52 protein-coding genes, 2 tRNA genes and 1 other annotated feature (1 of these 55 running past the window's edge) are annotated in these 57671 nt (G+C 49.1%); of the genes, 42 read left to right on the plus strand and 12 right to left on the minus strand.

What is annotated here, in order from left to right; translation table 11 throughout:
- Positions 1-445: 445 nt before the first annotated feature.
- The 10 genes from TY09_RS06805 to TY09_RS06845 all read left to right on the plus strand — a co-directional run bounded on the left by TY09_RS06805 (position 446) and on the right by TY09_RS06845 (position 10057).
- On the plus strand, positions 446-1876 hold the full coding sequence (locus TY09_RS06805; RefSeq protein WP_042432345.1) for an MATE family efflux transporter: 1431 nt from the start codon (positions 446-448) through the stop codon (positions 1874-1876).
- Positions 1877-2187: 311 nt separating this feature from the next.
- Positions 2188-2523, plus strand: a complete 336-nt coding sequence (locus TY09_RS06810; RefSeq protein ID WP_009066499.1) for an ArsR/SmtB family transcription factor — start codon at positions 2188-2190, stop codon at positions 2521-2523.
- 44 nt (positions 2524-2567) lie between these two features.
- Entirely contained in the window at positions 2568-3275 is a 708-nt protein-coding gene (locus tag TY09_RS06815) for a nitroreductase family protein (RefSeq protein WP_042432348.1), read from the plus strand.
- 392 nt (positions 3276-3667) lie between these two features.
- On the plus strand, positions 3668-3853 hold the full coding sequence (locus TY09_RS06820; RefSeq protein WP_042432350.1) for a ribbon-helix-helix domain-containing protein: 186 nt from the start codon (positions 3668-3670) through the stop codon (positions 3851-3853).
- Positions 3854-4244: 391 nt separating this feature from the next.
- Complete coding sequence (locus TY09_RS17880) at positions 4245-4418, plus strand: CopG family transcriptional regulator (protein ID WP_074432615.1); 174 nt, start codon at positions 4245-4247, stop codon at positions 4416-4418.
- A 143-nt stretch (positions 4419-4561) separates the two neighbouring features.
- Positions 4562-4843, plus strand: coding sequence for a hypothetical protein (locus tag TY09_RS06825; protein ID WP_042432352.1), 282 nt, complete (start codon positions 4562-4564; stop codon positions 4841-4843).
- A 316-nt stretch (positions 4844-5159) separates the two neighbouring features.
- The gene (locus TY09_RS06830) at positions 5160-6335 is read left to right on the plus strand and encodes a GGDEF domain-containing protein (RefSeq protein WP_207739184.1); all 1176 of its coding nucleotides are present in this window, start codon (positions 5160-5162) and stop codon (positions 6333-6335) included.
- 502 nt (positions 6336-6837) lie between these two features.
- Positions 6838-8184, plus strand: coding sequence for an ABC transporter substrate-binding protein (locus TY09_RS06835; protein ID WP_009066698.1), 1347 nt, complete (start codon positions 6838-6840; stop codon positions 8182-8184).
- 206 nt (positions 8185-8390) lie between these two features.
- Positions 8391-9221, plus strand: a complete 831-nt coding sequence (locus TY09_RS06840; RefSeq protein WP_242841449.1) for a carbohydrate ABC transporter permease — start codon at positions 8391-8393, stop codon at positions 9219-9221.
- Entirely contained in the window at positions 9218-10057 is an 840-nt protein-coding gene (locus tag TY09_RS06845) for a carbohydrate ABC transporter permease (RefSeq protein WP_042432356.1), read from the plus strand. The genes TY09_RS06840 and TY09_RS06845 overlap by 4 nt, the downstream gene beginning before the upstream one ends.
- 137 nt (positions 10058-10194) lie before the next feature.
- Here the strand turns inward: TY09_RS06845 and TY09_RS06850 are convergent, their stop codons facing one another.
- The gene (locus tag TY09_RS06850; RefSeq protein ID WP_042432359.1) at positions 10195-11289 is read right to left on the minus strand and encodes a LacI family DNA-binding transcriptional regulator; all 1095 of its coding nucleotides are present in this window, start codon (positions 11287-11289) and stop codon (positions 10195-10197) included.
- Positions 11290-11605: 316 nt separating this feature from the next.
- Between TY09_RS06850 and TY09_RS06855 the strand changes: the two genes are divergently transcribed.
- From TY09_RS06855 to TY09_RS06900, 10 genes are all read left to right on the plus strand, one after another.
- Complete coding sequence (locus tag TY09_RS06855) at positions 11606-12724, plus strand: enolase C-terminal domain-like protein (protein WP_042432362.1); 1119 nt, start codon at positions 11606-11608, stop codon at positions 12722-12724.
- 153 nt (positions 12725-12877) lie between these two features.
- Positions 12878-13648, plus strand: a complete 771-nt coding sequence (locus TY09_RS06860; RefSeq protein ID WP_042432365.1) for an SDR family NAD(P)-dependent oxidoreductase — start codon at positions 12878-12880, stop codon at positions 13646-13648.
- A 131-nt stretch (positions 13649-13779) separates the two neighbouring features.
- A complete protein-coding gene (locus TY09_RS06865; protein ID WP_042432368.1) occupies positions 13780-14445 on the plus strand; it encodes an RraA family protein in 666 nt (221 codons plus the stop codon).
- A gap of 14 nt (positions 14446-14459) precedes the next feature.
- A complete protein-coding gene (locus tag TY09_RS06870) occupies positions 14460-14792 on the plus strand; it encodes a UxaA family hydrolase (protein WP_042432371.1) in 333 nt (110 codons plus the stop codon).
- 119 nt (positions 14793-14911) lie between these two features.
- Positions 14912-16129 carry a UxaA family hydrolase gene (locus TY09_RS06875; protein ID WP_042432374.1) on the plus strand — a complete coding sequence of 406 codons (1218 nt, stop codon included), beginning with the start codon at positions 14912-14914 and terminating at the stop codon, positions 16127-16129.
- Positions 16130-16524: 395 nt separating this feature from the next.
- Positions 16525-17868, plus strand: coding sequence for an ABC transporter substrate-binding protein (locus TY09_RS06880; protein ID WP_042432377.1), 1344 nt, complete (start codon positions 16525-16527; stop codon positions 17866-17868).
- 36 nt (positions 17869-17904) lie between these two features.
- On the plus strand, positions 17905-19686 hold the full coding sequence (locus TY09_RS06885; protein ID WP_009066511.1) for a sensor histidine kinase: 1782 nt from the start codon (positions 17905-17907) through the stop codon (positions 19684-19686).
- Between the two features lie 6 nt (positions 19687-19692).
- Positions 19693-20970 carry a response regulator gene (locus tag TY09_RS06890; RefSeq protein WP_042432379.1) on the plus strand — a complete coding sequence of 426 codons (1278 nt, stop codon included), beginning with the start codon at positions 19693-19695 and terminating at the stop codon, positions 20968-20970.
- A gap of 123 nt (positions 20971-21093) precedes the next feature.
- The gene (locus TY09_RS06895) at positions 21094-21450 is read left to right on the plus strand and encodes a winged helix-turn-helix transcriptional regulator (RefSeq protein ID WP_042432382.1); all 357 of its coding nucleotides are present in this window, start codon (positions 21094-21096) and stop codon (positions 21448-21450) included.
- Positions 21451-21504: 54 nt separating this feature from the next.
- Positions 21505-21951, plus strand: coding sequence for a pyridoxamine 5'-phosphate oxidase family protein (locus TY09_RS06900; protein WP_042432385.1), 447 nt, complete (start codon positions 21505-21507; stop codon positions 21949-21951).
- Between the two features lie 24 nt (positions 21952-21975).
- Here the strand turns inward: TY09_RS06900 and TY09_RS06905 are convergent, their stop codons facing one another.
- Positions 21976-23463 carry an MDR family MFS transporter gene (locus tag TY09_RS06905; protein ID WP_042432388.1) on the minus strand — a complete coding sequence of 496 codons (1488 nt, stop codon included), beginning with the start codon at positions 23461-23463 and terminating at the stop codon, positions 21976-21978.
- A gap of 180 nt (positions 23464-23643) precedes the next feature.
- Between TY09_RS06905 and TY09_RS06910 the strand changes: the two genes are divergently transcribed.
- The 4 genes from TY09_RS06910 (at position 23644) to TY09_RS18925 (ending at position 27126) form a co-directional block, all read left to right on the plus strand.
- Positions 23644-24255 (plus strand): TetR/AcrR family transcriptional regulator, encoded by a 612-nt coding sequence (locus TY09_RS06910; protein ID WP_042432391.1) that lies wholly within the window; start codon positions 23644-23646, stop codon positions 24253-24255.
- A gap of 572 nt (positions 24256-24827) precedes the next feature.
- Positions 24828-26183: an ammonium transporter gene (locus TY09_RS06915; protein WP_009066749.1), complete on the plus strand. Its 1356-nt coding sequence runs from the start codon at positions 24828-24830 to the stop codon at positions 26181-26183.
- A 565-nt stretch (positions 26184-26748) separates the two neighbouring features.
- A complete protein-coding gene (locus TY09_RS06920; RefSeq protein ID WP_009066735.1) occupies positions 26749-26958 on the plus strand; it encodes a heavy-metal-associated domain-containing protein in 210 nt (69 codons plus the stop codon).
- A 9-nt stretch (positions 26959-26967) separates the two neighbouring features.
- Entirely contained in the window at positions 26968-27126 is a 159-nt protein-coding gene (locus TY09_RS18925) for a CPC_1213 family protein (protein WP_009066625.1), read from the plus strand.
- Between the two features lie 50 nt (positions 27127-27176).
- On the opposite strand, the gene TY09_RS06925 is transcribed toward TY09_RS18925, so the two are convergent.
- The 3 genes from TY09_RS06925 to pheS all read right to left on the minus strand — a co-directional run bounded on the left by TY09_RS06925 (position 27177) and on the right by pheS (position 30932).
- Positions 27177-27422 (minus strand): IreB family regulatory phosphoprotein, encoded by a 246-nt coding sequence (locus tag TY09_RS06925; protein WP_042432393.1) that lies wholly within the window; start codon positions 27420-27422, stop codon positions 27177-27179.
- A 97-nt stretch (positions 27423-27519) separates the two neighbouring features.
- On the minus strand, positions 27520-29898 hold the full coding sequence (gene pheT / locus TY09_RS06930; RefSeq protein WP_042432395.1) for a phenylalanine--tRNA ligase subunit beta: 2379 nt from the start codon (positions 29896-29898) through the stop codon (positions 27520-27522).
- 14 nt (positions 29899-29912) lie between these two features.
- A complete protein-coding gene (pheS, locus tag TY09_RS06935) occupies positions 29913-30932 on the minus strand; it encodes a phenylalanine--tRNA ligase subunit alpha (protein ID WP_009066587.1) in 1020 nt (339 codons plus the stop codon).
- Positions 30933-31102: 170 nt separating this feature from the next.
- Positions 31103-31330, minus strand: a binding site (T-box leader).
- A gap of 308 nt (positions 31331-31638) precedes the next feature.
- Between pheS and TY09_RS06940 the strand changes: the two genes are divergently transcribed.
- The 8 genes from TY09_RS06940 (at position 31639) to TY09_RS06975 (ending at position 37316) form a co-directional block, all read left to right on the plus strand.
- Complete coding sequence (locus TY09_RS06940; RefSeq protein ID WP_035317383.1) at positions 31639-32112, plus strand: MarR family winged helix-turn-helix transcriptional regulator; 474 nt, start codon at positions 31639-31641, stop codon at positions 32110-32112.
- Positions 32113-32160: 48 nt separating this feature from the next.
- A complete protein-coding gene (locus TY09_RS06945) occupies positions 32161-32427 on the plus strand; it encodes a hypothetical protein (RefSeq protein ID WP_042432398.1) in 267 nt (88 codons plus the stop codon).
- Between the two features lie 63 nt (positions 32428-32490).
- Complete coding sequence (locus TY09_RS06950; protein ID WP_042432400.1) at positions 32491-32925, plus strand: metal-dependent transcriptional regulator; 435 nt, start codon at positions 32491-32493, stop codon at positions 32923-32925.
- Between the two features lie 286 nt (positions 32926-33211).
- Positions 33212-34810: an ABC-F family ATP-binding cassette domain-containing protein gene (locus TY09_RS06955; protein ID WP_042432403.1), complete on the plus strand. Its 1599-nt coding sequence runs from the start codon at positions 33212-33214 to the stop codon at positions 34808-34810.
- A 26-nt stretch (positions 34811-34836) separates the two neighbouring features.
- Positions 34837-35325 carry a YbaK/EbsC family protein gene (locus TY09_RS06960; RefSeq protein WP_009066733.1) on the plus strand — a complete coding sequence of 163 codons (489 nt, stop codon included), beginning with the start codon at positions 34837-34839 and terminating at the stop codon, positions 35323-35325.
- A 6-nt stretch (positions 35326-35331) separates the two neighbouring features.
- Positions 35332-35859, plus strand: a complete 528-nt coding sequence (locus TY09_RS06965; protein ID WP_042432406.1) for a CDP-alcohol phosphatidyltransferase family protein — start codon at positions 35332-35334, stop codon at positions 35857-35859.
- Between the two features lie 271 nt (positions 35860-36130).
- Positions 36131-36715: a TetR/AcrR family transcriptional regulator gene (locus TY09_RS06970; RefSeq protein WP_042432409.1), complete on the plus strand. Its 585-nt coding sequence runs from the start codon at positions 36131-36133 to the stop codon at positions 36713-36715.
- Between the two features lie 46 nt (positions 36716-36761).
- Entirely contained in the window at positions 36762-37316 is a 555-nt protein-coding gene (locus TY09_RS06975) for a CDP-alcohol phosphatidyltransferase family protein (RefSeq protein ID WP_052335568.1), read from the plus strand.
- A 93-nt stretch (positions 37317-37409) separates the two neighbouring features.
- Here the strand turns inward: TY09_RS06975 and uxaC are convergent, their stop codons facing one another.
- Together uxaC and TY09_RS06985 are read right to left on the minus strand one after the other, a co-directional pair.
- Complete coding sequence (uxaC, locus tag TY09_RS06980) at positions 37410-38819, minus strand: glucuronate isomerase (protein ID WP_009066704.1); 1410 nt, start codon at positions 38817-38819, stop codon at positions 37410-37412.
- Between the two features lie 121 nt (positions 38820-38940).
- Positions 38941-39933: a LacI family DNA-binding transcriptional regulator gene (locus TY09_RS06985; protein ID WP_042432411.1), complete on the minus strand. Its 993-nt coding sequence runs from the start codon at positions 39931-39933 to the stop codon at positions 38941-38943.
- Between the two features lie 280 nt (positions 39934-40213).
- On the opposite strand from TY09_RS06985, the gene TY09_RS06990 reads away from it, so the two are divergent.
- From TY09_RS06990 to TY09_RS07005, 4 genes are all read left to right on the plus strand, one after another.
- Positions 40214-41689 (plus strand): tagaturonate reductase, encoded by a 1476-nt coding sequence (locus tag TY09_RS06990; protein ID WP_042432413.1) that lies wholly within the window; start codon positions 40214-40216, stop codon positions 41687-41689.
- A 15-nt stretch (positions 41690-41704) separates the two neighbouring features.
- Entirely contained in the window at positions 41705-43189 is a 1485-nt protein-coding gene (locus TY09_RS06995; RefSeq protein ID WP_042432416.1) for a UxaA family hydrolase, read from the plus strand.
- A gap of 258 nt (positions 43190-43447) precedes the next feature.
- Positions 43448-44413, plus strand: a complete 966-nt coding sequence (locus TY09_RS07000; RefSeq protein ID WP_042432418.1) for a CPBP family intramembrane glutamic endopeptidase — start codon at positions 43448-43450, stop codon at positions 44411-44413.
- A gap of 133 nt (positions 44414-44546) precedes the next feature.
- Positions 44547-45830, plus strand: a complete 1284-nt coding sequence (locus TY09_RS07005) for a lipopolysaccharide biosynthesis protein (RefSeq protein ID WP_042432421.1) — start codon at positions 44547-44549, stop codon at positions 45828-45830.
- Between the two features lie 374 nt (positions 45831-46204).
- Here TY09_RS07005 and msrB read toward each other — a convergent pair whose 3' ends face one another.
- Entirely contained in the window at positions 46205-47155 is a 951-nt protein-coding gene (gene msrB, locus TY09_RS07010) for a peptide-methionine (R)-S-oxide reductase MsrB (RefSeq protein WP_042432422.1), read from the minus strand.
- Positions 47156-47638: 483 nt separating this feature from the next.
- Positions 47639-47725, minus strand: a tRNA-Leu gene (locus tag TY09_RS07015).
- A 402-nt stretch (positions 47726-48127) separates the two neighbouring features.
- Here TY09_RS07015 and TY09_RS07020 point away from each other — a divergent pair.
- Positions 48128-48340, plus strand: a complete 213-nt coding sequence (locus TY09_RS07020) for a hypothetical protein (RefSeq protein WP_035317348.1) — start codon at positions 48128-48130, stop codon at positions 48338-48340.
- A gap of 569 nt (positions 48341-48909) precedes the next feature.
- On the opposite strand, the gene TY09_RS07025 is transcribed toward TY09_RS07020, so the two are convergent.
- On the minus strand, positions 48910-49392 hold the full coding sequence (locus TY09_RS07025; RefSeq protein ID WP_042432425.1) for a GNAT family N-acetyltransferase: 483 nt from the start codon (positions 49390-49392) through the stop codon (positions 48910-48912).
- Positions 49393-49574: 182 nt separating this feature from the next.
- Here TY09_RS07025 and TY09_RS07030 point away from each other — a divergent pair.
- A tRNA-Met gene (locus tag TY09_RS07030) sits at positions 49575-49651 on the plus strand.
- Between the two features lie 845 nt (positions 49652-50496).
- Entirely contained in the window at positions 50497-52311 is a 1815-nt protein-coding gene (locus TY09_RS17585) for an ATP-dependent nuclease (RefSeq protein ID WP_052335569.1), read from the plus strand.
- Positions 52312-52616: 305 nt separating this feature from the next.
- On the opposite strand, the gene TY09_RS07040 is transcribed toward TY09_RS17585, so the two are convergent.
- Positions 52617-53447 (minus strand): EFR1 family ferrodoxin, encoded by an 831-nt coding sequence (locus TY09_RS07040; protein WP_187119590.1) that lies wholly within the window; start codon positions 53445-53447, stop codon positions 52617-52619.
- A gap of 171 nt (positions 53448-53618) precedes the next feature.
- Positions 53619-53759 (minus strand): helix-turn-helix domain-containing protein, encoded by a 141-nt coding sequence (locus TY09_RS19010; protein WP_147584629.1) that lies wholly within the window; start codon positions 53757-53759, stop codon positions 53619-53621.
- Positions 53760-54345: 586 nt separating this feature from the next.
- Here TY09_RS19010 and TY09_RS07045 point away from each other — a divergent pair.
- From TY09_RS07045 to TY09_RS07055, 3 genes are all read left to right on the plus strand, one after another.
- Positions 54346-55992, plus strand: coding sequence for an ABC transporter substrate-binding protein (locus TY09_RS07045; RefSeq protein WP_042432427.1), 1647 nt, complete (start codon positions 54346-54348; stop codon positions 55990-55992).
- A gap of 88 nt (positions 55993-56080) precedes the next feature.
- Positions 56081-57070 (plus strand): ABC transporter permease, encoded by a 990-nt coding sequence (locus TY09_RS07050; RefSeq protein WP_042432431.1) that lies wholly within the window; start codon positions 56081-56083, stop codon positions 57068-57070.
- On the plus strand, positions 57060-57671 hold the 5' portion of the coding sequence (locus tag TY09_RS07055; protein ID WP_042432434.1) for an ABC transporter permease. The gene runs 240 nt beyond the window's last position; only the first 612 of its 852 coding nucleotides appear in the window; it begins with the start codon at positions 57060-57062; its stop codon lies beyond the right edge, outside the window. Before TY09_RS07050 ends, TY09_RS07055 begins: the two co-directional genes overlap by 11 nt.

The following is a 57671-nucleotide window of genomic DNA, read 5'->3' on the forward strand; positions in this document are numbered from 1 at the left end:
GTCATACGAACACCCAGCTATTCCGGGATGTTCAGAAAAGCTTTAGCGTTGAGTAAAATAAAAAAACCAGTTCTCTTTTCCTCGGAAGTTTCTCTCCGAATGTAAAAGAATTCGGGGGGAAGCTTTTGTTTTTATTTATTCTCTTGGTATTTAATCAATCGGTATTGACAATTCATAAAATCACTTTATACTGTAACCAGTATCCCATGATTTGGTCTGCTGCCGGGATGGATCTGCGTTATTTCCTGGTTCGGGAAAAATCCAGATAGGGGGAAGACACGGGATGTTTTCGCTTTACAAGATGGGTAAATTCTGTTATAACAAATCTGGCTTATGTTGACATTCTATTGGGCACATCGAATAGAAATCATCCGAATCTCTTTCTGATTGAGAAAGATTCGGACTTTTTGATGCATGAAGTCATGTTGAAGGGAACCGCAAGGTCATGCTGCTGCTGATTGTAGAAAATGCAAAAAAAGCGTATTTCCATTTTATTTTAAAGTACCGCCACCATACAGATGACGGCGACGGGCCGTTGTTTGGAAAACTGTTGGTTTTCTCCCTGCCCATCATGGCCATGAATATTTTGCAGCTGCTGTTCAATACCGCAGACATGGTTGTCGTCGGCCGCTTTTCAGGGGGCGATGCGCTGGCTGCGGTAGGCGCGACGGGCGCTCTGATCAATCTGATCATCACCTTATTTACAGGATTGTCTGTAGGGACGAGCGTCGTTGTGGCACGGGATTATGCGGCCGGTGATGCGGACGCCGTGAGCCGGTCTGTTCATACTTCGATTGTCCTGAGCATGATCGGCGGGCTCATCGTAATGACCGTAGGAATTGCATTCTGCGGGCCTTTGCTGGTAATGATGGGCACGCCGGAGAACATATTGGGCCTTGCAGTGCTGTACATGAGGATCTACTTCGTCAGTATGCCCGCCAACATGGTATTCACTTTCGGCGCGGCGATTATGCGCTCTGTGGGCGACAGCCGCCGCCCGATGTATTTTTTGGGCGTCACCGGCATTCTGCACGTGGTTCTCAATCTTTTCTTCGTAATCGTTCTGCACATGAGCGTCGACGGCGTAGCGTGGTCCACGGTGATCTCCCAATATCTCTCGGCGCTGCTGATCCTGTTTTCCCTGTCCCGTTACGACGGGGCGATCCGCTTTATCCCCCAAAAATTGAGGGCCGACAAAGAGAAGCTAAAGGAGCTGATCCGGATCGGCTTGCCGGCGGGGCTGCAGGGCCTGCTGTTTTCCATTTCCAATGTGCTGATCCAGTCGGCCGTCAATTCCTTCGGCTCCACCATGATCGCGGCCAACGCTGCCGCAATGAATATTGAAAACTATATCGGCACCGTCATGCTTGCCTATTACAACGCGGTTGTAACCTTTACGGCCCAAAGCATGGGCGCAAAAAAATATAGCCGTATCGATAATATTGCGAAGGTATCCACGGTATTGGTTTTCATTACCTGGATTCTTCTTGGAGGGGCGACCGTGCTGTTCGGCAGGCCCTTGCTCGGCATCTTCACATCTGACCCGAAGGTGATTGAGCTGGGGATGCTGCGTCTGTATATCATCATGATTTCTTTCGTCGCCTGCGGCATCATGGATGTATACCCCGGTTTATCCTATGGAATGGGCTATTCCATCTCGCCGATGCTTTGCACGCTAGTGGGCGCCTGCCTGCTGCGGATGGTATGGCTGGCTACGATCTTTGCCTGGTACCCTGCAGAGCTTGTGCTTTTCGCCGCCTATCCCGTTACCTGGGTGTTGGCGGGAGCCGGCCAGGTGGTCATCTTTTTCTATGCGCGGCAGCAGATCCACAAACAGGCTGCGGCTGCACAGCCGATTGCCGAATCAGAATTGTGAAAAGCTTTTGTATGGAGAATCAAGGAAAACAGTCAGCCCAATTTTATTGGGTTGGCTGTTTTTGCATTTGAGGGATCAAGTTTGGATAAGAAATGGAACAAAAAATTTCATATCGTTTTTGCACCGAAGTACCGTGGAAAATTCAAAACAAGATTGTCTTGCCCCTTCATTTTATATCTGTTGGAGATCTGTTCTATTCGAGTATACTATCCATCTTGATTTTCTTACTCAATGTTGATAATAAATGAAGATGCGGATATAATGATCATAGTTTATTTGTTCGAACTGATAAACCAATTGGAGTGATGGCCATGAGCAATAGTACCGCAAGCTTTCAAGAAATTCAGGATAAATTTAATGATTGTCGGCAGATTTTGACGGCAATTGGGGACGAAGTGCGACAATCCATTTTAGTGACCCTCATGCAAAACACCTGTAAAGAAGGAATGCGTGTGGGTGAGATCACTGCCCACACCCACCTTTCACGACCAGCTGTTTCGCACCATTTAAAGGTGATGAAAGATGCCGGGATCGTGCGGATGCGCAAGGAAGGTACAATGACTTTTTATCATATTAACGTGGATGCCTTTGAGCCCCTGAAAAAGTTAGTAATGCTTGTTGATGAGACCATGGAGAGACATTATTAATCCCATAACGCAAACCATACTATTTTGATAAAGGAGAATGTATCATGGATTTATTTGACTCCATCAATAGAAGAAAGTCATGCAGAAACTACACTCAACAGCCTTTTGGAGAAGAGCAGTTGGAAGAAATTCGTGAGGCGATCAATGGGTTCGAACTGCTTTATCTCGATGTGCCGCTGGAGTACCGGTTTGTCACCAAAGCCAAGGGGATATTCAAAGTGCAGGCTCCGCATTATCTGATGATCAGCGGACAGGGCAAAGAAAAAGAATCGGAGAATGCAGGGTTTCTTTTTCAACAGCTCATTTTGTGGTTTGATGCCCACGACATCGGCAGCGTTTGGCTTGGTAAGACAAAAGATATGGAAGACGCCAATAGCAAAGACATCATCACCATTGCGTTTGGTCAAGCGAACGAGTCTGTACACCGCAGCAAAGATGAATTCAAGCGCAAGCCGATCAATGAAATCACCAACGCCCCGGAAAATACATGTATTCAAGCCGTACATCTGGCGCCATCCGGCATGAACATCCAGCCCTGGTATTTAGAAGAATCCGGTGATAAGGTTTTGCTTTACAAACAGAGCCTGAAACCCCCGCTTTCACTGGTTTATAAAAAAACAGAGGTAGATATGGGCATCGCGCTTTGTCATTACGCGTTGGCGTGCAGGCATTTTGACAAGCCCTTTGTCTTTCATCGTAAAGAGGAAGAGACAAATAAAAAAGGGTATCGTCTGTTTGGCGAGTTAGCCTGAATGGCGGAAAGTCGCTGATAAAGCACTTGCCGCCAACAACAAGTGCTTTGGGTGTAATATTCGTCTGCTTGCAGCCACAGAGAGTTATTTAACGCGGGCACCCGGTTTACCATTATGAAAAGAATCAATCAATAAAAGCCCCTACTAGGGGCTTTTATTGATTGAAATGAGTTGCCTATTGGACGGAAAGCCGGTGCAGATGTAGAAACGATGGTCAACCGAAAAAAGACGGAGGGACTCGCGGAACACGGGATAAATGTGCCAATACCCAAGTGATGTGTGCAACATTTATGGGTTTTAGAACACCAAAAACGACATCCTCATTTTACACTTGACTTTCATGCGCATGTCAATTTACAATAGATACATGCGTATGAAAGTGAGGTGAGTATGTGGCGCAAAAAAAGATGGGGCGTCCTCCATCTGGCGATAAACCCATGAAGGACAGAATTTTTGTATTGGTAGATGATGATACAAAGATGAAATTAGAGGTTTGCAAAAAAGCTTTCGACACAACAACTTCTGATGTTGTCCGCAAGGGGATTGACAAGATCTATGACGACCTCGATAAAAAATGAAGGAAGCGGCGCATCTCCGACTAAAAACACGCGCCACTTCCCCAAAGCGACATATGCCTGAAAGCAAATGCAGCTTTACTATTATATCATGCTCCGCAATTTCTTTCGAACAATGCAGACTTATTTTATGCAGGTTCCTGCGTTTGTCCGTTATGAAAAAGCATCAATCAAGGAAGGCCCCTGGTAGGGGCCTTCCTTGATTGAAATGTGTGTGCCAATACCGAAGTTTGGACATGAACACGAAACGCCTATCCTCCGAGCTGTCCATGACAGAATAAAGCTGCTGACAAAGGGATGAGTTTGTGTTATATCTGAAAAATATCTAGAAATACACTTGACTTTATGTGTGACAACAACTATAATTTTGGTGTGACAGAAAGTGAGGTGTGAAATGTCACCCAAAATTGGCAGGCCAAAAGCAGATAAGCCTAAAGATATTCGGTATAGTATTCGACTTGATGCTGAAACCGAAGCGAAACTTTTGAGTTATTGCGAAAGAAACGCAATTTCAAAAGGGGAAGCCATCAGAAAAGGAATCCATCTGCTTTTGTCCAAAGAAAAATGAAGGAAGCGGCGGCTCCTAAGCAAAGCAACACGCCACTTCCCCAAAGCGACATATGCCCGAAAGCAAATGCAGCGTAACTATTATATCATGCGCCGCAACTCCTTTCAAGCAATGTCGCCGAACATCATGAAAGGAAGAGGATTATGGTCATAAGGCAGCTCAAAGAAAAGCAGTTTGAAAGCCTCTGCAATTCCCTTAGAATGAAAGCCCATGCAGAGCCTCTGGAAGCAAGCTATACTGTGAATCTGAAAATCAATGGAGCCGAGTATGCCGTTAAGGTGCAGCCGGAGCGGCATAACAAAATGGCGGTATTGCAGGCGCTGCGCGTCTACCGAAATGAATACGGCCCTGACTATGAACTGATCACCACAGGAAAAGTGCTGTCTTCCCTGCTGGAAATACTGATTTTTCAGGGTGTAGTATAGCAGCGCTTTCTCATCTGACCGGCATCTGGTCTGACAATTTAAGTGAACTCCACATGATTCCATGTGGAGTTCACTTGCTTATTGCAAAGAAGTTTATATAGGAACGAACAGCAGCCGCGGTGACCAAATCCCTCTTGGAAAATACTGTATTTATACATTCACTTCGGAAAAATGATTGATTTATTCATTTAACGGTGCTATCCTTAAAATAAGAATAAATTCTCTTATCGGTATATTGTTTTGATGCGAATCATGCTGAAAAATGCAATTCCCTTCTGTTTTTCGATTGTTTCGGTGTGCCGTTGGAAGTTTAATAATGAATCGGTTTAAAGGGTGCGTATTGGTGAAGTTTCGAAAATCTCCTCCCAATATAGTAAAGCTGCGGTTTGAAAAAGAGCTGGAATATCAGGTGTGGGGCAATCACATGCTGCGCCTTACATGGACTTTTGTCGCAATGGTGATTATTGTCGAGCTGGCGATTTTTGTGTTCAAAAAATTAAACGGCGGCGCTGAAAACACGGAAGAATACCTTTTGATTTATATCGTCACCCCAACGCTGATCAATGTATCTATTCTTGCGGTCACCCATGCAGTTTCCCGCAGACTTCTGGCCAACGGCAGATACAGCATACAGGCGTATCTGTATCTTTTTTGCTTGTCTCTGCTTTGCCTGATGCTGGCGCTGGCGCATAATGCCGTACCGGTGATCTATGTCATTTTTACATTTCCCGTGCTGCTGGCTTTGATTTATATCGATGACAACCTGCTGCTGGGTGTTTTTTGTCTGAATTTTTTTCTCTATCTATTCTATATTGGGCTTCTGTATTTCGCATATGACCATACCGAATGGATACGCAAACCTGATTTTATGAATGTTCTTACCGCGGCGGCGATCATTGTGGCGGGCTATATGTCTGCTAAAATGAGCCTGCGCCGGCAGAACAGTCTGGTATACAGCATCATCTGTGCGCATGAGCGCACCAAGATGGATTCGCTCACCGGTCTGTATAATCATGCGACTTTTTATGAAAGACTGAGCGCGAGGATTCAGGAGCATCATCAGAGCTTTCAGCCGTTTTCACTGATCATTATGGATATTGATGACTTTAAGCAGGTGAACGACCAGAACGGCCACGACGCCGGGGACAAGATTATTATGACTCTGGTAGGCTGTATCAAAGCCAATCTCAGGGAAGATGAAGTTGCTTACCGATACGGGGGCGAGGAGTTCACCATTATCACCAACCGGGTCCCCGATGAGGACGTTGTACTGGCCGAATCGATTCGCCAAAGCTTTGAGGAGGCCGCCCGGGAGACCGGCAATCAAACTCCCGCTACAGTCAGTATCGGCATTGCGCGTTACGACGCGAAGCGGTTTGGGGCCCGGCGGGAATTTTTTTCTGCAGCCGATGAAGCGCTGTATGCCGCAAAGCGCAGCGGCAAAAATCATACCCTGGTGTGGCATGAGGATATTTCGGTATTTCATATTTAGCAGAAGAAAATTCAGTGAGTTTTGTGTTTGAGCGGCAAACATAGACTTGTCTTTTTCAGTTTCTTTGCACGTTTCCCATAAATAAAAAAATTCTTGAAAAAAGCTGTACGAATTTTAAATTCGTACAGCTTTTTTTGCAGGTTTCTCCATTGTGTTTGCCGCAAAGATTGAGAGACCCGGCTATCTGTTTTTCAGAGAATCTCAGCCTGAGAATCAGAGTAATAAAAGAAACAGATTTCCAATCAAAAGGTATTTCATGGATTCGTTTCTATAAAACTTTCAAAGATATCAAACAAAATCACTAAAAATATTTTATTTTCATTCGCCTTTATTCCGATATAATGAAATCACAGGGTAAGTTGTATACAAATATTCAATACATAATTGCAATTTTAGATGACTTGCCTGTGCGAAAACCAACCATTGCTCAGCAATAACTTGCAGGTTTTATCTGGGAAAACCTGCAGGTTATCATATGTTTTTTTGAGGAAGGAGATTTGTTATGAAAAAAGGGTTCAAAAAAGGCTTGGCTTTGACACTGGCCTCAGTGATGCTGCTTTCCACAACGGCATGCGGAGGTTCTTCCACACCCAGCAGCTCTGCTGCACAGGGAGGTTCCACATCTTCAGGGGCGGCCAGTGAAGAGCTGACAGGCGAGCTCCGCGTTACGACACAGGCATGGATGATGGGCAAATATGATTTTGAGGGGATCAAGGCTGATTTTGAAAAGAAGCACCCCGGCGTAACCGTTGTTTACAACAAGGTCGATAACGCCGACGTGACGACCAACATGCTGCAATGGTCTCAGGGCAAAACGAACTGCGATATTGCGATCGGCGGCAGCCGTGAGCATGCGGTTCAGTATGCCGCAAAGGATTACATCATCGATTTCGGTGACGATTTCTTTACCGGCGACATCGCGAAGGATAAATTCTTCCCCGCGTTCCTTGAGCTGGGCAATGTAGAAGGCAAGCAGTACATGATCCCGATCACCGGCGAAGTCATGTTCATCGTTGCCAACAAAGAACTGATGAAAAAAGCCGGCCTGACAGACGCCAACGGGAAGGTAGAGACTCCCAAAACCTGGGATGAGCTTTACGAGTATGCAAAGAAAGCGACCGTCGTAGAGAATGGCAAAACCGTGCAGACGGGCCTGTCCATCGACTGGGGCACCAATTTTATGACCTACTCTTATCTTTCTGCTCTGCAGGGAATCAAGGGCAATTTCTATGAGTCCGACGGCAAAACCATCGACTTTACCAGCCCCGAATCCAAGGGCCTGCTCACAAGCTGGACCAAGCTGGTAAAAGACGGCTACACCCCGACCGATACCTTTGCGGACATGGATGCAGGCCGCACCAACTTTAAAGCCGGAAAGGTCGCCATGCTGATGACCGCGGCTTCCCGCTGGATCGAATGCCAGGAGAACGTCGGAAAAGACAACACCACCGTTATTCCGGTTCCCGGCACCGATACGCACGGCTCTCTGGTTTACATCCACGGCGCGGTGATTCCGAAGGCTTCCCCGAAGATCGAGCTTGCAAAGCTGTTCATCAAAGAAGAACTGCTCAAAACGGAATTCCACGTTCAGGCGCTGAACAAATACGGCAAAATGTCCCCGCTGCTCGCTCACTATCAGGGCCTTGAGAACGCAGATTGGCCAACCGTTGTAGAAGCGACCAAATCCGCGGTTACCACTCCCTTGTATAAGGATTTCTCCAAACTGGATACCGGCATTCAGGTCGAGCTGCAGAAATGCATCAAGGGCGACCAGAGCGTAGAGGATACACAGAGCAACCTTAAGAAGCTGATTGGCACGTTGGATTTGACAACCGGCCTCAATCATTAAGCAGCAAACGGATTTCGTTCAGGAAATTCATACAGGGAAACGCTCCCTGTATGAATTCCCGGGACGCGGGAATGGCTGATCGTGCTTAGGCTTCTGATGAAATCGGCGGAGGAATGAAAATGAAAAATAAGCTTTCACTCAGCCTCAAAAAACAAGTTCCAGGCTATGCATTTATGCTTCCGGGTTTTCTTTTTGTGGCATTGTACATGGGGTATCCGTTATTCCGGTCCCTGTATCTCAGTTTTACGCAGTATAATTTCAGCTTTGATCCACAGCCGATCTTCATCGGCTTCAACAACTACATCAAAATGTTTTCCGATTCTTATTTTATGGATGCACTCCGGAATACAGTTGTGTTTACCATCGCGTTTTTGCCGGGCGTTATGATCATCTCCCTGATTCTGGCGATGATGCTGGATAAAGGGGTGAGAGGATCGGGCTTTTTCAGAACCTGTATTTTTCTGCCGGTCGTCGTGCCGCTTTCCCTGACAGGTATCATCTTTCAGTGGATTTTGAATGAGCAGTACGGCCTCTTAAACTGGTTCCTAGTAGATGTGCTGCACCAGAGTGCGTGGGCTCAGAACTGGCTGGGCGACGGCAACTGGGCGATGGTCAGTATCATCGTAGTCAGCCTGTGGAAAAACATCGGTATGCTGGTCATCCTGTTTATGGCGGGGCTTCAGGCCATTTCAAACGATATTATGGAGGCCGCCCGGGTAGACGGCGCCAACGCGTACCAGCGCATCGTACATATTACGCTCCCGAATTTGAAAGAAAGCTATGTGATCTGTGGCATCTGGGCAATCATCCAGGCGGTTAAGGTCTTTGAGCAGCCCTTCATCATGACGCAGGGCGGCCCCGGAACCGCTACTCTGGTGCTGTACCAGTACACGTGGATCAATGCATTTAAATATTTCGAAATGGGGTATGCCTCTTCCATCGCCTATTTCATGGGCGTCGTCATTTTGGTGCTTTCTGTGTTTAATATGTTCCTCAACAGAGGGGACGACGCAAAGATTAAGAAGGTGAAGGTATGAAAGAAAAGAATCTGGCGCTCAATTTCATCCTTTTTATTCTTTTGCTGGTCACTGCTTTTGTCTTCATCGTTCCGTTTTTGTGGACGTTTCTCACCTCGCTGAAAACCAACGATGAAATTTATGCGTCCGCGCTGACGATCCTCCCCACAAAAATCACCTTCGAGCATTACGTCAAGGTGATCACCCAGATGGGCGATTTCCTCAAGTATTTCAGAAACTCGGTGGTCGTTTCTCTGTGGAGCGTGCTGGCCACGGTTGTTTTCAGCGCTTCTATGGGTTACGCGTTCTCGAAGATGGACTTTAAGTTCAAAAATATTTATCTGGGCTTTGTCCTGTTTATACTGACGCTGCCTTATGTGATTTATCTGATCCCGATTTATATCATGGAATCCAAAATGGATTTGATCGATACCGCATGGGGCCTGATTCTGCCTTACATCGCGACCAATCTGCCCATGTCCGTGTTTATCATGCGCGGCCAGTTCAACAATGTTCCGAATACTCTGGGCGAGGCGGCTACGATCGACGGCTGCAACAACTGGCAGGTTTTCTCCAAGATCATGCTCCCGGTCGTAAAGCCCGGCATCGCCACCGTGATCATTTTCACCTTTATCAATGTATGGGGTGAATTTACCTACGGCAGAACCCTGACCGCTACCGCAAAGGCGCAGACGCTGCCGGTCGGCATTACCTTCCTGCGCGACGAGGCGGCCTCCTGGCAGTACGGCACGCTGACGGCGACCATCATTCTGTCTCTGATCCCGCTGCTGATCATCTTCCTCAGCATGCAGAAATATTTTATCAGCGGAATTATGGAAGGCGCCCTCAAGGGCTGATGCCTGATTTCCCGCAGCAATCCGGTTCTTTTGGACCTGTGACAACAGAAAAACGGTGATTGACGGAACAGATCCGCAGTCACCGTTTTCGGTTTGTGAATTGCCGCAAAAGCGGAGCGGCGATAAAAGAGAACTTTTCAAATGGTTTCATAAGCGTTGTCGGCGGTAATATCGCGCTCGTAAAAGGGCAGGTTGCTTTTTAACACAATGATCGGCTCGATAAAGATGCTGTCGCTTCTCGGGAACTCGTTTTTCACCAGAAAGTTAAACAGTGTCCGGCAGCCGAGATAGCCAAGCTTGAAAGGCTTTTTGTAGATAATGGCCTGCAGCACGTCCGAAAGGAGCATCTCGCGGCTTTCCTGAAACAGATCGCTTCCGATCACCTTTATCGTTCCAGCGCGGCCTGCATCCAGCACCGCTTTGCAGACCGGCGGCGTGTTGGTGGCCGTGCAGGAATAGATCGCGCTGATTTCCGGGTCGGATCTCAGCAGCTCCACAAGCTCATAGTATAAATGCTCCGGGTCCCTGCGGTTGTAGATTTTGATGATATCCATCCGGTCCTGCGCTTTTGCAAAATACTGCTCAAAGCCGGTAACGTTCATATAGTGGGTCGAAACCATGATATCGCCCGATACCACCAGAGCCTTGCCTTTGTTCGCGGTAAAGCCCGAGATCAGCTCAGCGGCCAGGCTGCCGGCCATCAAATCCTGCGCTCGCACACAGCAAAGGCGTTTTGCCTGCGGCAGGTCGGAAACGATGAAGACGGCCGGAACGCTTCTCTTGCTGAACTGATCGATAAAATAAGTAAACGCCGGGTCTTCTACCGCGAGCGTTACCAGACCGGAAATTTCATCGCAGTGGTTCTGGTATACCTCCTCCAGGTGCTTCGGCAGGTTGCTCAGCGGGCCCGAGAAACCGAAATCCAGAATCTCAATGTTGAACTCGGCCGCCTCTGCCTGAAAGGCGCGCATGCCCTTCCAGATATCCCGGTAGTAATAGCGGTTTGTGCCGGAGTTCGGCAGCGGCACCACAAAGGCAATTTTCAGCAGCTTGCGTTTCAGGGAAGAGGCAACATAGTTGGTTTTATAGCCCATGCCTTCGGCAATGGCCAAAATCTCTTTTCTCACTCTTTCGCTGATACCGGGTTTGTTGTAAAGTGCCTTGTGTACGGTGGAAAGGGAAACCTCTGCCTCAGCCGCAATATCTTTTAAGGTAGCTTTTTTATCTTTCATACCGATCCTTTCCCAATCCTTGATTTTACTTACCTATCTTGTAACACCGCTCAAAGAAACGGCGTTCTCTTGTGCAAGCGTTTTTAAAGTATATTTAATATAACATAAATACCAAAAGAAAGAAAGGGAGTTCTCTAAAATGTAAAAAACGTTTTTTCTATTTTAATTCCAGTATAAGCTTTATTTTAGAGAGTGAGATTGTATGTATTGAGAATTTGATTGTAATATCGTTGACTTTAGTTAGCTATAATGCTAGAATGATGATGGAAATAGAGAAAACGTTTCTCTATTTCCCGAAGAGAAAGGCGGAACAAAAATGAAAATCGTGAAGTTCGAATCGTGGTGGGTGAAACGGGATCAATGCCTGTTTGACGAAAAGCGAAGAGGCGGCGGAAAAATGCCCTGGGACGTCGTTGTCATCAAGCTGACGACCGATACCGGGATTGAGGGAATCGCCACCGCTATGGCGGCTCGTTCCGGGCAGGTGACGGAGTCGTATCTCTGCGATACGGTTGCCCCGATGGTCATGGGCCGTTCCCCGTATGACAGGGAGAAAATCTTTTACGATTTCTGGAATCTGGACCGTCACGAGGCGTTTTTTCCTGTTTTTCTTCCGGGCTCTGTGGACGTTGCGCTGTGGGACATCTGCGCCAAGGCCGCCGGCCTCCCTCTGTACCAGTACATAGGCGCTTACCGCGAAAGCCTGCCGGTTTATGCGAGCAGCCTTTTCTATGATACCGTGGAGGCCTATGTGAACGAAGCGCTGTACTATCGTGACAAGGGAATTCCGTTCTATAAGGCGCATCCGCCCGGCCCGTATGAGTTTGATATGGAAATCCACCAGAAGCTTCGTGAGGCCGTCGGACCCGACATGGGCTTGATGACAGACCCCGTCGGCGAATACAGTCTGGACGAAGCGATCACGGTGGGCCGCCATCTGGAGAAGCTCAACTACCTGTGGTTTGAAGAGCCGTTCCGCGATTTCGAGCTTTACAAATATCAGGAGCTTTGCAAAACACTGGATATCCCGATCGCCGCGACGGAAACCACGCGCGGCGCGCACTGGGGCGTGGCGCAGGTCATCAGCGAGCGGGCTGCGGATATTGTGCGCGCCGATGTTTCCTGGAAATGCGGCATCACCGGCACCCTGAAAATCGCCCATCTGGCAGACAGCTTTGGCCTGCGCTGTGAAATTCACACCACGACCATGACCTATATGGACATTGTAAATCTTCATGTTTCCTGCGCGATCCGCAACTGCCGCTTCTTTGAATATTTTGTGCCGGAAGAGAGCTTCCAGTTTCCGATGAAGGGGCAGCTTCCCATTGACGATCACGGGATCATCACCGTGCCCAAAACACCGGGCATCGGCGCGGAGCTTGACTGGGAGCTGATCGAAAGGAATTGTGTCTCTTATAAAGTGCTGACCCTGTAAAAACGGCAGGGAGGCAATGAACGGCAGGAAAGATACCGGCATTCTTTCCGTCATGGATGGGGAGAGTAAACTACCAAGAAGATACAAGCATTTCCCTCGCCAAAGGCGGGGGAAAAACGGATGCTATTTCATAGGGAAAAGGAGATCGAGCAAATGAGCGAAGAATTCAAAAACATGTTTTCTCTGAAGGGGGAGCGTGCCGTCATTACCGGCGGCGCGACCGGCCTTGGGTTTGCGATGGCGAAATGTATGGTAGCCGCGGGGGCTGAGGTGATCCTCTTAGCCAGAGATGCCGATAAGCTGCAAAAGGCGTGCGAAGAGCTGGGCAGCAGCGCGAGTTATTATGCCTACGATGTGACCGATACCGACCGTGCGCAGGAAATCGCCGACCAAATCATAAGGGAGCACGGCGATGTGACTATCCTGTGCAATAACGCGGGCAATCACTGCAAAAAGCCGATTGAAGAAATGTCCGTTAAGGATTTTACCGATGTGCTCGACGTTCATGTGGTCGGCTCCTACGCGTTCACCCGCGCGTTTGTCCCTCATATGAGAAAGAACCAAAAGGGAAGCATCGTCTTTACCGCGTCGATGACCTCGTTTATCGGCATGCCCTATGTGATGGGCTACGCCGCCGCCAAATCCGCGTTTCTTGGAATGGTGCGCTCGCTGGCCGCCGAGGTCTCCGCAGACGGCATCCGTGTCAACGCGGTTGCGCCCGGCTGGATTGACACGCCCATGTTCCACAAGGCCGTCGATAACGATCCGCCCCGCCAGCAGAAGATTCTCGGCAGAACGCCGATGAACCGGTTCGGCGATCCGGAGGATATCGGCTGGGCGGTTGTGTACCTTTGCTCTCCCGCCGCGAAATTTGTCAACGGCGTTGCGCTCCCGGTGGACGGCGGCGCTCTGATCGGCTTTTAAGGCGAAATCACCTGAAAAGTATTGTTGTGTAAAAACAGCGCCACCTTCTCTTGCCGCAGGCTTGGGAAGGTGCGAACAGCTTTTTAAAAATGGAATGCAATATGCCAAAAGAACAGTGGGAGGGTTTCACCATGGCACAATGGAATAACGACAAAGAACTGTTTGCGCTCGTGAAAGAGCGCCTGTACACCCCCGTTGTAGGGGATATTCTGGACGGCCTCGGCTGCTACCATCAGTTTCTTCCGCAGGACGTCCGCCCTCTGCGCGGCGACATGAAGCTGGTGGGCCGCGCGATGCCGGTTCTGATGATCGACGTGTACGGGCCGCAGAAAAAACCGTTCGGCCTTCTCACAGAGGCGCTCGATCAGCTCGAGGAGGATGAGATTTACCTTGCCACCGGCGGCACGAAGCGCTGCGCCTATTGGGGGGAGCTGCTCACGGCCACCGCCAGAACCAGAAAAGCGGCGGGCGCCGTCGTGAATGGCTGGCACCGCGACACGCCGCAGGTGCTCGAGCAGAACTGGCCGGTGTTCAGCTGCGGCTGCTACGCACAGGATTCCTCCGTGCGCACGCAGGTGGTGGATTTCCGCTGCCCGATCGAATTCGGCGACGTGTGGGTCAATCCCGGCGACATCGTGTTCGGCGACATCGACGGCGTGCTGATCATTCCGCAGAAATACGAAACGGAAGTGTTTAAAAAGGCGTTGGAAAAAGCGGCGGGCGAAAAAGTGGTCCGAAAAGCGATCGAGGGCGGCATGACCGCGACCGCAGCCTTTGCCAAATTCGGCATCTTGTAAAGGGGGCCGGGAATATGACCGAGCAGGCCGTTTTCCAGATCGATCAGGCAGATAATGTGGCTACCGCGCTTCAGGCCCTTGTGCCGGGCGCCGCCGCGGCGCACGGCGACCCATCCCAGCCGAGCGTCGCCGTTACCGAAGAGATACCGGCAGGGCACAAGCTCGCGCTCCGCGACATTGCGCCGGGTGAAAACATCGTGAAATACGGTGTGGTGATCGGGTGCGCCACCAAAGAGATCAAAACGGGGCAATGGGTCCATCTGCACAATATGAAAAGCCTCTACGACGCAAGATCGTCGAGCATGGATGTTGTGACCGGTGCGCCGACGGATACACACTATGAGTAACCATCATTTGCGGTGAAAATGCAGGATTTTGGTCCTATTTCCCTGCCGAAGTCGGTGGAGACATGACCGCTACAGTTCCATCGTTTGATGAAAAATGAGTTCAACATGGAGAAGCAGAGATGAAAGAGTATCAGAATGTACGCTGGAAAGGGTATCTCCGCCAGGATGGCAGGAAGGGGATCCGCAATAAGCTGCTGGTTGTGTATACGGTGGAGTGTTCCTCGCATGTTGCGAAAGAGATTGCACGCCGCATCGACAGCAGTGATGTGGATGTGGTTGGCTTCGACGGCTGCTGCGACAATGAGTACGCGGTGCGGCTTCTGCTGGCTTTGATCCGTCACCCGAATGTGGGGGGCGTGCTGGCTGTGGGTCTTGGCTGCGAGTATGTGCAGCCGAAGCACCTGGCGGAAAAAGCGCTGGAGGCCGGGAAACCGGCGCAGTGGTTCTTTGTGCAGGAGCACGGCGGCACCGAGCCCTCCATCGAATACGGCATGCAGCAGGCCCGCCTTCTGCTCGAAGAGCTCCGGCAGACTCCTGTGGTGCCGATGGGCTTTTCCGATCTGGTTGTCGGCGCGGAATGCGGCGGCTCTGATTATACCTCCGGTCTGGCCGGGAATGTGGTGGTCGGCCGCTTTTACGATAAGCTGGTCGATCTGAACGGCACCGCCGTGTTTGAAGAAATTGTGGAAGCGGTGGGCCTGAAAGACCTGCTGGTACAGCGGGCCGCAGACGACTGCGCGCGGGAACAGCTTGCCTATACCTATGATAAAGCGCTGGAGTACTGCAAGTCGGTGCGCCAGTATTCCGTTTCTCCCGGGAATTTTGCGGGCGGGCTTTCCTCTATTGAAGAGAAGAGCATGGGCGCCGTGATCAAAAGCGGCAGCCGCCCCATCAGCGGTGTGATCAAGGTCTCTCAGCAACCGCCCAAAAACGGGCTCTGGCTGCTCGACAGTACGCCCGACCCGTATTGGATGGGTTTTGGCTATACCAACCCCAACGACAACGAAGGGCTGATGGATTTGATCTCGTGCGGCTGTCAGCTGGTATTTCTGGTGACCGGCCGCGGGAACATCGTGGGCAGCGCGGTGGCTCCCGTGTATAAAATCACCGGAAACAGCGGCACCTTCCACCGAATGAGTGGAGATATGGATTTTAACGCCGGGCCGGTCTTAAGCGGCGAGGTCACTCTGGAACAGCTGTGCCAGAATCTTTGCGATGAGGTGATCCGCGTGTGTTCCGGCAAGCCGACCAATGCGGAAAAACTCGGCCATAAAGAGTATTTTATTCCCTATAAATATCAGGAAAAAGAGGTCGTGGTCAAAAGGGAATGTGAATAGTGTTTTCAGACCGTCGAATAACGTGCCGGTGTAAAATTGCTTTACTATTTTGCGCCTGCATTGGCAAATGCCGCAAAATTCAGACACATACCGCAAGTCTGCTCGTTCCTCTGCGGTATCTGCCGTTTTTACCTATGCGATTTTCAGCATTCTGCCTGTTTTCAATCGGATGATATAACCGGTTCACAATCGCTTTATGAAAGTACAGCGATTTCTTCCCCCGCTGCAGGTGGGGGAAGAAATTCAATCTCTCATTCAAGTGGAACAACTGTAAATCCAAATGGCATTTTCTCTGATTGTTATAAACAAAAATAGGAAAATCTATATTATTTGACAAATAACCAAAAGTTTTTTATAATAAGTTGTACAAAGTTTTGAATCAGGGGGATGTCGTCGTGAAAAAAACGGCACGAAAAGCGGCGGGGTTGCTTCTTACGGCAGTTTTGCTGCTGCCTGTAGGTTGCGCTGACCATACTGCCGCGCCGCCGGACGAGAGTGCGGTGAGCAGTCTCCCTGAAACGACCGTAAAATTCTGGACCTACTGCACCACTCCGGAACGCGAGCAGGATTTCGTCCGCTTTCAGCAGATTTTAAAGGAGCGGCATCCCGAAATCACCCTGGATTACCTGGGCATTCCGGGGGATATCCCGACCTTTATGCAAAAGCTTGATGTTGCGATCGCGTCGGATACCGCGCCGGATTTTACGGATTTTTATGATTCCAAATACATAAAGAGCGGTTTTTATGAACCGCTCGATGCTTTTTATGATCAGTGGAGCGAAAAGGAGTCGCTGAGTGCCGACGCCATTCTTCAGGCGCGCGCCTATGACCCAAAGCAGCAGCGCCTGTATACGCTTCCGTTTTCGATGCAGCCGTGGGGCATGTGGGTTCGCACCGATCTTCTGCAGTCGGCGGGGATGGGCGTTCCGCAGACATGGGACGACTTTTTTACTGCAGTGCAGAAGCTGACCAACCGCGAAAACGATCAATATGGCATTGCGCTGCGCGGCGGCCCGGGCAGCAGCAATACGCTCGAAGCCCTGATGTACGCTTACTCGGGGCTTACCGATTATTTTGACAAAAACGGCAGGTGTACCATCAACTCATCCAAGCATGTGGAGTTTGTCGAGCGGTACCTGGGCCTTTATAACCGCTATTCCGCGCAGGATGATCTGGTCAAGGGCTGGACGCAGCTGACGGCTTCCTTTCAGGCGGGCAAAGCGGGCATCATCTTTCATAATTTCGGTTCAGGCACATCGATCGCCACCGCCTTTTACGGGGATCAGTCGCGGTATCAGGCGGCGGAGCTGCCCCGTACAGCCGACGGCAGCGCCCAGATGCGGTTTGTAATGATGCGCTCTGTCAGCATGAATTCCAAATCCGATGTCAAAGAGGCTGCCTTTCAGGCCATGACGGTCTACTGCAGCGCCGCGGTGCAGATTCCGCGCTGCAAAACACAGGGGGAGGTTCCGGTGGTGGCCGGCGCGGCGTCAAGCCCCGATTATCTCGACGATAATCACCCGTACCTGCGGCTGGCTGAGCAGATGGTATCGGGCAAAGACGGCTCTGTGCAGATTCAGGTGCCGGTCTATCTGCCGCAGTATACCGAGATTCAGTCAGAGGTGGAACCGATGATTCAAAAGGTGATGGCGGGCAGCATGTCGGCGAAAGACCTGCTCGATCAATGGGCCAAACTGCTGGAGGCCGCCAAAAAGCAGTTTGACAGTACACAGGGATAACAACGCTTTCCGATTTTCGTGAAGGAGCGCGGGGTCTTGAAAAAAGTATTTCAAAAGCCGATCAAAAAGCAGATCATGCTCCTTTTTCTTCCGGTGGTGATTGCCGCGGTGCTGATCATCGGATTATTCGCGTATTTCTTTGAAACGAACAATATCAAAAAGAATGCCTCTTTTCTCACGCAGAGCATGGTGAGCCAGATCTCGATTCTGCTCAACGACAAAATGATGACCGCCTTTACGCAGATGATCAATCTGTCGGGCAGTCCGGCGGTCAACACTCTTTTGCTCAGCGAGAGCTCTTCAGAAGAGGACTTCAGCAGTCTGATGACCTGCTACAGCAGCATGGAAGAGATTTACCGCAATTATGACCAGATGATCGATTCGCTGTATTTCTGTAACAACCGCGGGATCGAGGTCAAATATTTTGTCAGCGATGTGCCAAAGCACATCGGTCTTTCGCTGACCCAGTGGATGAAAAAATACAACACCTCGCCGCACGGGGTGTACTGGCTGAATGACCACCGGGACGACGTGTTCCAGACAACGACGCCGCATAAGGTGATTTCCGTGTTTCGGATCATCGGTTCGCCGCAGTCCGCCTCCAGCGGGATCATCCTCTTTAATTTAAACAGCAGCTATTTTTCCGGGATTCTCGATAACGTCCATGTGTCTGAAAACGGATACATGATGCTGATCAGCAGGGACGGTACGCTGCAGTCCGCCGCAATGCAGAACCGGTATTGCCTGACGCTTTCCGCCGTGGAGAAGCTTAAAGAGCATTTCGGCTCCAGCGGCAGCACCGTGCTGCGCAGCGTGACAAATCAGCGAATGATCGTCACTTACCAGAGCATCGAGGCCAACGGCTGGATCGTCGCGGCCGTCATGCCGGAAAGCGACCTGCTGAGCAGCGCGGGGGAATTCAAATACATATTGCTGGTGCTGATGCTGGCGCTGACGCTGCTCGTCATCTTTCTTTCGAACCTGCTGGCCAAGAGCATTTCCAAACCGATCGAGTACCTTTCCGATCAGGTGATCAAGTTTGATAATGGGGATATGAACGTCAGCTTTCAGGTGGATGCCGGCAACGAGATCGGTGTTCTGGCACACGGTCTCTCTTATTTGAAAATCGCCGTCACAGAGCTTCTGGCGCAGGTGCGCCGTGAGCAGGAGCAGAAAACCAAAATGCAGCTGCTGGCGCTCCAGGAGCAGATCAAGCCGCATTTTCTGTACAATACCATCGGCTCCATCCGCCAGCTGGTCAATATGAGAAACAATCATATGGCAAGCGATATGTGCGTAGAGCTGGCCCGTTTTTACCGGCTGGGCATCAGCGGCGGCAAAGAGATCGTCACGGTCAGAGAAGAGCTGGAGCATGTGGCAAGCTATCTGGAAATTCAGAAAATGCGCTACGGCGACGACTTTGAATATGTCATTGATGTCAAGGAAGAGCTTTTGTCCATCCAGATTCTCAAGCTGAGCCTGCAGCCGCTCGTGGAGAACGCCATTTACCACGGGATCAAAACAAAAGACGGCATCGGGATGATTCTGGTCAGTGGGGAGAAGCAGGAGGACCGTGTGATTCTGACCGTGTACGACGACGGTGTGGGCATGGACAGCGAAAAGCTCGAAGACCTGCGCGGCACGCTGAAGCTGCCGCCCGAAGTAAATCATACCAAATATTTTGGCCTGCGGAATGTCAATACCCGTTTAAGGCTATACTTTGGGGAGCAGTCCGGAATTGTATTCGAAAGTGTTCAGGGAGTTTATACCCAGGCGAGCATTGTGATTCCGCTTGCCGGCTCGGGGGAGGGGGAATGAGTTTTCGTGCATAAGCTGTTGATTGTTGATGACGACCAGATCATCCGGGCCGGGATGAAGCAGAATATCAACTGGGAGGAAAACGGCATCGAAGTGGTGGGAACCGCCAGCAACGGGAGGGAATGCCTCGAGATGATCCCGAGCAGCCTGCCGGATATCATCCTCACCGATATCAAAATGCCCTTTATGGACGGCATAGAGCTGATGGAGGCGGTGTACCGGCTGTACCCGCACATCAAGGTCGTTCTGCTGACGGCGTACGGCGATTTTAAATACGCGCAGATGGCGCTGAACTATAAGGTCTGCCAGTACGTGATGAAATACGATCATAACTCTGAGGTTTTGGGCGCTGTGCTGAAAGCCGCCAAGGAATCCGACGACCAGAAGGATAACGTCGAGATTGTAAAGCGCGGACGAAAGCTGCTGGAGAATAAATTCTTTTACGATCTGGTGGTCAATTTTCAAAATGACGACGAACTGGGGGAGCGCGCAAAGCGCCTGAATATCCGTTTTATCAGCTCCATTTTTTGCGTCGTTTGTATCGATGTCGGCAAACGAAGTGAACGGGAGGCGGAGATTCTGCTGTGGCAGAAAAAGCAGCTTTGCGAAAAGATCGGGGAACTGCTGCAAAGCCGCCTGAGTCTGCCGAATGTGCAGGTATATTATTTTGTGGGCGATATTTACCTCAATCTGGTCGTCAACTTTGCGGAGCGGCTGTCTGAAAGCGAGCAGGAGGCATTCTTCGTTCAGCTCGAGCAGGCGTTTTCTCTGGTGAGAGAAACCCAGAGCGTAACGCTGTCCGCCGGGGCCGGTTCGCTGTACAAGGGGTATCCTAATATTTTAAAATCCTATACGGAAGCGACGCAGGCCCTGGAAATGAAAAGCATGCTGGAATCCCGCCTGCAGGAGGGGAAGAATCTCATCCGGTTCGAGGAGCTGAGAAACAGCAGCGTTTCGCATGCCGCTGTTCTGCGGCAGGTGTTGTCGTTTATGGATTCCAATTATCATCAGGAGGACCTTTCGCTGAACCGGATCGCCGAGGAGGTCCATCTGACGCCGAGCTATATCAGCACTCTGTTCAAAAAGTACCAGGGGGTCAATCTCAGTGATTACCTGATGGAGCTTCGCGTGAAAAAGGCGATGAGCCTGCTGGCGGAAACAGACCTGAAAACGTACGAAATATCCGAAAAGGTGGGGTACAGCAACCCGCAGTATTTCAGCGTGGTTTTTAAACGAATCACCGGCTCTGCCCCGGGGGAATACCGCAAAATAAGCCGTGCCTGATGGGCGGGGTAATAGGGAAGCAACTTCGGAATCCCAAAACCACGAGATAGACAGTCAATAGAAGGGTATGTTAAAATGATCCAGAAGTCAAAATGATTCGTTTTTATTGATTGAGGTGGTCTTGTGAAGTTACGAGAGGAATATACTTGCCCTTTGGAATTGACCCATGACATAACCAAAGGAAAATGGAAGCCCATGATTCTGTGGCAGCTGGGGAAGGGCAAAATGTCATTATCGCAGCTTGAGCGCGATATCAAGGGGGTCAATCAGAAAATGCTGTTGGAGCAGCTAAAAGAGCTGCTGGATTTTGGAGTGATTGAAAAAGAATCTTTCGAGGGCTATCCTCTAAAAGTAGAATATTCATTGACGGAACGTGGGCACAAATTGTTAGAAGCGATCGTCATCATGCAGTCGATCGGGATCGACCTGATGAAAGAGAACGGTATGTTTGACGTTCTCAAAGAACAGGGGTTTATTTGATGAAAAGGATACCCACAAAAAAGTGGGTCATTTACTTCGTCGTTGCATCATGCTATGCTTGCAGCAGGAGGCGATAAAGTGTTAAGAGATGCGGAGAAAACAATAGGAAATCTGATTGACAAACAGAGCGTTTCTTTTATTAGTTCAGTGGATGAAAATGGATTCCCGAATACAAAGGCCATGCTTCCCCCGAGAAAAAGAGAGGGAATCCAAACCTTTTACTTTACAACAAACACTTCTTCGATGAGGGTGTCTCAGTATCGCTCTAATCCAAAAGCGTGCATCTATTTCTGCGATAAAAGGTTTTTCCGAGGGGTAATGCTGATCGGCACAGTTGAAGTGCTGGAGGACGCCGCAAGTAAAGAAGTGATTTGGCAGGAAGACGACACGCAGTATTACTCTAAAGGTGTTACAGACCCGGACTATTGCGTCTTGAAATTCACGGCAAGTGCAGGTCGATATTATGCGAATTTTAAGTCTGACAGTTTCTCAATTGAATAAGAGTCACAAGATACTGAATACGCTTCATTCATGGCACGATTGGGGTTCCGATTGCGGTTCCGGTTCCAGTTCGAGTTCCGGTTCCAAATCTGTCCCCGATTTTTGATTCATTGCCAAAAACAGTGCGGGAATCACTGCGGCCACGGTAAAACCGATTGCCCACCAGAAAGAGACGTTGAACGCCCCGGCAACCGCCTGAAGATCGGAGCCGGCGCGGCCCGTCGTCTGCGGCTGGGCGACGGTCGCGAGAATGGCCGACCCGAAAGCCCCGCCGATGGTCTGAAAAATCCTTGTAGAGATGCTTGCGTGGGGAACCTGTTCTTTGGGGAGCCCAATATAAGCGGACATCATAATTGCAATAAACAAACCGCCAAGCCCGGCCCCCCTGATCAACAGAGCAGCAGCCAGAAGAATCAAATTCGTATCCGTACCGGCAAAGGCAAACGGCAGCGTTCCGATTGCGACAGCGGCGAGGCTGAAAAGCACAATATTACGAGAGCCGTCGCGGTCGGCCGCTTTTCCGGCCCAGCTTCTGGTGAGCAGCATCCCGATTCCCTGCGGCAGCAGCCACAATCCGGCGGACAGGGCGCTTGCTCCGCGCACCTCCTGGTAATAGAGCGGCAGCATCAACATGGCCCCATTTGTGATGATTCCGCTGAAAATCAGCAGGATATTGGAAGCCGTAAAATTCACGGATTGGAACAGCCGCACATTCAGGGCCGGTTCCCGTTTCGTATTCAGAGCATAGATGATATACGATGCCATCAAAACCACGCCGAGCATCAGCGGAACATAGACGGCGCTGCTGCCGAAACCTCCATGCTTGGCGACCTGAGCAATGCCGTAGATCAAAAGGGCAAACGCGGGGCAGAGCAAAAGCATACCGAATACATCGAGGGATGCTTTCTTTTCTGAGAGCTTATCGGCCGGGATTCCCCACCAGGCCAACACAATCGCTACGATGCAGATCGGAATATTGATCCAGAAGATGGCGCGCCAGCTCAGGCTGCTGACAATGATTCCCCCCAGCACCGGGCCAAGGATCGGCCCCAGAAGAGCGGGTATGCTGACAATCGCCATGATCCGCCCAAGATTGCGTCCCCCGGAAACCTGTACGAGCTCCGTTTGCAGGGTCGGCATCATCAGCCCGGCGCCGAGCCCCTGAATGACCCGGAAACCGATCATGCTTTCTATGTTCCAAGACAGCATAGAGCACACGGAGCCGACTAAAAAAAGCGCCAGCGAGAAGAGGTAGGATCGTTTGCCGCCAAATCGTTCGGTGGCCCATCCGGAAATCGGAACGGCCAGCCCCATCGCCAGAACGTATCCCGTCGTGATCCACTGTACCGTGGAAAGGGCTGTCTTCATATCGGCTGCAATGGTATGCAGGGCTACATTGACCATCGTTGAATCAAACAGCGGCGCAAGAGCGCCGACAACAAGAATAATTGCAACCCGAAGCACCACTGGGTCGAGTTTTTCTTTTGCCGGCTTCACATTTGTTGTGTTCATGAGAAATCTCCTTTTCCTTCAACTAGGAAACAATTGCGTTTCTTATATGAATATGATATGATAAATTCAAATCGAATTCAATGGGAATTCTCCATATAGAAATAAGAAACTTTTTAGTTTCTTATGGATGTTCCTACAACAAAGATACATTGATTGTCGGGGCTCGGAGGGAGATAAAAGATGGAAGAACGAAAGAAAGAGACGCGCCGCCGCGGCGAAGTTCTGGAAGAGGCGATCCTGCGTGCCGCGTGGGAAGAACTCGCGGAAAAAGACTATGTGCATCTGACAATGGAAAGCGTCGCGACGAGGGCGGGGACCAATAAGGCCGTTCTTTACCGCCGATGGGACAACAAGTCGGAGCTCGTGATGGCCGCCCTGCGCAAGCATTTGCCAAAAATTACGAATGAGGTTCCCAATACGGGCAGTCTGCGCGGCGATGTATATGCCTTTCTTCATGCGCGTGTGGAACCGATGAGAACAATCAACGTGCAGGCGATCCGGGGGCTTATGATGGACCCACGGGTTTGGCGTACCATAGCCTCCTTTATGCCGCAAATTTTCCAGAAAAGATCGGAAAACAAGCTGACGGCGGCGATGATGACAATTATGAAAAACGCGGAACTCCGCGGAGAAATCAGCCTTGAAAAGCTGTCGCCCCGGGTCATCACATTGCCGCTGGACCTGCTGCAGTGTGAGCTGATCACAAAGCAGGAGCCCGTTTCCGACACAGCAATAACGGAGATCGTGGACGATATTTTTATGCCGCTGATCCATGCGTCACAACAGCAATAAGGTACTAATCGGGGGCTGATGTGGTCAGCTCCTTTCGGGTGAGTTTGCTTGAAATTTCATCGTGACAAGAAAGACGGGTGCGCGGTCGCGGCATCCGTTTTTGTGTGATAGAGTTCCGCCCGTTGATGGTCAATCTCGTTTTATGCCTTCGGGTCACTTCCTCATAGGCCCTGCGCATTTGGGTACGGCTTGTTCGGTTTGCCGCCAAAGTTCGGCTGATTTTGAGAGGGAATGATTTTTCTGTGCCAAAACAGGCAGAAAGATTTCTATTCTGAACAAATTTTAAGCGTTTCGTGAAAAAAGGATAGTAAAATATTTCGGATTGATTTTGGTAAATATGTATGGTATGATTTTTTTAATTCAATCAGTGATTCGGCAATGAGGCCTCATTCACGGTGCACCCAGCACCGCGAATGAGGCCTTTCTTAGGTGGTTGGCCGGCGATCATCCAAAATAGAATTGCTGTGATATAGTTCGGTGCACTTTCAAATCGGAGGATTCAAAATGGAATCTTCGCAGGTTTGGAGCGGCACGCCTACAACACAGTCCAATCATATTGAGGAGGAAAACGAATGAATGCTGTCAACTCAGGGGACATCTCTTGGATGCTGACCTCTTCCGCTCTTGTTTTAATTATGACCCCCGGTCTTGCCCTGTTTTACGGGGGAATGGCCGGTCGAAAAAACACAGTCAATACCGTTATGTCGTCCGCTTTTATCATGGGCCTTGCTTCTATTCTTTGGGTTCTGTTCGGATTTTCCCTGTCCTTCAGCGGCGGAGCCGGGGGAATCATCGGTGATTTCAGCTGGTTCGGCATGAATTTTACAGAGGATTCGGCGGCTGCCGCTTATGCGCCGACAACCGTGTGTTTTGCAGTATTTCAGATGATGTTTGCCATCATCACTCCCGCTTTGATCACCGGCGCGCTGATCGGCAGAATGCGCTTTTCCGCTCTGTTTGTTTTCATCGCCCTGTGGTCGGTTCTGGTCTATTATCCGTTGGCGCACATGGTGTGGGGCGGCGGTTACCTGATGGAGCTGGGCGCGATCGACTTTGCGGGCGGCACAGTGGTTCACATCAGCTCCGGCGTCAGCGCTCTCATGGCCGCTATCTGGCTGGGCGCCCGCAAAAAGACCGAAAAAGAGGCGGCTCGCCCGCACAATATGCCCTTGGTATTTCTCGGCGCGGCGCTTCTGTGGTTCGGCTGGTTCGGCTTTAACGCAGGCAGCGCGGGCGCGGCCAATACTCTGGCAGTACACGCGTTCATGACCACCAACACCGCCTGTGCGGCAGCAATGCTCTCCTGGATGCTGATCGAGAAACTCCGCACAGGGAAGACAACGCTTGCGGGCGTTTCCACCGGAATCGTCGTCGGTCTGGTTGCCATTACTCCCGGCGCGGGCTTTGTACCGATCTGGGCTTCTCTGGTGATCGGTGCTTTGGTCAGCCCCATCTGCTATTTCTTCATTACCGTTGTCAAACCCAAGTTCGGCTATGATGATTCTCTGGATGCGTTCGGATGTCACGGCATCGGCGGAGTCTGGGGCGCAATTGCAACCGGCATCTTCGCGGTAAAGGGCTTCAACCCCGATCCCAGCGCAGATGTGGTACAGTGGAACGGTTTGTTCTTTGGTCAGAGCGAGCTGTTTGTGCGCCAGCTGATCGCGATCGGCATTACGCTGGTGATTTCTCTGGTCGGCACGGGAATTGCTTTGGGTGTTACTCAGCTGGTCTTGAGAAGAATCCGTGTCACCCCCGAAGAGGAAGCGCTCGGCCTGGATATTTCCGAGCATGGGGAGCCTGCCTACCCGGCCTTTGACGGGGTGGATTCTGCGAATGCAGGCTTTGCTTTCACCGGAACCGAGGAGGTTTACTCTGAAAAAGCATCTCATGCGGTAAAAGCGAAAAGTGCCGAACTCCCCGGCTGACCAATCGCTTTAAGGATGTATACAGTGTGTGCAAGTCCATCTAACAATTGCTTATAAGACCTTTTTATAGAAACTACTCCTCTTCCGCCGAAAGGCGGGGAAAAGCCCGCGGCCTCCCCATAGCCGCGGGCTTTTTCTGTGCGCCGGCACAAGTGATCTTTCGATATGTTTTTTATTTTCAAAATTTTGATATTTTGGAACAAAGTCCCAGTCCGCTTTTTTCTGTGCGGCTCATGGAATCATCCGCTGAAATCTTTTGAAAAATCATGATGCTTATTCAGACTAAGATTTTACATTGCGATTGCCATGCAAATAATTGCCTCGAAAAACGCTGTGTTTCAGACCATGCGGCAGGAAATAATAGAATTGGGCCAATCGGCGGGTTGAAAATGAAAAGGGAAAGGCAAATTATGGATAATAATAAGAACAGAATGAAGGACAGACCGAAAAGCAATCCGGAGCTCAGAAAAATGAAGCCCCGGGAAAATTCAGACGTTGGGATCATCAATGGCAAAAAAATAGGACCGCATGACGCCGGATTTGAAAAAACGAAGGAGGACATGAGATGAACACCATGCTTTGCAGTGTGTCAGGTCTTCAGAATAAGGAAGGCAAAACCCAGATCAAAAACGCGCTCAACAAGATCAAGGGGGTCAATCAGGTTGGGGTCAACCTCGTTACAGGCAGCATACAAGTCAAATACAATGAGCCCGCAACGGAAATGGAGCTGAAAAACTGCATTGAAAACACGGGCTTCCGGATTGAATACGAATAGGAGATTATTATGGCTGATAATAAAAAGAAAAGTACAAAGAACGGAAAAAAACAAGATGGAAAATTCCGTTCCAAAAATGTGAAGCATGATCCCAGTGCGGAAAGCGCAAGGGCGGTTTTCGGCCTGAGAGAGCCGGAGCAAACGGATAACAGGCATTTATCGATCTAAAAAAACCGGTGAACCATATCTTGGTTCACCGGTTTTTTACATATCGATATTTATTCCCCTAAATAGGATTTCAGCAGCACCTGCAATAATTCGTCACGGTCAATGCGGCGAATCAGGCTGCGGGCGTTGTTATGCGCCGTGATATACGTAGGATCCTCAGAGAGGATGTACCCTACAATCTGATTGATCGGGTTATATCCTTTTTCTTTCAAAGCATCGTAGACAGTGGTCAGGATAATTTTAATATCCTCTTCACGGTCGCCGGGAAAGGAAAAAGTCATCGTTTTATCGAACATGGATACACCTCCAGTATGATAATCATACAATATTTCACGGTGGAAAACAAGGGGATTTCGTGACAAAAATCGAAACGGATTTGATTTGTCCTGAAAATCAGGAGCGCAGCAGTGCGCCGATTTTCTCCAGCTCCTGGAACACCTTTTTCATCACAGAGCTGGTGGCCTCTTCGTTGAGCGTGCCTTCGCCGGAACGAAGAACCAGGCTGAACGCCACGCTCTTTTTGCCGGCCTCGATCTGCTCGCCCTTATACACATCGAACAGGCGGACGCTTTCCAGCAGCTTGCCTGCGCCGCGCACTATAGCCTTCTGCAGGTCGCGCACCGGAATCTCGTCGCTGCAGATCAGTGCCAGGTCACGGGTGACCGCCGGGAACTTCGGCAGGGGCGTATAGTGCTTTTCGGTCTGCGCGCAGCGGAACATCAGGTCAAGGTCAAGCGTAAAGCTGTAAACACGCTCGCCGATGCCGTAATTCTCCTGCACCTGGGGATGAATCTCACCCAGAACGCCAAGGCGTTCGCCATCGATCGTGAGCACCGCGCAGCGGCCGGGATGATAGCTGAACTCCTCCGACGCGGCGGCAATATCCCACCCGGTGACGCCGACGCGTTCCAGCAGGTCTTCGACGATGCCCTTCAGGGTGAAGAAGTCCGCATCGTTTCCGTACAGGCCGGCGATGAGCACCTTGCGCTCTACGGGCAGCTTGTCGGGCTCGGTGGGCAGGTATTCTCTGGCGGGTTCAAACAGAGCGGCAGCCGCGTTGCGGTTGTTGTAGTTTTTCGCCAGAATCTCCATCATGGAGGGCAGCGCCACCGTACGCATCATGCTTGTGTCCTCGCCCAGCGGGTTCGAGATCACAACAGAGCGGCGCAGAGGGGAATCCACAGGCATGCGGATTTTATCGTAATACTTGGGGCTGATGAAGGAATACGTGGTGATCTCGCTCAAGCCCAGCGCCAGCATTGCGCTGCTGACTGCGGAATCAAATCTCTGGCGGGCGCTGAATTTGCCCTGTGCTCCGCCGGGAAGGCTCTGGCTCGGAATGTTATTATACCCATAAAAACGGGCGATTTCCTCGGCAATATCCGCTTTGTGCTGCAGGTCGGGGCGGAACGTCGGCACAACGACGGTGTCGCCGTCCAGACGGCAGCCGATGCGGCCAAGGATTTCCTCCATCTGCGCTGCGGAAAGCTCGCACCCGAGGAAGCGATTGATCCAGTCTGCCTCAAGAGGAATGCGGCGCGGCTGAACCTCGATTGTGCCGTCCATCATTACATCGTCCAGCACGTCGCCGGCATCGAGCAGCTCAACGAGCTCGCAGGCGCGTTCCAGCGCGGGCAGGCAGTTGTTGGGGTCAAGTCCCTTTTCAAAGCGGGAGGAAGCGTCGGTGCGCATGCCAAGCGCTTTTGCGGTCAGGCGGACAGAAACGGCGTCGAAGCACGCGGATTCAAACACAATCGTCGTGGTGTCGTCCATGATGCCGCTGTATTCGCCGCCCATTACGCCCGCCACGGCGACCGGCTTGGCTGCGTCGGCAATCACCAGGTTGCTTTCATTCAGCTTGCGCTCCACGCCGTCCAGTGTCGTGATGCTTTCTCCGGCCTTCGCGCGGCGCACGCGGATGTTTCCCTGCTCTACAAAGCGCAGGTCAAAGGCGTGCATGGGCTGGCCATATTCGAGCATGACATAGTTGGTGATGTCTACAATGTTGTTAATGGGGCGCACGCCCATCACGCGCAGGCGCTCCCGCATCCAGCGGGGAGAGGGCTTCACCCGCACATTTTTGACAATGCGCGCACAGTAGGCAGAGCAAAGGTCAGACGCCTCGATCGCGACGTCCAAAAGCTCCTTTCCGCTGCCGTGGCCGCCCTTTACAACCGGGGTGTGCAGAGTCAGCGGCTTCTGGAAGGTGGCAGCCACTTCGCGCGCCAGACCGATCACAGAAAAGCAGTCGGGGCGGTTCGAGGTGATCTCAAATTCCACCTGCGTGTCGTCAAGGCCAATCGCCTGCTGAATCGGGTCGCCGGGCTTGCAGTCCTCCTGCAGCACGAAAATGCCGTTTTCAATCGCATAGGGGAAGTCGTTCAGCGTCAGGCCCAGCTCGCTCAGGGAGCACAGCATGCCAAAGCTCTCTACACCGCGCAGCTTGCCTTTTTTGATTTTTACGCCGTTCGGCAGGGTAGAGCCGTGCAGCGCCGCAGGAACCAGATCGTTTTCCTTCAGGTTCTGCGCACCGGTCACGATCTGAACCGGCTCGATTTCACCGACATCAACCGAGCAGATCAGCAGGTGATCCGAATCGGGGTGCGGCGTAATCGACAGTACGCGGCCGACGACGACCTTGTCAATGTCGGTTCCCTCTGTGTGGTATTCTTCTACTTTCGAGCCGGAAATCGTAACTGCCTCCGTGAAATCACGCATGGGCATCGGGTCCAGCGCAACAAATTCCTTTAACCATTTCATCGAAAGATTCATTCTGTGCTCACCTCCTAAAACTGCTTCAAGAATCGGATGTCGTTCTCATAGAATAGACGCAGATCGTCAATGTTGTAGCGGCGCATGACGACGCGCTCCAGGCCCATGCCGAGCGCAAAGCCGCTGTACACCTCTGGGTCGATGCCGCAGTTCGAGAGCACCTTCGGGTGTACCATGCCGCAGCCCAGAATTTCGATCCAGCCCTCGCCTTTGCACAGGCGGCAGCCCTCGCCGTGGCAGTTAAAGCACTGCACATCCACCTCGGCGGACGGTTCTGTAAACGGGAAGTGATGCGGGCGGAAACGCACGACGGAATCCTCGCCGTACAGGCGCTTGACAAAGGTTTCGAGCGTATCCTTCAGGTTTGCGAAGGTGATGCCCTTATCCACAACAAGTCCCTCGATCTGGTGGAACAGCGGGGAGTGGGTGGCGTCCACCGCGTCGGAGCGGTACACGCGGCCGGGCGAAATGATGCGGATCGGCGGCTGTGTTTTCTCCATCACGCGCACCTGTACGGGGGAGGTCTGCGTGCGCAGAACGATATTGTCGTTGATATAGAAGGTATCCTGCGTGTCGCGCGCGGGGTGATTTTTGGGGATGTTCAGCGCCTCAAAGTTGTAGTAGTCGTACTCTACCTCGGGGCCGTCTACGATTTCAAAGCCCATGCCGACGAAAATTTCTTTGATTTCGTCCAGTACGATCGAGAGCGGGTGTTTCGCACCCAGCTCGTGATGCTTGCCGGGCAGAGTCACATCCAGTTTTTCCTGCTCCAGACGTGCCTGCACAACCTGATCCTTCAGCTCGGAGGCGCGTTTCGTCAGTTCCTCCTCAATCAGAGAGCGAACCTGATTGGCCAGTTGGCCAATCACCGGACGCTCTTCGGCGGAAAGGCCGCCCATCTGCTTCAAAATAGAGGTCAGCTCGCCCTTTTTGCCCAGGTATTTGACCCGAAGCGTTTCCAGAACCTGCTGTCCCTTTGCCTGGGCCAGCTCTTTTACCGCACTGTCGCGGATGGCTTCCAGCTGCTGCTTCATGAATATTCTTCCTTTCGGTGTGTTTTGTGGGAGTGCCGCATTACGAAATAAGTGCTTCGATTTCTTTTTCGCAAAAGAAGAAAAAAATCGCTGGTCTTTCAGTACTTTGCCGTGCGTGTTTCGCTTGAGAACAAATACGCGGAAATAAAAAAGCCTTCGTCCCCTTATGAAAAAGGGACGAAGGCAAAACTCCTCCGCGGTACCACCCTGATTTTTGAATCCTCAAACACTTTTGCGGCCTGTAACGGTGCCTTCCGTCGCCGCCTACTTACAATAGGTTCAGCAGCGCCGCTCCAAAGGGAACTTCTCCGAAATCTATCCGCAAGCATGCTTCCAGCCCATGGCACGCTCTCTCTGTCCGGGGAAAAACGGGTACTTTCCTTTTTCTTCGCGTTATTTATATTCAATATATCACGCCCGGAATATTTTTTCAAGGGGCAAAAGTCTGCTGTTTTGCACTGTTTTGCACAAGATCGCAAAAATAGAATGCGATTGGACAATTCAGAAAAAATAAGAATTGGCGCTTCGCTGGTTGGAGGCCAAAATCCTTTCAACAATTTTCCGGTACACCGATTCACTGCCTTGCTTCCTATGAATTTCTTTGTGATTTCACTGTCCGGCTCCTGTGACAATCCTGCAATTTTGTTTTCTCACAGATATCATTGCGATACTTGACAAAAGCGTATGGCAACCATATACTATGGACATGGATAAAATGATAAACGACAAACATGAAATTGCGTACAAATCTCTGCATTTAGCGCTTGCCTTAGTTGATCTGGATAAAAAGACCCGTTATTACGGGACAGATGTGCCGATTTTTCACTCTGAAATACATGTCATCATGGCCATCGCCGAGCATCCTGGTATTCATGTGGGCGGTTTGGCAGATATACTGGGAGTAACAAAAGGCGCTGTTTCTGAAATCCTTAAAAAACTGGAGAGAAAGGCTCTGGTAATAAAGGAAATTGATGATCTTAATTTATCCAGGTATTCATTGAACCTGACTGAAAAGGGTAAAAAGGCACATAACAACCATATGCATTACCATGCTGTTTTAAATAGTATGGTAGAAGATGAGCTAAAAAATGCTTCCGAACAGGAATTGGCGTTTCTAATAAACTTTTTGTCGTCCCTGATAAACAGGGTGAAATTTTTCAATGAAAATTTTGATGAATAAAATTTTTGCGCGAGCGTATAGCTGCTATACGCATTTTTTAATATCGTTATGTTAGAAGGTGCTAACATCAAAAAGAAAAAATCTTCAAAGTCCTCTATGGCTTCTGGTAATAGTGAAATGAGTGAGCAGGGGCACAGGGAGAAAGGGATTGAAGCGGAGGAAAAGAATGTATGCGCCGTTTACAATTCTTTCATTTCGTGCATTTCTTTTCCGCTTTACCTGTATGGTTGCCCAATGTTTCCGCAGGCTCGTTCTTTTGATCATAAGCAGGAAAAAGAAGAAGCTGATAAACTCTTTCAAAAGAAAAACGAATGAATCTATCCGGGCGTATCGCACAGATACGCATTTTATCTTCGATTCACATAAGGGGGATCAGTGGTGGGTAAAAATACATGTTCTCATCCGGGGAAGAAAATGAGCCCTTCCAAGGAGGAATATTTAAAAGCGATCTATCAGTTGTCGGAAAAGGCGCGGTTCGTCCGTTCCATTGATCTTGCTGTTTATTTGGGAGTTTCAAAGCCCAGTGTGAATAGTGCTGTAACTGCATTACAGGAAGAGGGATTCGTTGTAAAGCCCTTGCACGGTGAAATCTGCCTCACTGATAAAGGACAAAAGCAAGGGCAAATCATTACAGCAAAGTTTCAGCTGATCAAACAACTATTGATTCACTATTGCGATGTGAATGAGCAAACGGCAAGCGAAGATGCGTGTAAAATGGAGCATCTCATCAGCGATGAAACTGCTTTTGCTTTGAAAAATGTTTTAAACAAGTGTGAAAGATCCTTCTCGAACAATAAAGAATTGAAAAAGTAATCCTCCGTTTCAAATTGTCCGATTTGGGTACTGAAGAAAAGTGCAGGTATTTTCAGGAGGAACTGATTCATGAATCAATGAAGTGGTGCGGACTGTCATTGAGAAAGAGATACGAAAGTCCGCTGTTTTGCACAAGCCCGGGGCAGAAAAGCGATGCCGCTTCGGCGGCTGTAACGAAGATCGAAATAAAATTTTGAATTTATGTCCGTTTGTGGTAGAATAAAGCGGTATTTGTATAGAACGGGCGGGGGATTCCGCCCCTTAGAAGTAACGGAGGAAACAGCACATGATAACAGTATCCGAATTGGGATTGGGCTTTAACGGGCAGAATTTATTTTCAGGCGTTAACCTGCTCTTTACCCCGGGCAACTGCTACGGCGTGATCGGCGCGAACGGCGCTGGAAAATCGACCTTTTTGAAAATCCTGTCCGGCGAGCTGGAACCGACCAAGGGCGAGGTCATCATCGACCCCAAGCTGCGCATGTCGGTGCTCAAGCAGGATCACTACGCGTTTGACGCCTTTACGGTGTTTGATACGATTTTGCAGGGCAATCCGCGCCTGTACGAGGTTTCCAAGCAGAAGGACGCCCTGTACGCAAAAGAGGATTTTTCGGAGGAAGACGGCAATCTGGCGGCAGAGCTGGAAGCGGAGTTCGCCGAAATGAACGGCTGGGACGCCGAGACCGAGGCGGGCAAGCTTCTGCAGGGCTTGGGCCTTTCGGTCGACCTGCTGCATTCGCAGATGGGCGCGCTTTCCGAAACGGAAAAGGTAAAGATTCTGCTGGCGCAGGCTCTGTTCGGCCAGCCCGATATTATTCTGCTGGACGAGCCGACGAACGGTCTGGACGTCGATTCCATCCACTGGCTCGAGGATTTTCTGATGGATTACATCGGCACCGTCATCGTGGTGTCGCATGACCGTCATTTCCTGAATGATATCTGCACCCACATTGTAGACATCGACTATACCAAAATCCGCATGTATGTGGGCAACTACGATTTCTGGTATGAGTCCAGCCAGCTGATTCAGCGCGTGATGCGCGACCAGAACCGCAAAAATGAGGACAAGATCAAAGAGCTGCAGGCGTTTATTCAGCGCTTTTCCGCGAACAAATCGAAATCCAAGCAGGCTACCTCGCGTAAAAAGCTGCTGGATAAAATCACCGTGGAGGAAATGCCCGCTTCGTCCCGCCGTTACCCCTATGTGGGCTTTACGATGGACCGCGAGCCCGGCAAGGAAATCCTCACGGTGGAAAATCTGAGCAAAACGATAGACGGCGTCAAGGTGCTCGACAATATTTCGTTCCGCGTCAACAAGGGCGACAAGATCGCGTTCCTCGCGGAAAACAAGCTGGCCGTTACCACCCTGTTCAAAATTCTGACGGAAGAGCTCACGCCGGACGAGGGAACATTCAAATGGGGCGTGAGCACCACACAGTCGTATTTTCCCCAGGACAACTCGGAGTATTTTAATGACTGCGACCTGAGCATCCTCAGATGGCTCGAGCAGTATTCAAAGGATACCACAGAAACTTACCTGCGCGGTTTCTTGGGCAAGATGCTCTTCTCCGGCGAGGATGTGTTGAAGCCGGTGAATGTACTCTCCGGTGGTGAGAAAGTGCGCTGCATGCTTTCGCGCATGATGATGTTCGGATCGAATGTCCTGCTGCTCGACCAGCCCACCAACCACCTCGATCTGGAGTCCATCACGGCGGTGAACAACGGCATGATCGAGTTCAAGGGCGTGATCCTGTTTGCTTCTCACGACCACCAGTTCGTGCAGACGGTCGCGAACCGCATCATAGAGATTCTGCCCGAGGGCGGCGTGCTTGACCGCATGACAACGTATGAAGAATATCTGGAAATGAAAGCGCAGCGCGCCTAAGGCGCTGAAACGGAGGCGTTACCGATATGAGTACGACAAGAGTTCGGGAATATTTAAAGCAGTTTGAAAAGGATGGCCAGGTGCAGGAGTTCGATGTATCCAGCGCGACAGTGGAGCTTGCCGCCGAGGCGCTGGGAGTGGAGCCCGCCAGAATCGCCAAGACAATCTCTTTAAAGGATGAAAACGGCTGCATTTTAATTGTTGCCGCCGGCGATGGGAAGATCGACAATTCTGCATTCAAGCGTCACTTTGGCATGAAAGCCAGAATGCTTGTGCCGGAGGAGACGGAAGAGCTGACCGGCTACCGTGTAGGGGGAATCTGCCCGTTTGACAATCCCGAAGGGGCGAAGGTGTATCTGGATGAATCCCTGCGCCGCTTTCAAACGGTGTTCCCGGCCTGCGGAACCTCGAATTCAGCCATTGAGCTCACGTGCGATGAGCTGCTGGAATGCTCCCGCGCTCAGGGCTGGGTCGATGTCTGCAAGGGCTGGAGGGAACAGTCTGCCGAGGGGTAATTCCATATGAAGTATCTGCCGAATGCGCTGACTCTGCTGCGGATCGTGCTGTGCGTTCCGCTGCTGTTTCTGCGGCCTTTTTCCGTATGGTTCTTTGTGCTGTATACCATCTGCGGGATCAGTGATATGCTCGACGGGTACCTTGCCCGAAGGCTCGGCTGTGCCGGCCCGGCGGGCGCCCGGCTCGACAGCGCGGCGGACTTTACTTTTGCCGCGGTGCTGCTGTTCCGGCTGGTTCCGGCCATGAACCTGCCGGTCTGGCTCTTTTGGTGGATTGCCGGCATCGCGCTCATCAAGTTTTCTTCTCTCGCGGCCGGGTATGTCCGACACAAGCAGGCCGCTTTTCTGCACACCTATGCCAATAAGGCGGCGGGGCTGCTGCTGTTCTGCCTGCCCTACGGGTTTCCCCTTTGGGGGCTTTCGGCCGGGGCGGCGGTTTGCCTGTTTGCCACCCTTGCAGCCGTAGAAGAGCTGATTCTCTGCCTGATCTCTCCAGTGCTGAACCAGGATGTGAAAGGGCTTTTCTTTCGGTGAAGTTAGGCTGAAACATCGTTCGATATACTATTATAAACGAGAAAAGCGCCCATGAACCGCGGTTCATGGGCGCTTTTCTCGTTTCAATTACGGCTGCTTGTCTTTTGTATTCCTGTACAGGGCACATCAAGGAGCAGTGCGATAAAAGTCGCGAACGGATCGGGAGGGGAAGAAGAGAAACAGTGATCAAACAGCTTGACGAAAACAAAAAAGCCTGATAGAATATGAATGAATAAAATTTATATTCATTCATATTCTGAGGAGGAGTATTTTGGGAAAGAAAGAAGATATTTTCTCAGCCGCTTATGAGCTTTTTTCAAAAAACGGGTTTAAGTCTGTGAATGTAGCAGACATCACTCGTTTGGCCGGGATCAGCGTGGGGTCCTTTTATCATTATTATCCATCCAAGGAAGACCTGTTCATAGAAATTTACATGGAAGAAAATAAAAAGGTCAAAGATCATATCATAGAATCTTTGGATCTGTGCGTCTGGCCTGCGGAGATCGCGCAAAAATTCATTTCTCTGAATATGGAAGCAATGAAGAATAACCTGATTTTATGCGAATGGTGCGCAGGAAATATTGAAAAAGAATTAAAAGCCTATTATCAAAACAATCCGCAGAACTACGCGACCTCTGTTCGGGGGTTCTTAGAAGCATTGCTCGACCAATGGCGTTGTGACCATAAATTGCGCGAAGATATGAGCAATGAAGAAATGATGGCCGTATTTGACGCGCTGGCTTATTTAGATGCCAATTTAGAGGATCATTCTTCTGCCGGGGCCCTTCAAACGGTTCAGTGGCTTGTCAAATTTGCAGCGCTGGGAATCACGAAGCAGCAAGGAACGAATGCGTAAATCCTTCCTTCAGAATCCTGTGTTTGGGGGTGTGATCTGAATTAAAATGAAAAAAGCATTCGTGACGATAATGACCTTGTCCAGAATCCCGCTTGCCTTTTTGTTCGGGTTCTTTTGTATCGAGCTGGAACAGCCGCTGTGGCCTTGCCTGATCGTTTTTTTACTGGTTTCTCTTACGGATTGGCTGGATGGAAAGCTGGCCCGCACCTTGCATGCGGCCTCAGCTCTTGGCGCGTGGTTAGACGTTTCCTGTGATTTGTTTTTTATGATCGTATCCTGTCTGTCGCTTTGGCTCACAGGCAGAATGCCGATGATCCTGCCGATCGTTATTATCATAAAATTTACTGAATTTCTGGTGACATCCCACTGGAGCAGACAGATCGGTGTAAGGCAAAACGCATTCTTTTTTGACCCTTTCGGAAGATTGTCGGCGGCGTTATTATATGGATTGCCTATTTTGACGTTATTAGTGAGCAGTATAGTACCCAAAGCGCGGATCGGCCTGTTTGCAATGACGATCCTGTTCTGTATCCTGTCATCGGCCATCCGGATCGTTCACTGTCTGCGGATGGAGCATGAACAAAAGAATCCGGCTTTGTAATCAGGCTGCCAAAAGAAACTCTTCGGCTGCAATGGAAAGGGCCTCCGCAAATTGCGGAGGCCCTTTCCAATTAGGGGGGAAGATGAAAAAGGATTATACGTGAAACCCAAAATAGCGGTTGGTATTGTTGAAGGAAATATCCTGCACCATTTTGCCGAGGTACTCGATATCATCCGGATATTCGCCGTTCTCTACCCATGTGCCGATCAGGTTGCACAGGATGCGGCGGAAATACTCGTGGCGGGTGTAGGACAGAAAGCTTCTGGAGTCGGTCAGCATACCGGCAAAGGTGCCGAGTACCCCAAGATTTGCGAGGCTGGTCATCTGCTCGATCATACCCGTCTTGGTGTCGTTGAACCACCATGCGGAGCCCTGCTGCAGCTTGCCCTCGGCTTCGGTTCCCTGGAAGCACCCGATTAAGGCGCCGACCATCGCGTTATCCGTGGGGTTCAGGGGGTAGATGATGGTTTTGGGCAGCTCGCCGGTGTTGTTCAGCTCATTCAGGAATTTTGCCGCGCTGTCCGCGCAGCAGTAGGTGGCGATGCAGTCAAAGCCGCTGTCCGGGCCAACGCGGTCAAACATGCGGTCGTTAACGCTGCGCAGCGCGCCATAGTGCAGCTCCATCACCCAGCCGAGCTTCGCGTATTTGCGGCCGACGAACAGAAGAATCGCATACTTGTATTTTTCGATTTCGTCCTGTGTCAAAGCCTGACCGTTCAGGCCCTTTTTCAGGATGGCGTTGAGCTCCTCTTCCGTAGCGGGATTGTACATCATATAATCCACGCCGTGGTCAGAGGCGCGGCAGCCCATGCTGTCGAAGAATTCCATTCGTTTGGCCAGCGCGGTGCGCACATCTTCGACGGTCTGAATGGAAACGCCGCTGACCTTTGCGAGCTTCTGCATATACTCCGCAAAGTCGGGCTTGTTGATATTCATTGCCTTGTCGGGGCGCCAGGCCGGTACCACCTTTACATCGAAAGTGGGGTCGTCCTTCAGCTTCTGGTGCCATTCCAAAGAATCGATCGGATCATCGGTGGTTGCGATTGCCCTCACGTTAGACTGTTTGATCAGCCCGCGAACACTCATGCCGTCTTCCTGCAGCTTTTTGTTGCACAGGTTCCACACTTCCTCGGCGGTATCGGCGTTCAAAACGCCGTCGTAGCCAAAGTAGCGGCGCAGTTCCAGGTGCGTCCAGTGGTAGACCGGGTTGCCGATCGCTTTCGGCAGGCACTCGGCAAATTTCTGGAACTTTTCGCGGTCGCTGCTCTTATTGCCGGTAATCAAATCCTCGTCTACGCCGCAGGAGCGGATGACGCGCCATTTGTAATGGTCGCCGCCCAGCCATACCTGCGTGATGTTGTCAAACTTGCGGTTCTCGGCGATCTCCTGCGGGATGATGTGGCAGTGATAGTCGATGATCGGCATTTTGCTCGCGTAGTCGTGAAACAGCGTTCTCGCCGTTTCGTTGGTCAACAGGAAATCGTCATCCAAAAACTTTTTCATGATTTGATCCTCCAGTTCTTTCTTTCATCACATTGAATACCGATCTTCCATAAAACATGAAATCGCAATGGCTGTTCCTTTCCTGCTGAAAGCGGGAGCGAACAACCGGCTTTCCACATTTTTATTGCAGATCGGTATGAAAGGTGTCCCGCTGCACCAGCGTAGCGGAGATCACCATTTTCTGCGGTACACTTTTTCCCTCCAGAATCCCGGTCAGCATCGAGATGGCCGCGGGGCAGAGCGTGTCGAGCATGTTGTCCACACTCGTGAGGGAAGGGGAGCAGCACTCAGACAAAATCGAGTTGTTAAAGCCGATCACCGGCGCGCTGCGGCCAAATTCCTGCAGCGCTTTCATCGCGCCGATCGCCAGCAGGTCTTCCGACGCCATCACGGCGCTGAAAGACACGCCGGATTCAAGAAGCGAAAGCACACGGCGTTTGACTTCATCCACCGATTTGGGCACCTGCACAATCAGATTTTCATTGATCGGCAGTCCGCACTGCTTCATCCCGGCCCGGTAGCCGCTGAGCTTGGAGCAGCCGCTGTACGTCAGGATATCGTAAAGATAGAGAATATCACGGTGCTTCTGGCGGTTCAGCAGGGCCACGTTCTGCGCCACGGCGGACTGCTCGTCACAGGTGACGCAGTAGGTGCCGGGCAGCTCTACCAGCCCGTTGATAATGATAACGGGAACCTGCTTTGCCGCGTTTTCAATATGGCTGTTGTCCACATTCTCTTTAAAAGCGGAGCCGATCAGAATCACCGCGTCCACCCGTTTGGCCAAAAGCAGCTCCAGGTATTTTTTCTTGTCCTCCAGGTCATTCCCGGTGCAGCACAAAAGCGCGTCAAACCCGTTTCGGCGCAGCAGTCCCTCCACCAGAGAAACCGCCTTCGCGTAAAAGGTATCGGCAATATCGGTGCACAGAATCCCGATGATTTTCATGGAGTTCAGGTTCAGGCCCCGCGCGAACGCGTTCGGAATATAGTCTTCCTGCTCGATCACGGCCATCACCTTTTCCCGCGTGGCGGCGCTCACGTTGGGGCTGCCGTTCATCACGCGCGAAACCGTCGCGATCGAAACGCCGCTGCGCTGCGCAATATCATAAATGTTCATAAAACGAAGCATCACCTCTTTTGTAAGGGCTTACAATTGAGTATATCCTTTTCTATCTAAAAAATCAAGGATATTTTCCTGAAAATTTAGTTTTTATGGATGATGAAAGAATAATACAAAAGCTTTTGAAAAATCTATTGACATTTGTTCCCTAAATGCTAAAATGAAAAATGTAAGCACTTACATCGGCTGTAAATGGAAATCTTCAATGGAAAAGTGGGAAGAGTAATCCTTTGATGCTTTCATTGAAGAACAGTTAGGAAAAGGAGTTATCGTTGTTATGAAACAGATTCAGGAGCTTCATTCGCGCACACCCCGCGAGATAAAGGTCGTACAATTCGGCGAAGGGAATTTTTTGAGAGCCTTTGTGGACTATTTTATTGACGTCGCCAACGAGAAGGGGGCGTTTAACGGCGACGTAGCCGTGGTAAAACCGATCTCGTTCGGAACTCTGGAGCGTTTTCACAAGCAGAACAATCTGTATACGGTTTCTCTGCGCGGCCGTAGAAACGGCGAGCCCTATGTGGAAAACCGCGTGGTCACCTGCATCAATCAGGTGGTGGATGCCTACGGCGAGTACGAGGAATACGCGGCCCTGGCGAAGCTCCCCGGCCTGCGCTTTGTGGTGTCGAACACGACGGAAGCGGGCATCGTATATGACGAAACCGACCGCTTTGAGCTGACTCCCCCCAATACCTACCCCGGCAAGCTGACCAAGTTCCTGCATGAGCGCTATGAGGCGTTTTCCGGTGCGAAGGACAAGGGTCTGATCATACTGCCGGTGGAGCTGATCGAAAATAACGGCGGCAAGCTGCGCGACTGTGTAAACCGTCTGATCGACCTGTGGAAGCTCGGCGATGAATTCAAAAGCTGGGTGGCCGAAAGCTGCGTGTTCTGCAGCACGCTGGTAGACCGCATTGTCAGCGGTTACCCCAGAGGGGAAGCCGATGCGATCTGCGAAAAGGAGCTCGGCTATCAGGATGAGCTGCTGGATGCCGGCGAGCCGTTCGCCCTGTGGGTCATCGAAAGCGACAAGGATATTTCCGGCGAGCTGCCGATCGATCATCTCGGAAAAGCCGGGATGGACGTGATCTTTACCGATAACCAGAAACCGTACCGCGAGAGAAAGGTGCGTATTCTCAACGGCGCGCATACCTCCTGTGTTCTGGCGGCATATCTGACCGGCAAAAACATTGTGCGCGACGCGATGCAGGATCCCTTGTGCCGTGAGCTGATGGAGCGCACCGTGTTCGACGAGATCGTACCCACCGTCAAGCTGCCCCGCGAGCAGGCGGAGGCCTTTGCCAACTCGGTGCTGGAGCGCTTCGACAACCCGTTTGTCGACCACGAGATTCTCTCCATCGCGCTGAACTCTGTTTCCAAATGGAAATCCCGCATTCTGCCCACCTTTAAGGATCAGTATGCGGCAAGCGGCAAAGCGCCCAAATTCCTTACCTTCTCCTTCGCAGCCCTGCTCGCGTTCTATACCATTGAAAAGCTGGAAGACGGCATGATGGTCTGCCTGCGCGGCGGCGAGCCTTATCGCTTTAAGGATGATGAGCCGGTGATGGAATTCTTCCTGAAGCACTGCAAGCTGCCTGTGGCGGAATATGTGCGCGCGGCCGCGTCGCATGTGGAATTCTGGGGCGAGGACCTGACAAAGTACGGCGATTTTGCGGAAGCAGTAACCGCCGATCTCGAGGATATCCGTGTGAACGAAATGACAGCCGCAATTCGCAAGCTGCTGGGAAAATAAACGGAGGGGGCTTCTATGAACCAGTTTTATCAAATTAATCCGAAAGATACGGTCATCGTCGCACTGCAGCCGATTCCCGCGGGAACGGTGCTCGACGTGGACGGACAAGAGCTGATCACGGTAAACGATGTGCCGCCGGGCCATAAGATTGCACTGAAAGAGATGGAGAAGGGGGAGCCGATCATCAAATACGGCTTTCCCATCGGCACCGCGGCCCGCCCGATTCAGCGCGGGGAGTGGGTGCATACCCATAATGTCAAAACAACGCTCGGCGAGCTGCTGGATTACACCTATACGCCCGATTTTCACGAGCTGGAGGCCATCGCGCCAAAAAGCTTTCAGGGCTTCCGCAGAAAAGACGGTAAGGTGGGCGTTCGCAACGAGGTTTGGATCATCCCGACCGTGGGGTGCGTCAATTCCATCGTCAAGCAGATAGAGCTGCAGTCCCAGCAGTTTTTAACCCCCGAGCTGGACGGCATCTTCTGCTATACCCATCCCTACGGCTGTTCGCAGCTTTCCGGCGACCATGTGAACACCCAGCTGGCTCTGGCGGGGATGGCGCATCACCCGAACGCCGGAGCGGTTTTGGTGGTGGGCCTCGGCTGTGAAAACAACACCATGGAGCAGATGAAGAAGGTGCTGGGGGATTACAACCCCGAGCGCATCAAATTCATGATCTGTCAGGAATTTGAAGACGAGGTGGAAGAGGGCGTCCGTCTGATGGAAGAGCTGTGCCGGTATGCGTCGCAGTTCCATCGGGAGGAGTGCAGCGTTTCCGATCTCGTGATTGGCCTGAAATGCGGCGGCTCCGACGGTTTCTCCGGCATCACCGCGAATCCGCTCGTCGGCGCGTTTTCCGATCTGCTGGTCGCGCAGGGCGGCACCAGTATTTTAACCGAGGTGCCGGAGATGTTCGGCGCTGAAACGATCCTGATGAACCGCGGAAAAGACCGTCAGACCTTTGACAAGACGGTCGATCTGATCAACAACTTTAAAAAATACTTTATGCGCTATGGGGAAGAGATCGACTCTAACCCATCCCCCGGCAACAAGGCCGGCGGAATCACCACACTGGAGGATAAATCCCTCGGCTGCATCCAGAAGGGCGGCAGCAGCAAGGTGGTGGATGTCCTGAGTTACGGTCAGGCAGTTACCCAGAAAGGGCTGAACCTGCTGCAAGGGCCGGGCAACGATCTGGTGGCGTCCACAGCGCTGGCGATTTCCGGGGCGCATATCGTCCTGTTTACCACGGGCCGCGGCACGCCGTTTGCCTGTCCTGTTCCTACCATCAAGATTTCCAGCAACACGGCGCTCAGCCAGAAAAAATCCGGATGGATCGACTTTAACGCCGGTCAGCTTCTGGAGGGCCGTTCCATGCGCGATGTCGCCGAGGAATTTTTCAATTTTGTCGTGGATGTTGCTTCCGGCAGCAAGCACGCAAAATCCGAAAGCCTGGACAAGCGCGACCTGCCGATCTTTAAAGACGGCGTAACACTCTGATTCCGCTTATATCGATTCCCTTTTATGCGGCGCCCTTGCTTTTGCGGGGGGCGCTGCTTTCATATGGTGGAAGGAAAGTCTGAATATACCATTTTTGCTCATTTGTCAATAGAACACAGTGGTGCTTTGTGTTTGTGATATACTGTAAAAAAGCTTGTTGCGATGCTAAACCATTACTTAGAATGATGGTACTCGCAACATAATATTGTAGGATAGCCTCTTTATCGTTTAAATAAAAGGAGAATAGGAGGAATTGGTATGCAAGAAAAGGAACCCGTTGAAGGCAGTACAATCGGCTTGCAGGAGAGTAAACAGGATTTAAAAGAAATTGCGTCTTTCGCGAACCGTCTTCTGCTTCTTTTTCTCTCTTCTTACGGTTTGTCTTCGATTGTTGTACAGATTGTTCAAAGAAGCGTGAAAAGCGCATTGGTGGATGATTTAAGCCAAATTTTACAGTTGTGCATCGCTTTGATCCTTGCACTTGTTTTCGGCAGCTGCCTGTTTCGGATGACTCCGAAGCAGATTGTCTTTGGAAAAAGGACAGATCCTAAGCTGCCGGCGATTGACAGTGCTTTTTTAATGTTATCTCTTTTCTTCTTTGAATGGGGAATTGTTTTATTGAGTATTCCTTTTTTGAAGAGATCTTCCCCTGATGACTTTAACCCAGATCCCTTTTTCTATTTGATGACATCGATAATAGGCTTCTGCATTCTCGTCCCTGTGAATGAAGAAATTCTATTCCGAAGAATCGGTTTTCAGTATGTGCAAAAATATGGGACGATGTTTGCTGTCGTGACTTCTTCCGTCGTTTTTGCATTCGCACACGGTGTCCGTTTTCAAGTCTTTTATGCTCTCTTACTTGGATTGTGCGCCGGAATCCTCTTTGCCAAAACCGGGAGTATTTTGTGGCCCATTCTTCTGCATACGGCGCATAACGGCTTTATGGTGGCGATGACCTATCTATTTCCCTTTTACGAAGGAATCCCATCCCTCCGCTTTTATTCTCTTTGGGTTCTGTTCACTGTGCTATGTGTTATATGCTTTCTCCTTTATACTGCTCGTCAGAAGATTAGTCTGCGGGATCTTTCCATAAAAGCAGGTATGAAAAAAATCTGGACACAGATGAAATCCGATAAAAGCAAATATAAGGCCTATTTTACTTCAGCAGGCGGGCTTGGCTTTATTGTGATGGCTGTCATTAATTTATTAGCTGGACTGACCTGATGAAGGCAAAGCCGTAATGAAGTGTCCCACCATTTAGATCTGTTTTCATTTAATGCTCACTAAAATAACGAGAGCAAACAACGCCCACTCAACTCCAACTTCCCACACCTAATATTTCATAGGGGGTCGCAATTTGTCTTTTGTAGCGTCTAAAATAAAATCCCTGCGAAAAAACCAGTTTTTTAAGAATGTGGCGGTCCTGAGCAGCGGCACGGCGGTGGCACAGCTCCTATTGCCTCTTGCGTCCCTGTGGATTTTGAGCCGGCTCTATGCACCGGAGCTCTGGGGCATTTATGGCATTTATGGTTCGATTACGACCATCACGCAGCAAGTCGCCTGTTTTCGCTACGATTATGCGATTGTAGTGGCGGACAGCGATGAGGAGGCCGGCGGTGCTTTTGTGCTCAGCGCAGCGCTGGCGGCTCTGTTTTCGGCCTTTATCGGCCTCGTGATGTGGCCCTTCATCCCTTCTCTCGGCGTGGCGCTGAATCTCACGGGCGGCGCGGAGCACACGCTCTGGATGGTTCCGTTGACGACGGTTATCTTTAGTCTTACTAACGCGCTCAATTATTACAATGTGCGGTTTGAAAAATATAAGGTAATTTCGGTTTCCAACATCATCCGCGTTTCGGTGATGATCGTCTCGCAAATAGGGCTCGCCTTGCTGGGCACCGGCTATTGGGGGCTGATTGTCGGGCAGTTTTTGTCGTATTTCTTCGGCAACTTCCGAATGGTGATGACGCTCAAGGGCCGTATTCACCGCTCGATGTTCCGCCTCTCCTTTTTAAAGAAAGTGGCGCGCAAAAATGTAGCGTACCCCAAATACATGCTGCCGAGCGCTATCGCCAACAGCCTTGCCATGAATATAATGGGCGTATTTACCCAGATGAGTTACGGCAGGGTGATGAATGGCTATTACAGCCAAATCAACCGACTGTTGGGGCAGCCGGCACAGCTGATTTCTCAGGCGGTTTCCCAAGTGTTTCTGCGGGGCGCGGCAGTGGATAAGTACAACGGCAAAAAGCTCAGCAAAACGTTTGCTACCACGACCAAATGGCTGCTTATTATTGCTGTATTCCCATTCGGCGTACTGCTGCTGTGGGGTGAACCCATCATTTCTCGATTTTTAGGTGAGGAATGGTTGCCCATGGCGGAATACCTCAGATATTTGATTCCGCTGTTTATGGTGCGCTTTGTGGTGACGCCGCTCATAAACTCCGCCATCGCGCTTGGGCGCCAAAAGGCAACGATGGTATGGCAGTTCTTTTTGCTCACCGTGGTTTTGATTCCGTCGCTATTAACGATGGTTATCCCGATGACTTATGCGCAGTATCTACTTGCGGCCAGTCTGCCGATGGCGGCGGCCTACCTGATCTTCTACCGCTTTTGCCAGAAGATTGTTAAGAGCACCGCATGAAATTTTATCTGTTTCCCCGCATTCGACGGGAACAGAAGAGAGATGATAATCAGTAGGGGCGTGTTTTTAGGTATAGCATGTTAGAGGATAGATAATTATTGATTTAGACTCCCCACCCCAAGTGGCAAAACACGTAAAGAAAAGAATAGGGGCGAGAGGTTACTGCTTTCAGTGTTGTGTCTTGTATTTACCATCCCTTGTTTTCGTTCACGATGTTCTCGGAATAATGAAAACATTTATCGATCGCTTGGCCTACAGCGCACGTTTATTCCAGTATGCGGGTAGGTCAGGGTTTACAGTAACAACAACCTCCGGTTTGGGAGCAGAGGCTGCGGTAAATCCGTTGAGTGCCAAAGGCTTCCCCTGGCGCGCCTTCAGCGGACGAGCGGCAGAAGGTATCCATAGCCTTCGCGCTCCATTTCTTCTTTCGGGATAAACCTTAGCGCGGCGCTGTTGATGCAGTACCGCTGGCCGCCCAGCTCCTTCGGACCATCCGGGAATACGTGACCCAGATGGGCGTCACCCACACGGCTTTTGACCTCTGTGCGCAGCATCCCGTGAGAGGAGTCGGTTTGTTCCCGTACCACATTGGGATCAATCGGTTTTGCAAAGCTGGGCCACCCGCAGCCGGAATCAAATTTATCGCTGGAAGAAAAAAGCGGTTCTCCGGTTGTGATGTCCACATAGATGCCAGAGCGGAATTGATGGTCGAACTCATTCTGGAATGGCGGCTCCGTCGCCTGCTGCTGCGTCACCTTGTATTGCAAAGGCGTTAAGCTGCTGCGCAGGGTCTCGTCGTCGGGCAATTGATAGTCCGCAGGGTTCACGACCGCCTGCTTGACTTTTTCAAACTGTACCGGAGCAATATGGCAATAGCCGCCCGGGTTCTTGTCCAGGTATTTCTGGTGGTATTCTTCTGCCGGGAAGTAATTCAAAAGCGGCTGTACCTCAATCGCAATGCAGCGGTCGTATCGCTTTTGCAGGCGGGCCAAAGACTGTTCGATCACCGGCAGATCGTCTGCATCGGTGTAATAGATTCCAGTGCGGTACTGACGCCCGACATCGCCGCCCTGCCGGTTGAGCGACAGCGGATTGATCGAACCGTAGTATAGCTCCAGCAAAAATCCCAGAGACAGCTTCTGTGGATCATAAACAACGCGCACCGTTTCGGCATGTCCGGTGTTTTGGTTGCAAACCTCTTCATAGGTCGGGGAATCCGTCGTTCCGTTTGCATAGCCGGTCTGTGTGGATAAGACTCCGGGAATAGCAGAGAGGTATTTTTCAGTACCCCAAAAACATCCGCCCGCTAAATAGATTTCTGACATAACACTGCCTCCGTTCTGTTTTTTTATTGGTGAATAGAGCTTGTTCCAAATTCGGATACAAGCTGATGATGACATAACGGCAATCATAAAACCGTATTTTATTATGAAAAGAAGTTCCCTGAGACTATTATAGCATAAGCTCAGAACTATATTGATAAAAGAACTGCCAGAGAAAACAAAACCGCTAAGCCGGTGGTTCCATGCTCTCTCAGGCGCTTTGCTTTCGCTTACGCCGTGAGGTTATTATAGCACAAGCTCAAAACTATATTGATAAAAGAACTGCTCAAGAAAACAAAATCGCTAAGCCGGTGCTTCAATGTTCTCTCAGGCATCGAAAGCTTTGCTTTCGCTTATGCCGTGAGGTTATTATAGCATAAACAGACAAAAGTCATACGGCGCGGCGAAAATGGAGGGGATTATTCTATTTCAAAATGGAATTTAAGATATAAAAAGACAGAGCAGAAACAATTGTTTCTGCTCTGTTGGTGCGAGGGAGGAGACTTGAACTCCTATGAGCTTGCGCTCACTAGAACCTGAATCTAGCGCGTCTGCCAATTCCGCCACTCTCGCGTTTTTTCGCAATCGCTTGACTGCTTGAGTATTATAGCATGGCGATTTTTGTTTGTCAACAAGGTTTTCAAAAAAAATTCGACAATTTTTCTTTCGCCTCTCTTAATTCGACATTCGTGCAAAAGAACCCCGGAACGAATGCGGCCTAAGAGCATCTCAGAAAGAAAAGGATAAGATCAAAATCTTTGATTTGGCGAGAATTTTCGCTATCGATTCGTGGCACATTTTGGCAATTTCGGCATTCTTACCGAAAGGATTACAAATAAGCGCCTGATTATTCATAAAACCTCCATTTTTAATCAATTCAGGAAATAAACGTATATTTTGACAAGATTCACCATATGCATGCGCTATAATTAAAAACAGAAAATGAGTGATAAATAGAAAGGATGTATAACACTGATGAGAATAATGGTAACAAAAGAAGAGCTGGAACGCAAACTGACTCAAGTCAGTCATAATGATTTAATTGAGTTATGCATTGTACCGGCGCAAAAAGATGGAGCGGAATATAACCCCGCATTTTTGCATCTCGGTTTCATACATAATGGACAATATTATGATTTGGAATCGATCGATGCTTACTTCAATCAGGAAGGAATCAAAACCGCCTGATTCAAGAATCTGCCATCACATAAGTATCATTTAAAGTGACTGAACCATCCCCAAGATATGATTGTAAAAACCAAATATCCTAATCACCCGAAAGGGCCCGTCTGTAGAAAGACGGGCCCTTTCGGGGGTTCATTACATAGTAATATGGGAAAAGTGTGGCGTAAGCATCGGTAAGGCCGTTCTGCAGCCAGTGAAAGGTTCGCTGGCGCGTTGAGCAGCAAGGGAGGGTAGTTGTTCCGAAGTGCTGCCAAACCCTAAGAAATTCGGTTAAGAATCCGTCAAAGCAGCGTGCGTCCGGAATCTATGTGAATCATGAGTCATGTATTTTCCAGCCATTGAAATAACTTATTTGCATTCTATCACGTTGTTATTTTTTAGTCAATCTAATTTTTAGAAATAATTTGATTTTTTTTGAAATATTTCTGCTTTCTGGCATTCAGAAAAAGACGTCATAAGCTCTTTCAGCCATGGAAAGCCGAAAGACAAATCCACAATCCTATAATAAAAATCCTCCTCTGTGCTTCGGTGATCCACAAAAACACAGGGGAGGAGAAAATGATTTTCCGTTTTTATAAAGTATGATAGAATAAGACAATATCCTCATAAGTACCGTCTTTCATCAAAAAACCGTGGGGAACGGTTCCGATTTCGATAAAGCCCAGCCTGCGGTATAAACGAATTGCATGTACGTTGCTTTTTACCACAGCATTGAATTGTAAAAGCTGAAAACCAAGGGCCTTGCTCTTTTCCAGTGAGTGCTTTACCAAAAGCTCCCCAATGCCCTTTCCTCTGGCCAAAGGCCGGATCATGTACCCTGCATTGGCCTGATGCCCGCATCGCCCTACGTTATTGGGGTGAAGAATGTACAAACCCGCCACTTCACCATCTTCTTCTGCAACCGCGGTAAAGCTCTGCTGTGCAAAAAATTCTTCTGCCTGTTCTGGCGTCAGAAAGTCTGTTTGCGGAAATGTATTTCCCTCTTCGATGATAGTGTTCCATATCTCCGTCAACGCGGGAACGTCCTGTATTTGATATTCTCTGATGATCGCCATCGTGCACTTCCTGTCTGCGGTTTTGCGCTGTATTGATTGAGAAAAGTATAGCACAAAGCAACTTTCCTGACAAGAAAACAGCTTGCCTTTCACATTAATTTACAATAAAATGTAAAAAAGTATTGACTTTTTCAAATACCGGTGTTATTATAGTTAAGCGCTCTTGAAGAGCAACAAAATATCGCGGAGTGGAGCAGTCCGGTAGCTCGTCGGGCTCATAACCCGAAGGTCGTAGGTTCAAATCCTGCCTCCGCAACCATATTTAATATTACGAGAAGCCCATAGAAATATGGGCTTCTCGTAATATTATGATAAAATGATATATAATGGGCGAAGACAACTGAAATTGAAATCGTCCTTAGATACAATTTTTTGAGTGCCATTAATAATCGGGTCTGGTTTGTCCTATATCTGGCTACTCTCACCAGATACGTATTTGCTCTTTCCTGCTATGCAGGTCAGGCGCGCTCACTTAACAAGTTCCAACTGTTAAGGTCGTGGCTGCACTATCTATCATAAGAGTATTACTACACCCTATACCGATTTTGACATTCAATTTCTGTGAATCGCTACATCCACGATCTCATTCATTTGCCGGAAGGCAAAAAACAAGAGCCTAGACGCAGCCGGTAAACTGTACGTCTAAGACCCTTGACAAGTATATGTTAACCATGCCACCATAAAGTAACACAGAAAACCAACCCTGTTAATGACATTTAGTCTTCAGAACGTACTTGACTTACGTTTTGATTAGTGTAAGAAACCGGCGAAATTTCTTACAGCTAATGCGTTGTTAATGGGGTTAAATTATGTCTTTTCTTAAATTGTACCAATTGAGTGATTGGAAAGCAATAAAAACTTTAACTACTTAGTCATTATATATTTCAGTCGGACATTTTGTTCGACTGATTTTTTATTTATTTTTAATGGTAAAATTTGGTTGAATAATGATACTTACAAAGCTATAATGGGAGTAAATGGTAAATTTCTATTATAGCAATAATATGCAATTCAACAACCATAATGGGACACAAAAAAGAAATACCTTGAAATTTTACAGCATTTGTAGATGCCTGTAAGGAGATTACTATTTGGAGGACTTCTATGGACAGTCGTATATCCATACGCACTATTACGATAAAAAATTTTCGTTCAATAAGGCGAGAAAACATTAAGGTTGGGGACTTTAACATTTTTGTCGGAATGAATGATGCAGGAAAATCAAATGTTTTGAAGGCAATGAACCTTTTTTTCAACGATCGTGTTGAGGAAAATGTTCCGTACAGCTACAAACGAGATTTTTCTTACTTATATCCTCCAAAAAGCAAGGAAGCAAAGGCAATAACAATAACTATTCAGTTTTACATTCCATCTACATTTTCTGATGGTGGACTATATACATGGGAGAAAGTATGGAAGCAAACAGGTAAGGTTTCTGATGTAATAAAAAATGCTAAAGGTGAAGAGCCTGGCTCACGCTCACGTATTCCAGCAGCTTTGCAAAAAATAAAGTATAGATATGTTCCAGCAATAAAGAGCGACGCGTATTTTAAGTCGTTGTTAGCGGATTTGTATTCTTCTGTTTCCGCTTCTCTTGATACCACACTTGCAGAAGCGGTTCAATTATTCTCTGATACATTGAGCGGATATACGCAGTCTATTACTCTTGATGCTTCAAAAAGATTAAATATTTCAAGTCAGCTTGAAATACCTGAGAATTTGGGTGAAATCTTTAGGTCTTTAGTATTTAGAACCAATAAATCTATTGATTCTATTAGTGTTCCACTTACATCGCGAGGAGATGGTATTCAGGCACGGCATATCCCCATTATCTTAAAATACATTGCGAATGAAGATCAAAAATCAAGAAATCAGGGTTCTACAAAAGTTACAACAATTTGGGGGATCGAGGAGCCTGAAAACGGCTTAGAACTGTCAAATGCTTTTGCTCTTGCTGACGAGTTTGTAGAATATGCTAAAGAACTCCAGATCTTTATTACGACACATTCCCCAGCGTTTTATATGAAAAAAGAGGAGAATGGAGTAACAGTATTTTATGTTGAAAAAAAGGAGTCAAGGAGTGAAGAGACCCAAATAAATACCGGAAAAACCAATAAGGCAATCGCAAGCGAAATGGGGCTAATGCCATTAATTGCTCCATATGTTGAAGAGCAAAAAAAGAAATACGAGGAAAGATTACAATTACTTAAATCAGCAGTTCAGCTATATGATACTGAATCACTTTCAGATATTCCAACAATTTTTGTAGAAGGCAAAACAGATATAGAGTATCTGACTATGGCAATTAAGATACACTCAGTTGAACTGCAAAAGTTATTAGATAACAAAAAACTTCGAATTTTCTCGAAAGAAGGACGGGGCGGATGTGGGATGATAGAGCATCTTGTATACGCCTGGATTTATCTGGGAAACAAAAGTAGGTGTATTGCCCTTTTTGATAAAGATGATGCAGGATGTACTGTCAAAAACAGAATGGAGGCATCATCAATATTTAAAGGCTCCGAAAATGTATCATCAAAGTTTATTTCTCCAACGCAAGAAATCATAGCTTTACTCAGTCGTAAAGGATGCGATTTCCCATTTGAAATTGAACATATTCTTTCTATCGATTGTTGGAAAAAAATAACTGAAAAAAAGCTGGCTGTTCGCAGAGAGACTGATGAGTTATATAAGATGGTAAAAAGCTCGCTTGGAACAACACAGACAATTGACGATGCTCTTGAATCATTATCAACTAATGCTGATTTTGTAAATACAATTGTTAAGATGCAACCGCATAAGGATAAGAAGACTCAGATATGCGAGTTTGTTAAAAAACAAGTTGACAATGGAAAATTTGATTTCTTATCCGGCTTTGAAAACACCATATCAGCAATAGAAAAGATACTAATAAAATGAACTTCTCATTATGTTTATTAGTAGAATTGCTTTAAATCATTACATATCTAATAAATCGCACAATTGTTCGATTTATTAGATTTTTGGAGAAGATCAATCCGTATTTAGCGTTTGTTTTGTAGTGTACAATGCATCTGTTTTTCTTTAAATTATCGCCAGAGATATCCAAAATAGCTTCTACCATTGAAAAGGAAAAGAAATTACAGGGAGGGGTGGCACAATGCCATCACTCCCTGTAATTTCCTTGTCAATCCTGATGCCATATCAGGGAATGAACCATAAAATTAAAGAATTTGTTTTGACTACTATATAAAGAATAAAGGTTCTGCCCGTCGGGCGAAATCTCTTTCCAGCATTAATTTATGTGATGTGAATTGCTCATCGTCAAAATATTTTGCATCTTGTGGACACCGTTTTACACAGGCATGACACTTAATGCATATTCCAATTATGTCAGAAGGGTCGTTTGGATTGATAGACCCCATCGGACACCGGCGAATGCAAATACCGCAATGATTACACTTTTCCATATCGGTCTTTGGCTTAGCCTTTAAAAAGACCGTAGGCTTTCCATCAAGTCCTTTCGGAGTATAGTACACTTCTGGAGGGTTGGTGCCTTTTACGTCAATAGGCTGTGGTAGGGTTTTGAGTGTGTCGACCTTTTCAGCTATTTTCGTTGCAAATTCCTTAACCTTCTCCATATCGGTCTGATCCGGCCGACCGGCTGCCAGAACCGTTGAAAAAGCATGCTGAGCGGCTACACCAGCCCCTGCAATCGTATGAAATCCATTGGCTTCTAAAATATTTCGAAGTTCAATCAGAGCATCATCAAAGTTGCGGTTACCGAATACCGCAACAGGTACAGCGAGGGCATCATTTCCGATAAAGTGACTCTGTACATAAGGTAGCAATTTATTTGGTATTCTTCCTGCATAAACAGGGATTCCCCATATAACCAAATCCGTTTTGTTAAAAGTATTCATTGCTTCCCTTGCAGCTGGAAGAGTATAGTCTAGCTTTTCCACTGGAAGATTTAGTTTTTCTCCGATGGCATCTGCAAGAGAAACAACTGTTTTTTCGGTGTTTCCAACGGGGCTAAAATATACTGCCCATACCTTATTAATTTCCACTTTCATTTTCTCTCCCTTTAATGATAATTATGTAAATTATATCACACTACCTATATCTCACGAACTGATTTAAAGAAATATCAAAAGAAACTGCTTTATAGGTAGACAATTAAACAAGCGTGATATTTGAGCATATTTAATACACTAAGAATCTTTGCTTTTCTCATTTCGAAGCTGCTAAACATTGATTTTATATCTCTTAATTTTGTTATAGCGGTTACTATGAGAAATATTAAGATGAGTTGCCGTCATAGTCAAATTAAGGTCACATTCCAGAAGAGCATCTTTGATGATTGATTTTTCATAATTTTCTACCATCTGTATTTCTGCGGCCCGATGCTCAATATGGATGGACAGTTAAAATGAAATTAACAAAGAGTTTGCCAAAGATATTGTTGCAATACTTCGAATTTCATTGAGTTTGGCAGATGAATTCATTGGAGGTGCACTTTTGTCACAAGAAAACCTGTTTCCTCCAGAAGCTACATTCTGCCTTAAAATAATAACAGGACAAAAAGTTAAAGAATTTAAAATATCCTCCGACACTCGATGATTTGCCCAAAGCAATTTATAGTGTTTTCTGCTGTACGTGAAAAGCACCACACGTTGAGAATTAAAATCCAAAGTTAAGTAAGTAATCTTGTGTAGACCATATATCCGGGTTAGGACGATCTGAAATTTTACAGCGTTATGCAAGCAAAGTCTGTGCTGAAAAATTGATTTCTGTGCTACAGTTAGACAGATAAATATTGCCATCTAAAGCCGGATAGGATTCTAAGAAAGAATCTTAAATAATCTGAAATCTGCTTGTAAAGCATTGTTATAGGTGCAGGACAATATTATAATTGTCAAGGAGTTAGAGGGTGCTAACCGCCTCCGAACAGAAAGGTAGGTAAAAATTTTTATGAAAAAACAATGGAATAAAGTAAGGCTCGCAGCAGGAATGATGAGCATCTTGCTCCTTGTTGCAGGTTGCTCAACACAGACGCCAAGCGGCTCGCCACAATCTTCCGGCGCTCCTTCCGCCACAAACACGGCTGCAAAAGACGAGGTAATCGTGGCGGTTGGCGGGGAAAAGGAATCCGGATATGATCCCTGCACGGGATGGGGAAGCAGCGGCACTCCCATCTTTCAAAGCAAGCTGCTGGATACGGATACAAACAATCAGTTGAAAAACGACCTTGCCACCGAATATAGCGTCAGTAAGGATGGTCTTACTTGGACATTCAAGATTCGCAATGACGTCATTTGCCACGACGGTGAAAAGCTGACCGCAAAAGATGTGGCGTTTACTTATAACAAGACCAAGGAAAACGGCATTTCCACCGTCGATCTGACCCTGTTGGACAAGGCTGAGGCAACTGACGACACAACGGTCGTGTTCCGCATGAAGTCTCCCATGTCCACCTTTATTTATCAGACGGCTGCCTTGGGAATCGTGCCTGAGCATGCTTACGGTGATCCGACGGCTTATGCGCAGAAGCCTGTAGGTTCCGGTCCCTATCGATTTGTGCAGTGGGATAAAGGGCAGCAGCTGATTGTGGAAGCAAACGAGAACTATTACGGCGGAACGCCTCCCTTTAAGCGTCTTGTACTTTTGTTCCTCAGCGATGACGCGGCATACGCGGCACTGCAGGCTGGACAAGTTGATGTAGCAAAAATTTCAGAAAACCTCGCAGTAAAGGGAATGTCCGGCTATAATTTGGTGGATTGCAAAACCAACGATTTCCGCACGATAGCGTTGCCTGTGCAAAAGCCGGGTGAAACCAGCAAAGAGGGATACGCAATCGGCAACGAAGTGACCAGTGATATGGCGATCCGCAAGGCATTGGCAAACGGGATCAACCGTCAGAAAATCATCGATACCGTACTCAATGGTTACGGCGAGGTTGCCTACACCGTTTCCCAGGGGCTGCCATGGGATAATAAAGAGGTAATTCTCACCGACGGCAATGTGGAGGCAGCAAAGAAAATTTTGGATGATGCTGGCTGGGTGGATACCGATGGTGATGGAATCCGCGAGAAGAACGGCAGGAAAGCAGAGTTCAGTTTGATTTATGCTTCCGACGATTCTACCCGTCAATCGATTTCTATGGCATTCAGTGAGCAGGCAAAGACATTTGGTATTAATGTGATTACCGAAGGTCTTTCCTCCGCAGACCGTAATCCCCGCAAACACAAGGATGCCTTTATGCTGGGTGGCGGTGACTATAACCCCACTCCTGTTTACAATGCACTTTATGGTGCTTACGCAGCAAAAGGCGGCTGGTACAATATTGTAGCTTATAAAAACCCAACGGTTGATAAGTATCTTGAAGCAGCCATAGCGGCAACCACGCAGGAAGAAGCCAATCAATACTGGCAAAAAGCGCAGTGGGACGGAACGACCGGCGGCAGCATTCTTGGCGATGCGCCTTATATTTACGTCGCAAATATCAGCCATCTTTATTTTGTCCGGGATGGAATCAGCATAGGCGAGCAGAAGATTCACCCTCACGATCATGGCTTTGCGGTATTGGGCAACATCATGGACTGGAGCGCTGTAAAATAGTCTGAATTCAGTATCAAGGCAAATGCGGCCATACCCGGTTGTGGTTTGGCCGCATTTTGCATGAAAAGAAGGGAGAAATGAGAGTGCGATGAAAAAAGGTATAGCAAAAATAATCGCAGAAAATTTTTTACGCGGTGTCACATTGCTGATTGCAGTGGTCATCGTTACCTTTCTGCTGGCAAATGCATCCCCCATCGATCCAATCAGTGCTTACGTCGGATCGGAAAGCGCAATCAGTGAAGAGCAAAGGGCTGCGATTGCCGAATACTGGGGCCTTAACGAGCCTCCGGCCGGCCGGCTCGTTAGCTGGTTAAAGGCGCTTGCAAATGGTGATATGGGCAGATCCTACTACTTTCAACAGCCTGTAACCGCAGTAATAGGGGAACGTTTCGCGCAATCCATTATGCTGATGGGGGTTGCATGGGTGCTGTCGGGAATTTTCGGATTTCTGCTGGGAGTCATTTCAGCGGCTTGCCGCAATAGTCCGATCGATAAGGCGATTAAAACAGTCTGCCTGCTGCTGTCCTCCAGCCCGGCATTTTGGCTGGGACTATTGCTGATGATGGTATTCGCGGTAAAGCTTGGGTGGTTTCCGCTAGGGCTTTCCGCACCGATCGGTAAGCTGGCGGGCGAGGTGACAATCTGGGAGCGGCTGCATCATTTGGTATTGCCGGCAGTCACGCTTTCCATCACCGGAGTGTCCAACATTGCGCTGCATACCCGGCAGAAGCTGATTGACATTATGGAAAGCGACTTTATGCTCTTTGCACAGGCACGAGGAGAGGGAAAATGGCAGGCGATCCGCCGTCATGGATTCCGCAATATTCTTTTGCCGGCTGTTACCCTGCAGTTTGCGGCGATCAGCGAGCTGTTCGGCGGCTCGGTGCTGGCGGAGAATGTTTTTTCCTATACCGGCATCGGACAGGCCGCCGTGCTTGCAGGAACTCACGGGGATACACCGTTGCTGATGGGAATTGCTTTGTTCAGCGCATTGTTTGTCTTTTGCGGAAATATGATTGCCAATCTGCTTTATCCCGTGATCGATCCTCAAATCAGGGAGGTAGCACATGCCAAGTAAAATCGTTGCAGTAGGAAAACCTTTGGTCAATCGCCGCACATGGACTTTGGCGATCATCATAGCGGCAATCGTGATTTTGATTGGTGTGGCGGCAGCAGGTGTTTTTATGCTGCCGGATGCCTATGCCACCAATTTTGAAAACAAGAATCTGCCGCCGTCATTCTCGCATCTGTTCGGCACCGACTGGATGGGCCGCGATATGCTTGCGCGCACAGTAAAGGGACTTTCCACCAGTATCCTGATCGGCGTATTGGCGGCAGGCATCAGCTCTGTGATAGCGGTCATTCTGGGTACCCTTTCGGCTGTTATGGGGAAAAAAGTGGATCAGGCTGTCTTGTGGCTGATCGATATGGTGCAGGGCATTCCTCATCTGATTCTGCTGATGCTCATCTCTTTTATGCTTGGTAAGGGCCTGCAGGGCGTTATGGTAGGTATCGCAGTCAGCCATTGGCCCAATCTGGCGCGCGTTGTCCGTGCTGAGGTTCTGGCGGTAAAGAACGCACAGTTTGTACAGGCATCGCGTAAGATGGGGCGCAGCCGGTTATTTATCGCCGTGCGGCATATTCTGCCCCATGTAGTTCCACAATACATTGTCGGATTA

This window comes from Faecalispora jeddahensis (assembly GCF_000577335.1).
Lineage (GTDB): Bacteria > Bacillota > Clostridia > Oscillospirales > Acutalibacteraceae > Faecalispora > Faecalispora jeddahensis.

Excerpts from the sequence above, each read along its gene's own strand:
- TY09_RS06805 (WP_042432345.1), top strand. The coding sequence starts at position 446 with ATGCTGCTGCTGATTGTAGAAAATGCAAAAAAAGCGTATTTCCATTTT.
- TY09_RS06810 (WP_009066499.1), top strand. The coding sequence starts at position 2,188 with ATGAGCAATAGTACCGCAAGCTTTCAAGAAATTCAGGATAAATTTAAT.
- TY09_RS06815 (WP_042432348.1), top strand. The coding sequence starts at position 2,568 with ATGGATTTATTTGACTCCATCAATAGAAGAAAGTCATGCAGAAACTAC.
- TY09_RS17880 (WP_074432615.1), top strand. The coding sequence starts at position 4,245 with ATGTCACCCAAAATTGGCAGGCCAAAAGCAGATAAGCCTAAAGATATT.
- TY09_RS06825 (WP_042432352.1), top strand. The coding sequence starts at position 4,562 with ATGGTCATAAGGCAGCTCAAAGAAAAGCAGTTTGAAAGCCTCTGCAAT.
- TY09_RS06830 (WP_207739184.1), top strand. The coding sequence starts at position 5,160 with ATGAATCGGTTTAAAGGGTGCGTATTGGTGAAGTTTCGAAAATCTCCT.
- TY09_RS06835 (WP_009066698.1), top strand. The coding sequence starts at position 6,838 with ATGAAAAAAGGGTTCAAAAAAGGCTTGGCTTTGACACTGGCCTCAGTG.
- TY09_RS06840 (WP_242841449.1), top strand. The coding sequence starts at position 8,391 with ATGGGGTATCCGTTATTCCGGTCCCTGTATCTCAGTTTTACGCAGTAT.
- TY09_RS06845 (WP_042432356.1), top strand. The coding sequence starts at position 9,218 with ATGAAAGAAAAGAATCTGGCGCTCAATTTCATCCTTTTTATTCTTTTG.
- TY09_RS06850 (WP_042432359.1), bottom strand. The coding sequence starts at position 11,289 with ATGAAAGATAAAAAAGCTACCTTAAAAGATATTGCGGCTGAGGCAGAG.
- TY09_RS06855 (WP_042432362.1), top strand. The coding sequence starts at position 11,606 with ATGAAAATCGTGAAGTTCGAATCGTGGTGGGTGAAACGGGATCAATGC.
- TY09_RS06860 (WP_042432365.1), top strand. The coding sequence starts at position 12,878 with ATGAGCGAAGAATTCAAAAACATGTTTTCTCTGAAGGGGGAGCGTGCC.
- TY09_RS06865 (WP_042432368.1), top strand. The coding sequence starts at position 13,780 with ATGGCACAATGGAATAACGACAAAGAACTGTTTGCGCTCGTGAAAGAG.
- TY09_RS06870 (WP_042432371.1), top strand. The coding sequence starts at position 14,460 with ATGACCGAGCAGGCCGTTTTCCAGATCGATCAGGCAGATAATGTGGCT.
- TY09_RS06875 (WP_042432374.1), top strand. The coding sequence starts at position 14,912 with ATGAAAGAGTATCAGAATGTACGCTGGAAAGGGTATCTCCGCCAGGAT.
- TY09_RS06900 (WP_042432385.1), top strand. The coding sequence starts at position 21,505 with ATGCTTGCAGCAGGAGGCGATAAAGTGTTAAGAGATGCGGAGAAAACA.
- TY09_RS06905 (WP_042432388.1), bottom strand. The coding sequence starts at position 23,463 with ATGAACACAACAAATGTGAAGCCGGCAAAAGAAAAACTCGACCCAGTG.
- TY09_RS06910 (WP_042432391.1), top strand. The coding sequence starts at position 23,644 with ATGGAAGAACGAAAGAAAGAGACGCGCCGCCGCGGCGAAGTTCTGGAA.
- TY09_RS06915 (WP_009066749.1), top strand. The coding sequence starts at position 24,828 with ATGAATGCTGTCAACTCAGGGGACATCTCTTGGATGCTGACCTCTTCC.
- TY09_RS06920 (WP_009066735.1), top strand. The coding sequence starts at position 26,749 with ATGAACACCATGCTTTGCAGTGTGTCAGGTCTTCAGAATAAGGAAGGC.
- TY09_RS18925 (WP_009066625.1), top strand. The coding sequence starts at position 26,968 with ATGGCTGATAATAAAAAGAAAAGTACAAAGAACGGAAAAAAACAAGAT.
- TY09_RS06925 (WP_042432393.1), bottom strand. The coding sequence starts at position 27,422 with ATGTTCGATAAAACGATGACTTTTTCCTTTCCCGGCGACCGTGAAGAG.
- pheT (WP_042432395.1), bottom strand. The coding sequence starts at position 29,898 with ATGAATCTTTCGATGAAATGGTTAAAGGAATTTGTTGCGCTGGACCCG.
- pheS (WP_009066587.1), bottom strand. The coding sequence starts at position 30,932 with ATGAAGCAGCAGCTGGAAGCCATCCGCGACAGTGCGGTAAAAGAGCTG.
- TY09_RS06940 (WP_035317383.1), top strand. The coding sequence starts at position 31,639 with ATGGATAAAATGATAAACGACAAACATGAAATTGCGTACAAATCTCTG.
- TY09_RS06945 (WP_042432398.1), top strand. The coding sequence starts at position 32,161 with ATGTTAGAAGGTGCTAACATCAAAAAGAAAAAATCTTCAAAGTCCTCT.
- TY09_RS06955 (WP_042432403.1), top strand. The coding sequence starts at position 33,212 with ATGATAACAGTATCCGAATTGGGATTGGGCTTTAACGGGCAGAATTTA.
- TY09_RS06960 (WP_009066733.1), top strand. The coding sequence starts at position 34,837 with ATGAGTACGACAAGAGTTCGGGAATATTTAAAGCAGTTTGAAAAGGAT.
- TY09_RS06965 (WP_042432406.1), top strand. The coding sequence starts at position 35,332 with ATGAAGTATCTGCCGAATGCGCTGACTCTGCTGCGGATCGTGCTGTGC.
- TY09_RS06975 (WP_052335568.1), top strand. The coding sequence starts at position 36,762 with ATGAAAAAAGCATTCGTGACGATAATGACCTTGTCCAGAATCCCGCTT.
- uxaC (WP_009066704.1), bottom strand. The coding sequence starts at position 38,819 with ATGAAAAAGTTTTTGGATGACGATTTCCTGTTGACCAACGAAACGGCG.
- TY09_RS06985 (WP_042432411.1), bottom strand. The coding sequence starts at position 39,933 with ATGAACATTTATGATATTGCGCAGCGCAGCGGCGTTTCGATCGCGACG.
- TY09_RS06990 (WP_042432413.1), top strand. The coding sequence starts at position 40,214 with ATGAAACAGATTCAGGAGCTTCATTCGCGCACACCCCGCGAGATAAAG.
- TY09_RS06995 (WP_042432416.1), top strand. The coding sequence starts at position 41,705 with ATGAACCAGTTTTATCAAATTAATCCGAAAGATACGGTCATCGTCGCA.
- TY09_RS07000 (WP_042432418.1), top strand. The coding sequence starts at position 43,448 with ATGCAAGAAAAGGAACCCGTTGAAGGCAGTACAATCGGCTTGCAGGAG.
- msrB (WP_042432422.1), bottom strand. The coding sequence starts at position 47,155 with ATGTCAGAAATCTATTTAGCGGGCGGATGTTTTTGGGGTACTGAAAAA.
- TY09_RS07020 (WP_035317348.1), top strand. The coding sequence starts at position 48,128 with ATGAGAATAATGGTAACAAAAGAAGAGCTGGAACGCAAACTGACTCAA.
- TY09_RS07025 (WP_042432425.1), bottom strand. The coding sequence starts at position 49,392 with ATGGCGATCATCAGAGAATATCAAATACAGGACGTTCCCGCGTTGACG.
- TY09_RS17585 (WP_052335569.1), top strand. The coding sequence starts at position 50,497 with ATGGACAGTCGTATATCCATACGCACTATTACGATAAAAAATTTTCGT.
- TY09_RS07040 (WP_187119590.1), bottom strand. The coding sequence starts at position 53,447 with ATGAAAGTGGAAATTAATAAGGTATGGGCAGTATATTTTAGCCCCGTT.
- TY09_RS19010 (WP_147584629.1), bottom strand. The coding sequence starts at position 53,759 with ATGGTAGAAAATTATGAAAAATCAATCATCAAAGATGCTCTTCTGGAA.
- TY09_RS07045 (WP_042432427.1), top strand. The coding sequence starts at position 54,346 with ATGAAAAAACAATGGAATAAAGTAAGGCTCGCAGCAGGAATGATGAGC.
- TY09_RS07050 (WP_042432431.1), top strand. The coding sequence starts at position 56,081 with ATGAAAAAAGGTATAGCAAAAATAATCGCAGAAAATTTTTTACGCGGT.